52 protein-coding genes (1 of these 52 running past the window's edge) are annotated in these 57,671 nt (G+C 43.0%); 38 read left to right on the forward strand and 14 right to left on the reverse strand.

Features of this window, described 5'->3' with window-relative positions:
- The 15 genes from IKB69_RS05880 to IKB69_RS05950 form a co-directional block, all read left to right on the forward strand.
- A partial coding sequence (locus tag IKB69_RS05880) for a hypothetical protein (protein ID WP_290947242.1) occupies positions 1-187 on the forward strand: 187 nt, incomplete at its 5' end.
- Positions 188-574: 387 nt separating this feature from the next.
- Positions 575-1,867 (forward strand): hypothetical protein, encoded by a 1,293-nt coding sequence (locus tag IKB69_RS05885; RefSeq protein WP_290947245.1) that lies wholly within the window; start codon positions 575-577, stop codon positions 1,865-1,867.
- A gap of 10 nt (positions 1,868-1,877) precedes the next feature.
- Positions 1,878-2,084 carry a hypothetical protein gene (locus IKB69_RS05890; protein WP_290947248.1) on the forward strand — a complete coding sequence of 69 codons (207 nt, stop codon included), beginning with the start codon at positions 1,878-1,880 and terminating at the stop codon, positions 2,082-2,084.
- The gene (locus tag IKB69_RS05895; protein WP_290947251.1) at positions 2,071-3,111 is read left to right on the forward strand and encodes a zincin-like metallopeptidase domain-containing protein; all 1,041 of its coding nucleotides are present in this window, start codon (positions 2,071-2,073) and stop codon (positions 3,109-3,111) included. Before IKB69_RS05890 ends, IKB69_RS05895 begins: the two co-directional genes overlap by 14 nt.
- Before the next feature lie 62 nt (positions 3,112-3,173).
- Entirely contained in the window at positions 3,174-3,797 is a 624-nt protein-coding gene (locus IKB69_RS05900; RefSeq protein WP_290947254.1) for a hypothetical protein, read from the forward strand.
- Positions 3,794-4,309 carry a thermonuclease family protein gene (locus tag IKB69_RS05905; RefSeq protein ID WP_290947256.1) on the forward strand — a complete coding sequence of 172 codons (516 nt, stop codon included), beginning with the start codon at positions 3,794-3,796 and terminating at the stop codon, positions 4,307-4,309. The genes IKB69_RS05900 and IKB69_RS05905 overlap by 4 nt, the downstream gene beginning before the upstream one ends.
- A gap of 26 nt (positions 4,310-4,335) precedes the next feature.
- Entirely contained in the window at positions 4,336-5,502 is a 1,167-nt protein-coding gene (locus IKB69_RS05910) for a toprim domain-containing protein (protein ID WP_290947258.1), read from the forward strand.
- A gap of 2 nt (positions 5,503-5,504) precedes the next feature.
- Complete coding sequence (locus tag IKB69_RS05915) at positions 5,505-6,170, forward strand: hypothetical protein (RefSeq protein WP_290947260.1); 666 nt, start codon at positions 5,505-5,507, stop codon at positions 6,168-6,170.
- Positions 6,171-6,269: 99 nt separating this feature from the next.
- Entirely contained in the window at positions 6,270-6,572 is a 303-nt protein-coding gene (locus IKB69_RS05920; protein ID WP_290947263.1) for a hypothetical protein, read from the forward strand.
- Positions 6,573-6,726: 154 nt separating this feature from the next.
- The gene (locus IKB69_RS05925) at positions 6,727-7,734 is read left to right on the forward strand and encodes an ArdC family protein (RefSeq protein WP_290947266.1); all 1,008 of its coding nucleotides are present in this window, start codon (positions 6,727-6,729) and stop codon (positions 7,732-7,734) included.
- An 18-nt stretch (positions 7,735-7,752) separates the two neighbouring features.
- Positions 7,753-8,202, forward strand: a complete 450-nt coding sequence (ssb, locus tag IKB69_RS05930) for a single-stranded DNA-binding protein (protein WP_290947269.1) — start codon at positions 7,753-7,755, stop codon at positions 8,200-8,202.
- 113 nt (positions 8,203-8,315) lie between these two features.
- Positions 8,316-9,347, forward strand: coding sequence for a tyrosine-type recombinase/integrase (locus IKB69_RS05935; RefSeq protein WP_290947272.1), 1,032 nt, complete (start codon positions 8,316-8,318; stop codon positions 9,345-9,347).
- Between the two features lie 105 nt (positions 9,348-9,452).
- Positions 9,453-9,680 carry a hypothetical protein gene (locus IKB69_RS05940; RefSeq protein ID WP_290947276.1) on the forward strand — a complete coding sequence of 76 codons (228 nt, stop codon included), beginning with the start codon at positions 9,453-9,455 and terminating at the stop codon, positions 9,678-9,680.
- A complete protein-coding gene (locus tag IKB69_RS05945; RefSeq protein ID WP_290947279.1) occupies positions 9,677-10,381 on the forward strand; it encodes a ParA family protein in 705 nt (234 codons plus the stop codon). Before IKB69_RS05940 ends, IKB69_RS05945 begins: the two co-directional genes overlap by 4 nt.
- Positions 10,382-10,429: 48 nt before the next feature.
- Positions 10,430-10,762: a hypothetical protein gene (locus tag IKB69_RS05950; RefSeq protein ID WP_290947282.1), complete on the forward strand. Its 333-nt coding sequence runs from the start codon at positions 10,430-10,432 to the stop codon at positions 10,760-10,762.
- A gap of 310 nt (positions 10,763-11,072) precedes the next feature.
- Here the strand turns inward: IKB69_RS05950 and IKB69_RS05955 are convergent, their stop codons facing one another.
- Complete coding sequence (locus IKB69_RS05955; protein WP_290947285.1) at positions 11,073-12,932, reverse strand: relaxase/mobilization nuclease domain-containing protein; 1,860 nt, start codon at positions 12,930-12,932, stop codon at positions 11,073-11,075.
- 862 nt (positions 12,933-13,794) lie between these two features.
- A complete protein-coding gene (locus tag IKB69_RS05960) occupies positions 13,795-15,345 on the reverse strand; it encodes a phospholipase D family protein (protein WP_290947288.1) in 1,551 nt (516 codons plus the stop codon).
- Positions 15,346-15,547: 202 nt separating this feature from the next.
- Here IKB69_RS05960 and IKB69_RS05965 point away from each other — a divergent pair, with 202 nt between their 5' ends.
- A complete protein-coding gene (locus tag IKB69_RS05965) occupies positions 15,548-17,092 on the forward strand; it encodes a flagellin A (protein ID WP_290947291.1) in 1,545 nt (514 codons plus the stop codon).
- A 54-nt stretch (positions 17,093-17,146) separates the two neighbouring features.
- Here IKB69_RS05965 and msrA read toward each other — a convergent pair whose 3' ends face one another.
- Positions 17,147-17,722, reverse strand: a complete 576-nt coding sequence (gene msrA / locus IKB69_RS05970; RefSeq protein WP_290947294.1) for a peptide-methionine (S)-S-oxide reductase MsrA — start codon at positions 17,720-17,722, stop codon at positions 17,147-17,149.
- A 20-nt stretch (positions 17,723-17,742) separates the two neighbouring features.
- Positions 17,743-18,333 (reverse strand): LemA family protein, encoded by a 591-nt coding sequence (locus IKB69_RS05975; RefSeq protein ID WP_290947297.1) that lies wholly within the window; start codon positions 18,331-18,333, stop codon positions 17,743-17,745.
- 142 nt (positions 18,334-18,475) lie between these two features.
- On the opposite strand from IKB69_RS05975, the gene rpoD reads away from it, so the two are divergent.
- The 3 genes from rpoD to IKB69_RS05990 all read left to right on the forward strand — a co-directional run bounded on the left by rpoD (position 18,476) and on the right by IKB69_RS05990 (position 21,391).
- On the forward strand, positions 18,476-20,341 hold the full coding sequence (gene rpoD, locus IKB69_RS05980; RefSeq protein WP_290947300.1) for an RNA polymerase sigma factor RpoD: 1,866 nt from the start codon (positions 18,476-18,478) through the stop codon (positions 20,339-20,341).
- Positions 20,342-20,343: 2 nt separating this feature from the next.
- The gene (locus IKB69_RS05985; protein ID WP_290947305.1) at positions 20,344-20,520 is read left to right on the forward strand and encodes a hypothetical protein; all 177 of its coding nucleotides are present in this window, start codon (positions 20,344-20,346) and stop codon (positions 20,518-20,520) included.
- A gap of 94 nt (positions 20,521-20,614) precedes the next feature.
- Entirely contained in the window at positions 20,615-21,391 is a 777-nt protein-coding gene (locus IKB69_RS05990) for a hypothetical protein (protein ID WP_290947308.1), read from the forward strand.
- Between the two features lie 485 nt (positions 21,392-21,876).
- On the opposite strand, the gene nhaA is transcribed toward IKB69_RS05990, so the two are convergent.
- Positions 21,877-23,313 (reverse strand): Na+/H+ antiporter NhaA, encoded by a 1,437-nt coding sequence (nhaA, locus tag IKB69_RS05995; protein WP_290947311.1) that lies wholly within the window; start codon positions 23,311-23,313, stop codon positions 21,877-21,879.
- A 290-nt stretch (positions 23,314-23,603) separates the two neighbouring features.
- Here nhaA and exbB point away from each other — a divergent pair, with 290 nt between their 5' ends.
- From exbB to IKB69_RS06050, 11 genes are all read left to right on the forward strand, one after another.
- Entirely contained in the window at positions 23,604-24,044 is a 441-nt protein-coding gene (gene exbB / locus IKB69_RS06000) for a TonB-system energizer ExbB (RefSeq protein WP_290947314.1), read from the forward strand.
- Positions 24,034-24,414 carry a TonB system transport protein ExbD gene (gene exbD / locus IKB69_RS06005; protein ID WP_290947317.1) on the forward strand — a complete coding sequence of 127 codons (381 nt, stop codon included), beginning with the start codon at positions 24,034-24,036 and terminating at the stop codon, positions 24,412-24,414. Before exbB ends, exbD begins: the two co-directional genes overlap by 11 nt.
- Positions 24,386-25,096: an energy transducer TonB gene (locus IKB69_RS06010; RefSeq protein WP_290947319.1), complete on the forward strand. Its 711-nt coding sequence runs from the start codon at positions 24,386-24,388 to the stop codon at positions 25,094-25,096. Before exbD ends, IKB69_RS06010 begins: the two co-directional genes overlap by 29 nt.
- Positions 25,097-25,323: 227 nt before the next feature.
- Entirely contained in the window at positions 25,324-26,334 is a 1,011-nt protein-coding gene (gene purM / locus IKB69_RS06015; RefSeq protein WP_290947322.1) for a phosphoribosylformylglycinamidine cyclo-ligase, read from the forward strand.
- Positions 26,335-26,360: 26 nt separating this feature from the next.
- Positions 26,361-27,050, forward strand: coding sequence for an SH3 domain-containing protein (locus IKB69_RS06020; protein WP_290947325.1), 690 nt, complete (start codon positions 26,361-26,363; stop codon positions 27,048-27,050).
- The gene (locus IKB69_RS06025) at positions 27,050-27,949 is read left to right on the forward strand and encodes a shikimate dehydrogenase (RefSeq protein ID WP_290947328.1); all 900 of its coding nucleotides are present in this window, start codon (positions 27,050-27,052) and stop codon (positions 27,947-27,949) included. Before IKB69_RS06020 ends, IKB69_RS06025 begins: the two co-directional genes overlap by 1 nt.
- A gap of 288 nt (positions 27,950-28,237) precedes the next feature.
- Entirely contained in the window at positions 28,238-28,450 is a 213-nt protein-coding gene (locus IKB69_RS06030; protein ID WP_290947331.1) for a hypothetical protein, read from the forward strand.
- 183 nt (positions 28,451-28,633) lie between these two features.
- Positions 28,634-30,076, forward strand: coding sequence for a TolC family protein (locus tag IKB69_RS06035; RefSeq protein WP_290947334.1), 1,443 nt, complete (start codon positions 28,634-28,636; stop codon positions 30,074-30,076).
- Between the two features lie 9 nt (positions 30,077-30,085).
- The gene (locus IKB69_RS06040) at positions 30,086-30,793 is read left to right on the forward strand and encodes an HlyD family efflux transporter periplasmic adaptor subunit (protein WP_290947337.1); all 708 of its coding nucleotides are present in this window, start codon (positions 30,086-30,088) and stop codon (positions 30,791-30,793) included.
- A gap of 44 nt (positions 30,794-30,837) precedes the next feature.
- Positions 30,838-33,918, forward strand: coding sequence for an efflux RND transporter permease subunit (locus tag IKB69_RS06045; protein ID WP_290947340.1), 3,081 nt, complete (start codon positions 30,838-30,840; stop codon positions 33,916-33,918).
- A 9-nt stretch (positions 33,919-33,927) separates the two neighbouring features.
- Positions 33,928-34,542 (forward strand): outer membrane beta-barrel protein, encoded by a 615-nt coding sequence (locus tag IKB69_RS06050; protein WP_290947344.1) that lies wholly within the window; start codon positions 33,928-33,930, stop codon positions 34,540-34,542.
- Here the strand turns inward: IKB69_RS06050 and IKB69_RS06055 are convergent.
- Entirely contained in the window at positions 34,539-36,773 is a 2,235-nt protein-coding gene (locus IKB69_RS06055) for a ribonuclease R family protein (RefSeq protein WP_290947349.1), read from the reverse strand. The two genes, IKB69_RS06050 and IKB69_RS06055, sit on opposite strands and share 4 nt — an antisense overlap.
- Positions 36,774-36,984: 211 nt before the next feature.
- On the opposite strand from IKB69_RS06055, the gene IKB69_RS06060 reads away from it, so the two are divergent.
- Both IKB69_RS06060 and IKB69_RS06065 read left to right on the forward strand, forming a co-directional pair.
- Complete coding sequence (locus IKB69_RS06060; protein WP_290947351.1) at positions 36,985-41,076, forward strand: DEAD/DEAH box helicase family protein; 4,092 nt, start codon at positions 36,985-36,987, stop codon at positions 41,074-41,076.
- Entirely contained in the window at positions 41,010-42,863 is a 1,854-nt protein-coding gene (locus IKB69_RS06065) for a type ISP restriction/modification enzyme (RefSeq protein WP_290947354.1), read from the forward strand. The genes IKB69_RS06060 and IKB69_RS06065 overlap by 67 nt, the downstream gene beginning before the upstream one ends.
- Before the next feature lie 57 nt (positions 42,864-42,920).
- Here the strand turns inward: IKB69_RS06065 and IKB69_RS06070 are convergent, their stop codons facing one another.
- The 3 genes from IKB69_RS06070 to IKB69_RS06080 form a co-directional block, all read right to left on the reverse strand.
- Positions 42,921-43,559, reverse strand: a complete 639-nt coding sequence (locus IKB69_RS06070; RefSeq protein WP_290947357.1) for a uracil-DNA glycosylase family protein — start codon at positions 43,557-43,559, stop codon at positions 42,921-42,923.
- Complete coding sequence (gene aspA / locus IKB69_RS06075) at positions 43,552-44,970, reverse strand: aspartate ammonia-lyase (RefSeq protein ID WP_290947360.1); 1,419 nt, start codon at positions 44,968-44,970, stop codon at positions 43,552-43,554. Before aspA ends, IKB69_RS06070 begins: the two co-directional genes overlap by 8 nt.
- Positions 44,971-45,112: 142 nt before the next feature.
- Positions 45,113-46,657 carry a flagellin B gene (locus IKB69_RS06080; protein ID WP_290947363.1) on the reverse strand — a complete coding sequence of 515 codons (1,545 nt, stop codon included), beginning with the start codon at positions 46,655-46,657 and terminating at the stop codon, positions 45,113-45,115.
- A 140-nt stretch (positions 46,658-46,797) separates the two neighbouring features.
- On the opposite strand from IKB69_RS06080, the gene trpC reads away from it, so the two are divergent.
- The 6 genes from trpC to IKB69_RS06110 all read left to right on the forward strand — a co-directional run bounded on the left by trpC (position 46,798) and on the right by IKB69_RS06110 (position 52,118).
- A complete protein-coding gene (gene trpC, locus IKB69_RS06085) occupies positions 46,798-47,574 on the forward strand; it encodes an indole-3-glycerol phosphate synthase TrpC (protein ID WP_290947366.1) in 777 nt (258 codons plus the stop codon).
- Positions 47,575-47,679: 105 nt separating this feature from the next.
- Positions 47,680-48,795 carry a tRNA guanosine(34) transglycosylase Tgt gene (tgt, locus tag IKB69_RS06090; protein WP_290947369.1) on the forward strand — a complete coding sequence of 372 codons (1,116 nt, stop codon included), beginning with the start codon at positions 47,680-47,682 and terminating at the stop codon, positions 48,793-48,795.
- Between the two features lie 26 nt (positions 48,796-48,821).
- Positions 48,822-49,208 carry a group III truncated hemoglobin gene (locus IKB69_RS06095; RefSeq protein WP_290947372.1) on the forward strand — a complete coding sequence of 129 codons (387 nt, stop codon included), beginning with the start codon at positions 48,822-48,824 and terminating at the stop codon, positions 49,206-49,208.
- 9 nt (positions 49,209-49,217) lie between these two features.
- Complete coding sequence (locus IKB69_RS06100; protein ID WP_290947375.1) at positions 49,218-50,441, forward strand: DegT/DnrJ/EryC1/StrS family aminotransferase; 1,224 nt, start codon at positions 49,218-49,220, stop codon at positions 50,439-50,441.
- A 19-nt stretch (positions 50,442-50,460) separates the two neighbouring features.
- Entirely contained in the window at positions 50,461-51,603 is a 1,143-nt protein-coding gene (locus tag IKB69_RS06105) for a DUF354 domain-containing protein (RefSeq protein WP_290947378.1), read from the forward strand.
- Between the two features lie 149 nt (positions 51,604-51,752).
- On the forward strand, positions 51,753-52,118 hold the full coding sequence (locus IKB69_RS06110; RefSeq protein ID WP_290947381.1) for a hypothetical protein: 366 nt from the start codon (positions 51,753-51,755) through the stop codon (positions 52,116-52,118).
- A 125-nt stretch (positions 52,119-52,243) separates the two neighbouring features.
- On the opposite strand, the gene IKB69_RS06115 is transcribed toward IKB69_RS06110, so the two are convergent.
- The 5 genes in view from IKB69_RS06115 to lnt are tightly spaced (at most 31 nt apart) and all read right to left on the reverse strand, a layout consistent with a single transcriptional unit that may run on beyond the window.
- On the reverse strand, positions 52,244-54,190 hold the full coding sequence (locus IKB69_RS06115; protein ID WP_290947384.1) for an NAD(P)H-hydrate epimerase: 1,947 nt from the start codon (positions 54,188-54,190) through the stop codon (positions 52,244-52,246).
- Positions 54,191-54,193: 3 nt separating this feature from the next.
- The gene (locus IKB69_RS06120; protein ID WP_290947387.1) at positions 54,194-55,129 is read right to left on the reverse strand and encodes a D-2-hydroxyacid dehydrogenase; all 936 of its coding nucleotides are present in this window, start codon (positions 55,127-55,129) and stop codon (positions 54,194-54,196) included.
- On the reverse strand, positions 55,126-55,737 hold the full coding sequence (locus tag IKB69_RS06125; RefSeq protein WP_290947390.1) for a queuosine precursor transporter: 612 nt from the start codon (positions 55,735-55,737) through the stop codon (positions 55,126-55,128). The genes IKB69_RS06120 and IKB69_RS06125 overlap by 4 nt, the downstream gene beginning before the upstream one ends.
- A gap of 31 nt (positions 55,738-55,768) precedes the next feature.
- A complete protein-coding gene (locus IKB69_RS06130; RefSeq protein WP_290947394.1) occupies positions 55,769-56,416 on the reverse strand; it encodes an ATP-binding cassette domain-containing protein in 648 nt (215 codons plus the stop codon).
- Between the two features lies 1 nt (position 56,417).
- On the reverse strand, positions 56,418-57,671 hold the 3' portion of the coding sequence (gene lnt / locus IKB69_RS06135) for an apolipoprotein N-acyltransferase (protein WP_290947397.1). It continues 243 nt past the right edge of the window; only the last 1,254 of its 1,497 coding nucleotides appear in the window; its start codon lies off the right edge, out of view; its stop codon occupies positions 56,418-56,420.

Raw genomic sequence — 57,671 nt, forward strand, 5'->3', positions numbered from 1 at the left:
AAGTCAAAACACCATAGAGAAGAAAATCACTAATGAGCAGATGTTTAAAAATAAAGAGCAAGAAGTCAAACAAATAGTTATTACCAATCCTAATGCCATAGTGCTTATGCCCAAAGACCCACGCATTGATAAAAATGGATTCCCCGTGTTTGAGACAGGCAAAAAGAGCAGTAGTAGTGGGATTTAGAAAAGCGGAGGCTCAAGTAGGGGCTGGATAAGACTTATAGGCATACCCCTTGAGCAAGTATGCCTATTGGTAATCCTAGTAAGCCTTGACTATTATCAATGATAATAGTAGTATAGCTACTAAGATTGTTGGAATAATCTTATCCATAGATAACCTCCTTTTACAAAGTAGGCTATCGACTTAAGGGGTTGCCGCCCCTTAAGGACAGCCCCAAGACATTATAGCGTAACTTGAGTAGCTGTAATGGGGCTTTTCTCTCTATCTGCTTATATTCCCTATCACATATCTTGACTTATGTTCATATGCCATTATCACACCTTGTCCTATGGAATGATTGTTTTTCTTCCTACAATGTAGCCTTAATCTAATAAATAAAGGATCAAGGCTATGACTGAAAACGATTTAAAAGTGGAAGAGTGGATAGATTCTTTCACCAAGATGTTTAGAATGCTGCAGCCAAAAGATAGAGACATTTATCTAAAAAAGCTTATGGAAGCAGTAGAAAACGCCAAGAAAACACAAATGGAAGAAGACATTGCTAAAGAGAATCCAGCCAATGACTTCATAGATACAATTGCACAATCTGCCGCAGAGCTTGAAAATCAAATACAAACACAAGAGCTTATGGATACATTAAGCGAAGCCATTGATGAAGTAGCACAGGAAAATGATTCTAATATAGAAGCTACACAACTAGAATCCACGCAGACACAAGAGCAAATTTCTCCACCACCCACGCAGGTGCAAGAAGATCAAGAACTTAGTGATAAAGAATTTGAGCGCGAGCTTGAAAAGGGCGGTTTTGTTCCCCTTGAAAAGCTAGATTTTTATCGCACCCTGCAAGACGCCATTGATGAGTTTATAGAATCCCACAAAGAAGAGCTACTTGAGCTTGGCATAATCTCCACTGATACAGAAATGGGGATTGGTGCATTGTATGATAGAGACATTATCTTACCTAAAGAAGAGATAGATAAACTAGAGAAGCAATACAACAAAGACCCACAAAATTTCAACCCCACCATAAGCTTTGAAGAAGTCAAAAATCGGCGCATAGAGCACAATAACTTCAATAATATCTACCTTGATGAGATTGCTCAAAGCCTAGGCGAGCAATCCAACAATAAATCACTTGATGAAGTAAAAAAACTCAATCCAGATAGCTACTTTAGCGACATTATGGATTGGTTTAAGAAAAAGCAGATTGAAAATATGAATATGCCTATGAGCAAAGATACCTTTAAAAAGGAATTTTACGACTATTGCAAAAATGGTATGAGTGAGAATGAAATGAAAATTCTGCTCATACTTGACAATAAAGAACCTACAAAGCTCACAAAAGAGCATAAAGATATGATTAAAGAGGGACTAAAGCTTTGCACGGCAAATAACAAGCTGCTTGATAAGGGGTTAGAATCCGCAGTGCGTGCAAGCGTAGGTGAAAAGCTCACCAATGCCAATGCACTTGAGTTTAGCAAAACATTAGAAAAGGCTAAGGCTTCAAAAACCACTATCGATAAGAAATTTATCGAGCCAGCCACTTCACAAAAGCTTATTGACACAATCAAGGCTGCCACACCAAAGCTCACTCAAGAAAACGCCAGAAATCTTGATGATACGCTACTTGCCATACAGGGCAAATCCAATACCAAATCCAACAATCTCACCAAAACACTATAAAGGGGCAACTATGGAACACCACAACACAACCAAAGACACTGCAAACTTAAACACTCTAGGGACACAAATTATTGTGCCAAATGCGCAAGAGTTAGAAGATTACGCACATCTTGCAGAAAATGGTGGAATTATGGATAGAAAGACTTTTAATGCCATAAAACTGCAAGAGCCACAAGCAATCTGCAATGCACAAGGAGTCAATAATGCAAATAAGTAGTTTGGACAAATTTGCACAAGAAATTGAGAGTAAAATCGTTGAAATGATTAAAAATGGCACTGCGCCTTGGCTAAAGCCTTGGGATTGCAAAAACGCTTCTCCGCGCAATCCAACCACAGGGACAATTTACTCAGGGCTAAATTCTCTTAATCTCCTAGCTACGCAAATAGCACAAGGATACGATAGCCAAGAGTTTCTTACATTCAATCAAATAAAAGAGTTGGAGGGATCTGTTAAAAAGGGTGAAAAGGCTACAAAGATTCTCTACCGCAATCTTCTAGAAGCCAAAGATCCACCCAAAGAATTAGATGGGCGATATACCACCATAGATGATAAAGTATATAGGAGAATCTTTAGTGCCTATGCTGTATTTAATATCGATCAGTGCGAGCATATCAATAAGGACAAACTCGCAGAGTTGAGAGAAAAATATGGCTTCAATAATGCATCAAAACAATTCCAAAACAACGATATTTTAGAATCCATCTTGCAAAATTCTGGTATCCACATTACCCACTCCTACCAAGATAGAGCATATTATACTCCAGCGACAGACTCTATCACTCTGCCACATAAAAAATACTTCGACTCTAGCGAGCAATACTACTCAACAGCCCTACACGAGCTAGGACACGCCACAGGACACCTAAATAGACTCAATAGAGATCTAAGTGGTAAGTTTGGCACACCGCTATATGCCAAAGAAGAGCTTAGGGCAGAGTTATATTCATTTTTGCAAGCAATGGAGTTGCGCATTGATTATAACTTACACAATCACGCTTCCTATGTGGATTCTTGGATCAATGCACTAGAGAGAGACACAAAGGAAATTGGTAGGGCATTGAAAGATTGCGTAAAAATGGTGCAGTATGTCAAAGATAATTGGTATCCAAAAGAGCTACACAAAGAGCTTGCCAATGAGCAAAAACACTCTCAAACTGCGAGCAATGAGCAAGAAGTAAATAAGAATGCTACAAAGCACTACAATAACACAACGCCACCACGCTCTAATGGGAGAGAGCGATGAGCAAAAGAGAGCTAGCACTATTTAACTTAGGCAAAAGCTTGGTGGAGTTGCTAGGAGAAGAATTGGCAATAGCAAATTTAACGCTGCTGTATCAGCGACACCCAGAAATGTTTGTTGATGAAGAAGAGCTAAAAAGAGTGATACAAAAGGTGGTGAGTAGCCCTGATATTATAGTGAAAAACCCTAAGGCAAAAAGTGATAAAGATTTTCTTGTTATAAAACAATTGGATCACAAAAAGGTTGGCGATATAGCTATACGAAATGATAATGGCACAAACATCATATTTCACGCAAATAAAAAGAATATATCTAAGATTAATGTGGAGAAACTAAAGGAACAGATGTTGGTGGAGACGCCATCTGCACAAGCAGCACCCACAAGGTTAGACCATTGCGCTGATAAACCAAATGATTTATCTAAGGACTGTAAAGCCCCTTCAACACCTGCTATCAGCATTATACCACACACTAAGCAACAGCTTCAGCAAGAGTTAGATAAACAGCTCAAATCCTATCTCACTGCACCATCAAAGCACCATAGAGAACGACACTTAGCTAATGCTAATGCCATTGCTATAAAAGCTAAAGATAACAATATTGCCCTAGATTCTGCAAGCTTGCAAAAGCTTAAGCAATACAATAACAATGAAAAAAATTTATCTAAATCCAAAGGATTGCACAAATGATACCAATTAGCAAAAAATTATTAACCCTTATCCTAGCCGCCTTGCTGGGCGTTATTGGTGCGCAGTTTAGCGACTATAATCTCGCTTCCATCACGCCCAATAAAGGCACAATAGATGGAGCTATCATCAAAGTTTATGATGGCGATACTATTACCCTGCAAGCTCAAGGCAAAAAGCATAAGATTAGACTCTATGGGCTTGATGCCCCAGAGATAGCGCAAAGCTTTGGAGTTAAAGCAAGAGACTATCTCTTGCAGCTTTGCCCCTTACATAGCAAAGCTCTTATAACAATCAAAGATACAGATAAGTATGGGCGTATCGTTGGAATAGTTTCTTGCAATAACACCAATGTCAATGCCAAGCTTGTAAAAGATGGCTATGCGTGGGCATATCAAGACTACACACAAGCCTATCTGCCACTAGAAATATATGCAAGAGTCAATAAGCTTGGCTTATGGAGTGAAAAAAACCCAATAAAGCCAAGCGATTACAGAAAGCAAGGTAGATTCTAGCACACATAAAAGATAAAGGAGAGCGTATGCAAGATCTAACCAAGCTCCCATTGCACGAAATATTACTAAGCAATGGCTACACACTTGATAGAGAAAAAAGCTCTAGGAATAATCCTGTGCTATGCGATGATGATGGGCAAAAGCTTGTCATTAGCAAAAAAGGCGAAAACTATCTATACTTTAACCCAAATGATGACAATGATCGTGGCAATATTATCTCCTATGCTCGCATAAGGGGCATTAGTGTGCAGGAGTTAGTAAAAAACTATGACCCCACCAAAGAAGTATCCCTACAAACCACTCAATCCTTTTTCCAAAACAAAGAGCAAGACCCATACCGCTTTATCAAGCAATATAATGACTTTAGTGAATGTGTCATTGCACAAAACCCCTTACTACAAAGGAGAGGCTTCTCGGCTGATATGCTTCAAGCATATCAAGGAATTTTAAAGCAAGATGAAAAAGGAAATCTTGTAACTGCGCAATACAAATATAAATGCTTCAATTACCAAGATAAAGAGATACAGACAATTAGTATGTGTGGCTACACTAAAAGACTTAATATTCCCATCACTAAGAACCAAGATGGGACATTAAAAGAGCGACCACTAAAAAACATCAATTATGGCAACAAAGGCTTTGAAATCCTATTAACCAATAATGATTACGCAAAGATGAGCCATATCATTATCACGGAATCCATTTTTGATTCCCTAGCCTATATGCAGATGAAAAACCTAGATCCCCATAAATGTGTGCTGCTCTCTACTTCAGGTAACTTCAATTTAGAATCACAAAAAATGAGCTTTGAACATATTTTTGATAAAGTGTGCAATGCGCGTATAGTGCTTGCATTTGATAATGATGAGCAAGGGAGAAAATACACTAAAGATATGGAGCGTTATATTGCTTATGAGCGCAATAAACTGCCAATCACCTACACGCCATTTGCCAAAGATTGCAATGATGATTTAAAGTTGATGAACTTAATCAAAAAGCCACTAAACAAAGAGTCTTACCAGCAATGGGCGAATTACACAATTTATCAGTATAAGCACGCCAGATCTAGCAATGATAGAGCGTTGCTGCTCCATAACCTACGCAAAGCAAACAACATAAAGCCGCTTGATGAAGAGAACAAGCAAGCATTTAACACAATGCTTAAGCATAAAAGAGTTAGGGATATACAATAGTAATGGGGGATAAGCACCAAGATAGCTTTGCTACACTATTGCGGCAAGCAAACATCAAGCAGCAGCTACAAGAAACATTTATCAAACAACTAGCAGAACTAAATGATTCTTACATACATACGGGAATACAGCTAGAATATCGCATATCCAGCATACCTACAAGCGATGATACACAAAGCTATGCTACAATAGAAGAACACTATTTGCTTATCAAAGATGGCAGCAAGCAAACAGAAATCCTATTGGAGCTACCTAATGAATACGACACCAATCGCACACCAGAGCAATACAGAGAACAACTCAAACAAGCCTATAAGAATGAGCTGGGAAGAAGTGCAAGCATACTACAAGAAAGGAGCAGACGAGATGAAGAAAGAAGCAGACGAGATGAAGAAATTAGCAGATATGATGGAGACATTCGTAGATTATATGATAGCCAAATATCGCCCCAAGAAGCCAACGCAGCAGAGAGAAAAGTCTATGCAGAGCTAGAATCTAGGGCAAAAGTTATCAAAGAGCATAGAAAAGCTCAAGCACTCCACATTAGTGATAACTCTTTACTAAAAGAGCTTCTTACACTATCCAAGCCAAAACCACAAAGTAACACTAAAGAGAATCAAAAAACCAAGCCCAATAAGTCTAATGACAATATCTCTAAAAAACGATAGTTATTTTAAGGGGTAAAAAGTTCATCAAATAGCGTATTTTACGATATTTTAGGCATTTATAGATAGTATAATTGTGTATCTTAAAAATAAGGATAGGCAATGAGAAAGACTAAGAGACTTATCAATAAGTTAGCACAAGAGTTTTTTGATGATATGAGCGCAAAAGAGCAAGAGCGTTTTATTATCAAAAAGATAAAGGCATCAAAAGAATTTAGGACATTTATTAAGAGTCGCTTTTTACAAGAAGAACCAGCTTTGTTTGATGTGAGCGATCGTGGAGATTGGATAGGAAGCGAGCGCGATAAGGCATTGTATTTAAAAATGTGTCCGCAGCTTTTTGATGCAGAAGTATCGTGGCAGGAAGTAGAAGAGTGGGTAGATCGTAGAAATAGATGCTTGTAGCTTAAGTGCAAGCAGGAGATGCGCCGCCCCTGACTAATGTTCATACACCATTATTGCACCTTGTCCTATGGAATGATTGTTTTTCTTCCTACAATGTAGCCTTAATCCTAGTCCTTAATCCTAAAGACTAAGAAAAACAATGTAAGGAGCAGTTATGACAGATCAAGAGTTTAAGGCAAAGTTTGAATCAATCAAGCAAAGTGCGGTTGCAGAAATTGTCACTGCAATAATGCGAAAAGATGCCCCATTTTTACAAAATGTAAGCAAAGAGAAATTGCAACAAAGAGCCTATAATGCGAGCAATGGCTTGGCATATGAGGGGGTAAATTCCTTGCTATTGGATATAAAGCAAGCCCAGCACGGCTATGCAAGCAATGAGTGGATCAGTTTAGAAGAAGCGCAAAAACTCGGTGCTTCAAAAGATGAGATACAAAATATACGCGATACTTGGAGAGAAAATTACGCCGATAAATGCGCAAAAGTGCATTATTTGCAAAAAACAGCAATAGTAAATGCGCACAAGCTTGATGAGTTTGGTCAAAAGATTCCTTTGAAAAATGATCAAGGAGAGCAAAGAATAGGAAAAAATGGCGAGCCATTGTTTGAATACGATGGGCAGGTAAAAACCAATCCAAAGACAGGCAAAAGTTATTTTGAGATAAGGCAAGAGAGAATCACTCTGGAGCAGCCAATTCTACGCACAGAGCTTTTGTATAATGTGGAAGAGTTTAAAAGCATTGATAAAGAAAAGATCCGCGAGCTAAATACCCAGCAAGTTAAAAAGCATCTCTTAAAGAATTTACAAGAACACCAAAATGGCAATGATAGAACAAGAGTATTTTTTGAAGATTTAAAAGAGAGCCTCTACCCAGAAACAGCAAAGCAAATAGAATCTTACTTCAAAGCCCAAAGTTTTGAGAAAGATTACATTGCTAATACCAAGAATCAGCCTGCGCATACCATTAAACCAGAAGCAAAACAAAGCGTGGATAAAGCCATAGAATCTAGCAAGACAGCAAAAGAAGAAGTGGCTAAAAAGGACTATGCTCCAAAAACCAAGAAAGCGCAAAAAAGCATTGAAGCAAAGCAGCAAGAAAAGACCAAGTCTAAATATCAAACAAATACCCCTCCACCAAAAAAATCTAAAGCAATGGGGCGATAAGCCTGCATAAAAGGATAAATGATGAATAATGTTAATATTAGTGGATACTTAACAGATAATGCTGTGTTAAAACACTTGAATACACCCAACCAAACTCCTTGCCTTGAATGCTCCATTGGACACACAAGAGCTTTTACCAATGAGAAAGGCAATGTAGAAAAAGAAACTTCATTTTTTGACATAGTAATCTATGGAAAATACGCCGAGCATATAGAGAGTAGAATGACTAAAGGCACGCTTATTTTTATTGAGGGAACACTTAAGCAACACAAATGGAAACACGAGGGCAAGAGCTATGCAAAAGTTGTCATCATCGGCAAGCGTGTGAATATTATTGATAAAATCAAGCACACTCACAATACAGACAATAAAGAAAAAGAACACTGCGTAGCTAGTGATTGTGAAAATTCCACTCCACCCAACATTGACCAAAACGAGCAACAAGTCAGCAGTATTGTCCCAATTTAATCTCTTTAAATTTCTCTAGCTTAAGGGATAAATGCCTGCTGCAAGGGCATTTATCGCGTTTTTTCCTGCATTATATATGTTATGCTACTTGTTATTTAACGCAAGGAGCATAAATGAAACTTTCTACACAACAAGCAATCCAATATTGCGCAGAATTTATTTGCTTTAAGGCAAAAATGAGTAGCCACAATACTACTCTAAAAAAGCAAAAGACTCTAAATTACCTAATCTTACGCCAGAATCCAGCTCATTTTACAAGCTTTGATGCGATTATATCACTTATCAACAGCCTTAGTAAAAGTGGGTTAGAGAGTGCGCGTGGCTTTACAATTCTAGTAAAAATGCTTGCATTTTATTGCGATAGGCATCAAGGCTTTGATTCCACAATGAGCGAAGATGAGTATTTTTCTTTCTTTCACCCCTTAACAAAAGATTTAAAAAACTCCACACTCAATACCTACTCCAAACGCTTACAGGTGTTTTTGAACTATTTGCGCGATGAAAAAAATTTAAAAATAAGCTCATTGAGCAATATTAAGAAAAAATTTTCCAAAGAAAAAACACTACCATCATTTTTGCACGCCAATCAATACCAAGCTTTTTTGAACTATGTGCAAAAAATGCCAACTACCACACTTGCACAAAAAAGAAATAAGCTCACAATGCTAATTGTAGGCTACACAGGTATGCGCACAAGAGAAGTTAATAATCTCTTACTTGATAATATATCCATTGACCACACCAATGCAGTATATTTGTTTAAGATTCAAGGTAAGGGCTTTAAAGAGCGTATTGTAAGTGTCAAATGCCATTTGATTAAGGATATACTAGAAGGGTTTTTGCAAGATAAGAAGTCTCAAGGAAAAATCTCCCCGTATCTTACACAATTGCGCAATGCTAATATACCTATCCGCAATCACATCAACCTAAAACCTGTTTTACAAGAGCTTAAATGTGTGCAGCCTAGGGGTAATTATTTGCATTTATTGCGGCATAGCTTTGGAAGCTTTGTGTATGGTAAAAGCAAAGATTTAATTCTTACCCAGCAAGTTTTAGGGCACTCCAATCTATCTAGCACGCAAATTTATATCCACTTAAATCAAGAAGCGCACGCAAAGGTAGCGGGATTTTTTAGTATAGTGTAAATAGTTATATTGTATATACAATATAATACTATACAACACAATAAAATATAATACATTTATATTTTTGTATTATAATAACAATACATTACAACAAAGGACATTGCAATGATTAACATTGACCTTAATAACAATATCGCGGATATTGCCGCTAATGGTAATCTCGAAGTATTGGGCAGTGAGATAGTCTATGCCATAGGCGCATACTATAAGCTCTGTGAGCAGCACACCAATACACCCCTTACCCAAGAGCAGCTTTTCCAAGACTTATCTCAAAAAATTCTATTTTCAAAAGAATTTTTCAATGCAAAATCCAAACTCATAAAGGGGCAATGATGAACAATCAAAGCGCACATATCTTTACCATAGCTAACCAAAAAGGTGGTAGTGGCAAATCCACTCTTGCTATCAACCTTGCAACAAAGCTACTAGAAGTATCAGACAAAGTGCTCATTATAGATACAGATCCACAAAAGAGCATTGAGAGCTTTACAGATATACGAGAAGCAGAATCCAATAAAGATAAGGGATTGCGCCCTTTTACGCTTGTTAATCGCACAGGCAATATCGCTGAATCACTAAAGCAATTTGTGCAAATGTATGATTATGTCATTATTGATACAGGTGGGATTGATTCCCAAGAATCTCGCAAAGCTATGCTATTTGCAGACTCTCTCATCGTGCCAACTACACCATCACACTTTGATTTTGAAGCATTGTATATGATGTTTGAGCGGATTTTAGAGATAAAAGACACCAATGAAGCTATGCAAATCTCCATTGTTATGAATAAAATCAGCACCAATGTTTTCTTACATAAAGAATTGCTCGATTTCCAAAACGCCATCACAGCAATCAAAGAGCGACTTGACAGCAACAATGATTTTAGACTCTTAGACAATGTGCTTAGTGATCGTATTGCTTATAAAAGAGCTATTAGCGAGGGTAAAGGGATCACGGAATACACTGATATGAAAGCAAAGGCAGAGTTTGAAATGGTGTTTGAAGAATTATTACAGAAGGAGCAAATATGCTAGCTGCACCAAATCCTAGAATCCAAACTCGACACATTAAGGTAAAATACGATGAAATACAACATTGAGCGAAACAACAAAAGTGCGCAAGAAAAAATCGAATCAATCACAAAGATAGAATCTAGCCAAAAGGCAAGAGATATTATAGATTCTGCTACAAGCTACAATAGCCACAATAAAGCCAAAGAGCATAAGCGCAAGAAATACTACTCACTCTACTTGCAAGAAGAAGTAATGGAGCAGCTAGAATTATTTTTACAAGAATTTGGTGAAAACAAAGAAAATCGTGGAGACTTTATAGAAAAAGCTATTCTTGCAATGATTGAGACAAGAAAGAGTCTTTTGCTACAAACCTTGCAGGAGAAAATCAACAAGCTGCGATAATGTAGCTCTAAAGACAGATGTTATGTTATGCTTTTTCTATAAAGCTTATTAAGATACTTAGCCACTCTCTCCCCTATATCTTTAATCTATATAAGCGCAGAATTTAACTTCCAATGTATTAAGAAATAATTAAGAATGAATGATTGTATCTATTATTTAACACAATTAGTGCTTATATTATTTAATAATAGTGCTCCTCTTTCCCTTATATTATTATTTAATAAGGGCGGAATTTAACTTCCAGCAATGTAAGAAAGGTTTAAGAATCGTGCAAGAGTGCAATAAAATGGCTTAGGATAATTGCTATTGCCTAAAGTGTTCTTGGTGGTGATTGGGTAGCTATCTCTTGTTTGCTCGTGTTTGCTTGGCTGGATTCTTTGGATATGGCATTGCTTGGGTTTAAGTCCTTAGATTCTGGTGTTTTGGTTTGTAAAGATTCTAGCGTGTGTTTAGCAGCATTATGCAAGCCTGTATCAATCACCAAGCCATAATCAATGCCATATCTATCAAAAACCTTTTTACAAAATGCTAGCTCTTTTTCACAATAGAGATGTTTTTGGTAAAGCCGAAGCGTGGTTTGGAATGCTTGCAGATATAACTCATCAGGCAAAGTTTGTTTAGTATAAGTGCTAGCAAATGACTCTAAAAAGGATTTTGATTCTTTAGCTTGGGTTTGTAAATAGCTAAATCGCGCAAGTATTGCAGAATGCAAGCTAGCTTCAAGCTCTGCAATATCGCTAAGAGCTTTGTCTTTTTGTTTGCTTGATCGCACATCATCAAAGCTCATAGAATCCACAATGCCCCTAAATTTATGCAAGCGATGTAGCTGTTTTTGCAGGGCAAATGCAGAGCGTTGCTTGGAGCGGCTTTGCTGTAAGACACTTGTAGAAAATTCTGCAAAATGGTGCTGCAAAGCAACACTAGAGTAATGCACTTCATTTTTGATGACATTAAGTTTAGCAATTAAATCTTTTGACAAATACCGCTCAAAACCCTTGCAACTACTAAGTAAAGCCTTTTTCTTATGCAGAGCATTAAAATGCTTAGTAAAGCTAGCAAAGTTTTCATTAGAATCCACTAGCTGCCTAATACCAGCCCTTAAGTGTGCAAGCTGCTTATTATTGTCTTGGATTTGATTATGCAAGCAAACAATCCTATCTGCAAGGACACGCTCTTTTTCTATAAGGCGCGTTGGAGTTTTACCTTGTTCTATAATGTGTGCAATCTTTTTGGTAACATTGGTGCGATAAATATTTGTGTTTCTGCACTCTTTTTCCAGCTCTTGTGTGTGCAAGTAAAGGGTTTTTGCTTTTATATTAAGAGAGTCCAATGCACGCTTTTGCGTGATGATATATTCTATATCTTTAATAATTGCCGAGCCATCATCGCTGGAAGCAGATTGCCTAATAGATTCTTCCTTGCTTGCTAGCAAATTTTCTCTAAATTCCTTGCTGGTAACTTCATTGGTATAGTCAAGCTTACCTTGGGAGTAGGTTAAAAGATTGTAGGCAAAGTCTTCACGCAGCGTGTTAAAAAAATTTGAAATCTCTGCTTTATTCTTGAAGTGAAGCTTTTTCTTTGTAAAGATATTGGTTTTGTTGATAATTAGGTGGATATGGGGGCGGTTTTGGTGATTATGAGGAATCATCACATATTTATAGTCGGCAAAATTTGCTTGCATTGTTTCACTAACGGCACATTGGAGAATTTCACTAGCTCCTTGGCTAGGGATTTCGTCAAGCGAAAAAACAAGATGCAACGCTTCATTTGTGTGTGGATTTTTAGAAAAATCCTTGCTCCAATCATCAAGAATCTGCTCATAGCTAAGGGCTCGATGGCACTGATCAAAAGCTATACCTTGCGCGATTGATTCTTGTAATAAAACTTGCAGGGCATTGTGATTCAAACTTGAGTTTTTTAAACAATAGCCAAGAGCATTGCGCAAATGCGCTTGCTTCATATTACCAATATTCTTAATCACAACCTGCTTTTTGTGAGAGCTTGTAGAAAAAATTTGTTTGCTAGTAGAGATGTGGGAGTGAAATTGCGCAAATGCTTTGCGCTCATAGGGCACTGCACTTTGTTTTTGTTTTTTAAAAGAGACATACTCAAACAGCGACTCATCTTTATCAAGCAAATGCTCTGTAACATCAAGCACAACTTTGCGCATAGCTCTCCCCTTACACTAGAAGAATTACTAGCTACACCTAAGTTTTATAACAAGCTAAAAAGTTTGATGAAAGTCGCAAAAATCTTTTGCGTGCATTATAAGAATTTTTTGCAAACAACTAACTAAAAATCAAATTATTAAAAATAGCTTAAAAATACATTTTTTGCAAAATGTGCAGGATAACCCTAATGATGTTCATAGCATAGCTAGAGCACCCTTGCAGTCGGCATTTGGAGTCAATCGCTACTATGTTACGCGATTTCAGGGGCAAGAAAATGCAAATTTTACTAACAAGCTGTGTAGAAATTTTTATCGCCAAAAATAAGAAAATTTCGTGCATAAGCCATATCCGCACATCAAATCAAATATCTCCAACTACTATGGAAAAATAACCAAAGAGCAAAAGAAATAAACCTAAGTGCAGTGCAACTCTTCTCTAAAGCAATCTCAAATCAAACCTTAGAGCAAAATACTTAAACTTCAAAGCAAAGTTAAGTAACTTGAAGCACTGCCCAAGCTTGCGCTTGCAACAAAGCAGCATAAAGTAGCTCCAAATCAAAAAGTTGTTTAACTACAAAACCGCAATGCAAGAGCATGGATTTAACACAAACTTTAAGGGGGATAATGGATTTATTTTTGTTTAAGGTTTATTGCTTTAGAATCCCAAGCAATTTTTTAACTGCTTCAAGTCTAACTTAAAATCACTTTAAATTCTAGGTTTCTAAAGAAACTGCGCTTCGCTCGTTTTCTAAAGAAATCTACTTCGGCTTTGCCTTGCGCCACTTTGGCGCGCGTTGCCTACGACAACACTCATAAGAACAGAAATGGCGTGATTAGTAAAAGACTAGATTCTAGCTAGAATCTAAATTTGACTCTCTGGGAAAATCCGCATAAAGAAATTCAAAGTCCTTAGCCACAATGTCGTATCTGGCAAATGCGTTACACATACATCACCATCGCCTTCAGAGCTACTATAAGCGCACCACTTAGTCTTTTTCCCATCAAGCTCGATATGCCAAGCACCTTGCATATCAAGGTGGATAAGCTTAATGCTCTCTTTTGCAAACTCTTCATTATCAAAGATCGCTACTACTTCGGTATTAATGATACTTGATCTAGGGTCTAGGTTGAAGCTCCCTATCCACGAGATTTTCTTGTCAAACACAAGTGTTTTGCTATGCAAGCTCGCCCCAGAAGTTAGCTTACCTTTGATTTGGATTTTGCCAGCACTCTTGCGATACTCATACACCTGCACGCCCATTTTCACAAGCTTATCTCTATACCGCTCCCAGCCTGCATACACAGGCAAAGAATCCGTGCTTGAGAGAGAGTTTGTAAGCACAAACATCGAAATCCCTTTGTCAATACATTCTTGCATTTCTGCCAAGCCCCTTTTGCCCGGCACAAGATACGCCGAAGAGATATACATAGAATCTGTCGTGTTTCGTATAATATGTTGCAAGGCTTCATAGACTTTGCTTGTGGGGTTTTTAGCATCGATCTTTTCTGGTAGGTCTGCGATTAGGCGGGCGCTGCCCCAGTAGATTGTATTAGCGCGCTTGTCATACTGCCTGATAATTTCCGCGATAGTTTGCTCATATTGCTCCCACTCACTAGAAGACTCCTCAAGCCCTGCTACAATCTCTTCATAATGCTTCATAAACTTCTTCATCTTGCGTTTTGATGGCAAAAGCTCCACAGGGATAGCTCGGTGATATTCCCAATACTGCTGGAAACTCTCTCTTGCTTGCTTAGCAATCGCACCGACGAAAAGCGCATCTGTATCAGAGAAGTTCACATCTTCTTTGTTGTTAAAGTAATTATCCGCGATATTGCGCCCACCGATGATAAGCCCCACAGAATCCGCTATAAAAAGCTTATTATGCATACGGCGATTGATGCGATTAAAGTGCAAGATCATCTCTGGCAAGCGCAAAAACTTAATCCTATTGCGATAAGGGTTAAAGATTTTGACCTCAACATTTGGGTGGTTATTAAGCGCGATAATGTCGGAGTAGTCAGAATCTAGCCCATTATCATCAACAAGCATTTTGACTTTCACACCACGATTAGCCGCTCGCCAAATCTCATGCATTAGCACGCGAGAAGCAATATCATTTTTATAGATATATGTCTGTATCTCTAGGGAGTAGCGAGCTTTACGCACTAAGGCTGCGCGCTGCAAAAACGCGCTTGAGCCATCAGCGATAAGCATAGCCCCACTAGAACTAGGCGATAGTGAAAGCTCCTTGGCATAAGGGATGGCTATGGGGGAATCTAGCGGATTGAATGCTGCAAAACCACTAGATTCTGGTGGGGTTTTGAGATAGCGCGTTGAGGGAACGATAGAAGCACACCCTGCTAAAATAAAAAACAAAAAAAACACAATTAAAGCAATATGCATATCATTCATAAATATATCCACTGGATTTAATTGATGTCGTGCTTTATGCGCGATAATTGCGTCAAATCCGCGCTTTTTGACAATCGCAAATTATAGCAAATCGTAATATTTTTACAAAAAACATTACAACTTTTTTCGTTTTTGACCGATTATATCCCTGTCAAAGGCAAGGAAGCCTGAAGACTTAATCATTTTCAAAAAGGAGTTTCAAATGGCGTTTCAAATTAACACCAACATCAACGCTCTTAACGCACACGCTCAGAGTGTAGGCACACAGCTAGGTCTCAAAAATTCTTTGGAAAAGTTGAGTTCAGGTCTTCGTATCAATAAGGCAGCGGATGACGCTTCTGGTATGATTATCGCGGATTCTTTGCGCTCTCAAGCAAGTGCATTGGGACAAGCGATTGCCAACACAAACGATGGTATTGGGATTATCCAAATTGCGGATAAGGCGATGGATGAAATGTTAAAAATTCTTGACACAGTGAAAGTCAAAGCTACTCAAGCTGCACAAGATGGGCAAACAACAATTTCAAGAAAAGCGATCCAAAACGACATTATCCGCTTGATCCAAGGTCTTGACTATATTGGTAACACCACTTCTTACAACGGACAGGCTCTTCTCTCTGGTCAATGGACTAACAAAGAGTTCCAAGTTGGTGCATATTCTAACCAATCTATTAAGGCAAGTATCGGCACTACTACTTCGGATAAAATTGGGCAAGTGCGCTTAGAAACAGGAGCTATGATCACTTCTTCTGGTGAAGTTAGCTTGAAGTTTAAGGCTGTCGATGGTGTCAATGATGTCCAGCTAGAATCTGTGAAGATCTCTCACTCTTCAGGCACAGGTCTAGGGAATCTTGCTGAAGTCATCAACAAAAGCTCTGATAAAACAGGTATCCGCGCAAATGCTATCGTGCTTTCTACTTCTAATGAAGAGATCAAAGCGGGCGACTTGAGACAACTTGTTATCAACGGCTTTACACTTGGTGATATTATTGGTATTAAGCAAGCCGACTCTGATGGGCGATTGGTGCAGGCTATCAATGGTGCTACCGCTGAGACAGGTGTAGAAGCTTATACAGATAATGAAGGGCGACTTAACCTACGCAGTATCGATGGACGAGGGATTGTTGTTACATCAAACAATCAAGGCTCTAACTCTCCTGTAGCGATTGAGAAGATCAATGATCAAGAAATCGAAGGAACTACAACAGATGGTGTGCCAAATGGTGGCTCTATCAACTATGGACGCCTAGCGATGACTCGCCTAGATTCTAGGGACATTATCGTATCTGGGACAAATATTAGCTCCACAGGTTATGGTGATGGACAAAATGTCGCTGAATGGGTTGCTAACTTGCGCGATGTTTTAGGCGTGTTTAATGAAGCCGTGCGCTCTGCTGCTGGTGCGAATGAAAACAATGCCGAAGCTTTGAACAACAGGATTCTAGGTGCTGGTGTTACGACACTTCGAGGTGCGATGATCGTTATGGATATTGCAGAATCTGCTGGAAGAACACTTGATAGAATCCGTGCGGATCTTGGTTCAGTGCAAGGACAAATGCAAGCCACAGTTAATAACATCACCATCACTCAAGTGAATGTTAAAGCAGCTGAAAGCCAGATCCGTGAAGTGGATTTCGCAAGCGAATCTGCTGAGTTTAACAAATTTAGCATCCTTGCACAATCTGGAAGCTACGCGATGAGCCAAGCAAACGCTGCGCAACAAAACATTTTAAGACTACTTTCTTAAGTGTTTGCGACTTTGGACTTGGGGACTCCCCAAGCCTAAAGCTCAAAACTATTTTTATCTTTCTTTACTTCTTATTTTTGCTAAGTTTAGATTCTGCATATCTGCGCTATAACAGTCATCTCTAGAGCTTGTATCCCATAGCTTCAAAGCAGAATCTATATTGATATGGCAGTAGCCTTGCGGGTTAGCTTGCAGGTAGTTTTGGTGGTAGGGTTCTGCTAGGTAGAAGTTTTGCAAGGACATAGCTTCTGTAGCTGCCTTGCGAGCATTGCGCTGCTCCCAAAGCCTAATGCGCTCTATGATAATGTCCAAATCACCGCCACACTCTTGCAAATAATACACACCATTGCGATATTGAGTACCGATGTCATTGCCTTGATAGTTAAGCGCACTAGGATCAATGATAGCAAGTAGCCTATCGACGATCTCACCAAGCCCTAGACGCTTCTCATCATAACAAAGCTCTAGTGCCTCTACCGCGCCACTTATCCCAGAGCAGACAAGCTCATAGCTAGGGTTTGCAATGTGTGAGTTTGCATAGCCTACGCTAGATTCTAGCACGCCAGACACGCGCGCAAAATACGCCTGTATCCCCCAGAAGCACCCACCAGCTAGATAAATTTTGCGCATAGATTCTATCTCTTCAAATCTTAGAATTGCACTTTAGGTGCGGACTCTAGCTGCTGCGCATCAAACTCTAATGTCTTGCGATCATCTCTTAAGCGTGCAAACATTGCGGAGATAAGCACATTAGGGAAGCTTTGCTTGTAGATGTTAAAGTTGGTTACACTATCGTTGTAGGCTTGGCGGGAGAAGGCGATTTTATTCTCCGTGGTGGAGAGCTCTTCAGTAAGAGAGAGCATATTTTGACTAGCTTTTAAATCTGGGTAGGCTTCTATCGTGATATTTAGCCCTTGGAGCGCGTGCGTTAGGGTGGATTCTGCTTGGGCTAATGTACTTAAATGCGCGCCATCTAAACTAGAATCTACTTTTTGCAAGGCGACTTTAGCAGCACTTCTTGCTTCCACAACTCTAACCAATGTTTGCTCCTCGTGGGAGAGATAGCGTTTTGCTACTTCGACGAGATTTGGGATAAGGTCATAGCGTCTCTTTAGCTGCACTTCCATCTGTGCGAAAGCATTTTCCACACGATTAAGCAGCAAAATCAAGTGGTTATAAACACTTATGCCATACACTAGCAAAGCCAGCACGATAAGCCCAGTAATCACAGCCCACGCCATTAGACACTACCTGTTTTAGATTTTATATTTACACAAGATAAAACATTATACAATCCGCGCTTTAAAAATCCTTTTATCAGCCGATGTTCGCTAGTCATGGTCTCTTAAATCCTAACCCGAATCCACCCTAAAAGGCACACAAATGTCTACAAAAACAATCAACCAGCAATTAGAAGAGCTCTTTACCACCTCTGAGCAGAAGATGATTTCCCACGAGTCTATTGCACAGATTCTAAAAAAACCCCCCACAAGTGCACAGACGAAGAAAATCATAGACCTAGCCAAAAAGCATAAATGCGAGCTTGTAAGCTCCTCTGAGCTAGCCAAAACACTCAACACCCAAGATAAAATCAAGCTTGAAGAAGAGCGCAAGAAACTCCTAGATGAAGAGCTTGAAGAAGAGTTTGACTTTATGAAAGAGCGCGAGCTACTTGAGTGGAGCAGAAGCGATAGCCCTGTGCGTATGTATCTGCGTGAAATGGGACAGATCGACCTACTCACCAAAGAAGAAGAAGTCGAGCTAAGCAAGCAGATAGAATTTGGCGAAAACATTATCCTTGATGCTATTTGCTCTGTACCTTACTTGATTGACTTTATCTATGACTACAAAGACGCGCTAATTAACCGAGAGCGCCGCGTCAAAGAGCTATTTAAAAGCTTTGATGATGAAAGCGATAGCGATGGAGAAAACTTCGAAGAAAACGAGGAAGAAGAGAGCGAAGATGATAGCGAGGAAGGCAAGCGCCCCATTTCTAAGAAAGATCAAAAGCGGATCGATAGAGTACTAGAGAGTTTTAAAGCCCTTGAAAAAGCAAAAAAGGACTGGCTAAAGGTGCTAGAATCCCACGCAGATACGAAGTTTGAGAACAAGACTCAAGAGCTTGTGTTTATCCTAACGCTTGCGCATAAAAAGGAGGTGCTAAAGTCTAAGCTCCTTGATCTAGGACCTACAAGTAAGCTCATTAACGAAATTGTAAAAGCTATGGAAAATAGCCTAAAAAATGGTGATGGCTTCGAGAAAGAGCTAGCCCGCTTAGAATACAAGCTTCCGCTCTTTAATGACACTCTAGTCCAAAACCACCAGAAAATCCTTAGCAATATCACCAATATGAGTCGCGATGATATCATCCAAGCAGTGCCAGAAGCGACTATGGTAAGCGTCTATATGGAGCTAAAAAAGCTCTTCCAAACCAAAGAAGCAAGCGAGAGTAGCTTCAATATCGACCCAGAAAAACTCAAAGAGATTTTAGAGCAAATCAAGCGCGGTAAATCAATCTCCGATAAAGCCAAAACCAAAATGGCAAAGTCCAATCTCCGCCTAGTTGTAAGTATCGCTAAGCGTTATACCAACCGCGGACTACCATTCCTAGATCTTATCCAAGAGGGCAATATCGGGCTAATGAAAGCAGTGGATAAGTTTGAGTATGAAAAAGGCTTTAAATTCTCCACTTATGCAACTTGGTGGATACGCCAAGCCATCTCGCGCGCGATCGCTGACCAAGCCCGAACCATTAGAATCCCTATCCACATGATAGAGACAATCAATAGAATCCACAAAATCATACGCAAGCACCTGCAAGAGACAGGCAAGGAGCCAGATGTCGAAGTCATCGCGGAAGAGGTGGGGTTAAGTGTGGATAAAGTCAAAAATGTCATAAAGATCACCAAAGAGCCTGTGAGCCTTGAAGCACCTATTGGCAGTGATGATGATGGGAAGTTTGGCGACTTTGTCGAAGATAAAACGACCTTAAGTGCTATGGACTATATCTTAAAAGAAGACCTACGCGCCCAGATTGATGAAGTGCTATCCCAGCTCAATGAGCGCGAGCAATCTGTGATCAAAATGCGCTTTGGGCTACTAGAGGATGAGAGCGATCGCACGCTAGAAGAGATTGGTAAAGAGCTGAATGTAACGCGTGAGCGCGTGCGCCAAATAGAATCTAGCGCGATCAAAAAGCTCAAACACCCAAAAGTGGGCAGAAAGCTTAAAAACTACATAGAAGAGTAACTATGCGTGCGATAAAATTTAGCATTAAGCGCGCATTATGCGCACTTGGCTTTTCGCAAAAGACTATCACGCATTTGAGCTTCTTTTACACGCGAGGGAAGAGAAATGCGCGCATCGCGCTTTTTTTGATACAAACGATGTGTAGGCAAAATCTCATAGGGGGGGGGGCAGACAAGTAAGGGTTGCGCTTGTGGCGATAAAGCAGGGGGGCTGCCTTTTGCTGATGAAATCCGCGATTCTAGCCTCAAAGCCAAATCGCCACAAACCCCGCCCGTGCTAGTAAGCCTAACCTCCTTCCCAGCTCGCCTCCCCTATCTCCATCACACACTCTACTCACTTCTCACTCAAGACTACAAAGACTTCCATATAGCCCTATTCCTTAGCTCTAGTGAGCTAGCTCCAAGCAAGCTCCCATATATCCTAAAGATTTTTACAAAGCTTGGTTTGCTTACAATCCACTTCGTAGAAGAAAACTTACGCGCGTATAAAAAGCTCTTTTACGCCCTACAAGCCTACCCAAGCCACATCATCATAACCATTGATGATGACCAAATTTACGCCCCAAATACCATAAGCTTGCTACTAGAATCTTATGCGAGATTTCCTCGCGCGATCCACACGCACCTAGCCTATGATGGCGCGTATATGGCAGATATTTTAAAGCTAGATTCTGCTACATACTGCGCGATTATTGAAGAAAACGCCCCCCATCTAGCCCTTGCTAGCGTGGGGGTCTCTGGCGTACTCTATCCGCCAAGAGCCTTCACACAGGAGTTTTTCAACAAGCAGGCAATTATCTCTCTCGCACCTTATAGTGATGATTTGTGGTTTTATGTAATGAGTGTGCTAAATGATATACCAAAAGTACTAGTAAAAGGTGCGCTAGAGCACCCTAAAGAATCTAGCATAGCTCAAGATGAGAGCCCAAATCTTTGGGAGATAAACTGCGAGCAAAATCGCAACTATGATCAGCTAAGAGCCTTGCTACAAGCCTATCCGCAAGCTAGGGTAAAGATCCTAGAATCACTAGGGCTAGCTCCTAGAGCCTAAATGCTAGCTACTAGACTCTAGCTTTTGCCATTGCAAGCGTTGGTGCTAGGTACACGGGTAATCCAGCTAGAATCTACCCAAAGTCAAGCCAGCATAGTCTCTTAGTAAATCTAACCGCGAGTGACTCCGCACCAAATACCCAACACCCCAATTCTAGCTCCCAAATCTTAGAATCGCTTGGGTTTTACTAGAATCTAGCCACGCTTGTGCCTGCGAGTTGTGTAGAGTTTGCATTTTGGGTCAAGCCCTTAGGATCCTTTGCTAGCTCATTTAGATGCTAATCGGTGGTAGAGTCTAAGCTATGGATTTTGCTACGCTTACAATGACTAAAGGAGCTTCATTGTGCGCGCACGCACTAGCTCTGCGTAACAGCCGCACTAGCATCTATTTTACAAAAGTGGATTCTAGGGATGTAGATAAACAAAGCGAAGCAGCGCAAGGCATAGCCAATGTTCTTTGAGAAGAGTTAATACCCCATAAAGATTCTAATCTTTTGGCTTCGTGCTAAGCCACAGCATACCAACCCCAAGTAGCAATGCCAACGATGAAGAGTAGAGAATAGCCAGCTTTGAAACCATTATAGCCTGCATACCTTGCTCCAAATTAGCATACGCGAGATTTGCGACAAAAACCGCCATCGTAAAACCAATGCCAGCCAATATCCCCACTGCAAACACTTGCATAAAGCTAAGATTTGCCGGCTTTGTAGCGATCCCTAGCTTGACCCCAACATACGCAAAAACAAAAATCCCAAGCGGCTTGCCCACCACAAGCCCAACAATCGTGCCTAAAAAAATCTCATCAATATCAAAGCTTATCCCAGAATCCACCTTAACACCCGCATTGATAAAAGCAAAGAGTGGCACGATACAATAAGAACATAGCGGATGCAAAACACTTTGCAAACGTAGAAGCGGATTTTGCGCTTGCAAGGAGTAGCGCGAGATGGAGTCTAAAATCTCCACGCGCTTGCTTTGTTGCTGCAAGTCAAACTGCTTCTTTGGACTATCATCACCAAAAAATCGTGCGAGATTTTTCCACAAACCCTTAAGACTAAACTTTGTGCGCACGATATTTGTCTCAAAGAAATTTCCCCCACTTTGCGCCATTGTATAGATCCCTTCAAGCTCCTTTTTAAGATTGAGCAAACAAGTATCAGAGACATTCGATCGCCCCGGGATACAAAACGCCAAAATCACCGCAGCAATGGTAGAATGCACCCCGCTATTAAACACAGCCACCCAAAGCAAAGCCCCAAGTAGTAGAAAGCTTGAGAGCTTGTAAGTGTCTTTATAGTTGATATACACAAGCAGGACAACTATCATCCCTGCTACAAGTAGCCAGCCAATATGCAGTGTATTAGTATAAAACAGCACGATGACTAAAATCGCGCCTAGATCATCAACCACCGCCAAAGTTACCAAAAACACCTTACAGCTTAGTGGCACTCTCTTGCCTAGTAGCAAGATCGCCCCAAGTGCAAACGCCGTATCCGTACTCATCGCCACGCCAAAGCCATTAGCACTTGGTGTGCCATAATTGAAGAAGAGATAAATAGCAATAGGCACGATAATGCCCCCAATTGCCCCAAGCATAGGGAATATGACTTTCTTAAACCCAGCAAGCTCGCCATAGAGAATCTCTCTTTTCATCTCAAGCCCCATCATTAGAAAAAACAAGCTCATCGCTACATCGTTGATAAAATGCTCCACGCTCATACCCTGACGATAAGGACCAAGGAAAAGCCCAAGCTCTAGGTCTTTTAGCGCGAAATACAATGGAGAAAAATTGGAGTTTGCTACAAGCATAGCAAACACTACACAGAAAAACAGCAACACCCCACCAAAAGACTCGTGATGGATAAAGGCGATCAAATCCTTTTTAAGGCGATCTTTGTTGTAATTTTTAAGTGTGGGCTTCATTGCAATCCTTGGGTAGTGTAGCATAGCTGGAATCATAGATTCTAGCCTGATTGATAACTTGGACTTGTTTGCTTTCTTGAATTCTCGAATAAAGCTTGCGCGCGGATTATAGCTAAATCTTGCGTGTTTTTGTGGGGTTGTTGATTTACAAACACTTTAATAATACTTTTATCAAATAAGTATTAGTATCACACTAAAATAAAAATGATTCTTAAGATTCTCGCATAGTGAGAATCGAGCAGGATTTGGCTAGGCTGGATTCTGTTTGCTAAGGATAGAAAGGCTAGGATATGGACTTTTTGCGAGAGCATATTGATTTTATTGTGTTTTTGGTACTTGGGATAATGAGCTTTCTAGCACTATGGTTTAGTATTGAGCGGATTATATTCTATGTGCGTGTTGATGTGCGCGTATATGCTAGTCTTGATGCGCTTGAAGAATCGCTTAGCAAGAATCTAACCGCGCTTTATATCATCTACTCAAACGCTCCTTATGTTGGACTGCTTGGAACTGTGTGTGGGATTATGATCACATTTTATGATATGGGTATAAGTGGGGGAATGGATGCCAAAACGATTATGGTGGGGCTCTCGCTAGCACTTAAGGCTACGGCGCTTGGGCTATGTGTAGCTATCCCTACGCTTATGGTCTATAATGTGCTTTTGCGCCGTTGCGATGTACTAAGCAACCGCTACAAAACTCTTAAAAAGCATAGCTATAATGAAGCCTAGACGCGCAGAGGGGCTGAATATCGTCCCTTTTATTGATGTAATGCTTGTTTTGCTAGCCATTGTGCTGAGTGTCTCAACTTTCATCGCTCAAGGCAAAATCCCTATCAATCTCCCTCAAGCTGACAATGTGGAGAAAAAAAACGACGATAAAGTCATACAGATTCTAATAAGCGCGGACAATAGAATCTACATCGATGATAAAGAGCTAGATTCTAGCGCGCTACGCGAACAGCTTGACGCACTTGATAGTGAAGCGATGGTCGAAGTCAAAAGCGACAAGGACGCACGCTTTGAAAGCTTTGTGCAAATCATTAGTATCCTTAAAGATAAAGGACACGAGAATGTCTCTATCACTGCCCAAACACCTTAAACAACCATCTGTTATAGGCTTTTGCGTATCGCTTGGGGCGCATTTGCTCGCTACGGCGTGGATTGTGGGGATATTTAGCCAAGAGAAAGTCACGCAAGTAGGAAATGCACCCATTACAATGAGTCTAGCAAGTATCAATACTAACGCCCCGCAAAAAACCTACTCCAAGCCCACCAAGCCCAAGCAGCGAAATGAGCAAAATAAGCTCCACAAGCAAAAGCACAAAGCCAAGCACAAAATCCCCACACAAGAAATCTTACAAGACCAACCCCAAGTAAAGCAAATCTCACAAGATGATACCGCCAAACCCACGCCACAAGAGGGCGAAGAGACTAAAGAGAGTGCATCAAATCAAGATTCGCAAGGCTCTACACAAGAGCTACTTGCACATAACGAGGGTATAAGCGATGAGTTTTACACGAAGGTGCAAATTGCCATAGCGCGCAAGCACGACTACCCCCAGCTCGCTAGAATCCGCGGTATGCAAGGCACGGTTGTCGTGGAGTTTTGCCTAAAACCTGATGGAAGCATTGAGGGGATACGCGTAGTGCGCTCAAACGCGGGTGATATTCTCAACAAGCAAGCTATACAAACAATCAAAGCCGCACACAAGTCTTTCCCTATCCCCAGCAAGATTGTTTTGCTAAAAATTCCCATTAACTACGACTTGACAGATAGTTAGAATCCTTTTGGAGCGATTTGGCTTTGGGTAGGCATTTGCATAATTGCGTGATCTTTGGAGCGAGCCATTACCGCTTACCCTAAACAAGATGCAAGTCCAAGGTACAATCGTAATTTCTTTAGTAAAGAATCTACCAAAGATTCTAGCTAGGTTCTCGCGCTTATATGCCAAGTTTATATCAAGTTTAGCTATAATGCCAACCTAACTCCCACAAGTTAAGGACTACAATGCCCCAAAGCCACGCCCCAAAGGGGCTCACCTACAAAGATTCTGGTGTTGATATTGATTGTGGTAATGCTCTTGTCCGCGCGCTAAAGCCTTTGGTACGAAGCACTTTCTCTCCTCAAGTGATCGGTGGGATAGGCTCGTTTGCCGGAGCGTATGCGCTACCTAGTGGGTATAAGGAGCCTGTGCTCCTTGCAGCCACCGATGGTGTAGGCACGAAACTAAAACTTGCCATAGAGTCCAATAAGCTAGAATCTGTGGGGATTGATTTAGTAGCAATGTGTGTAAATGACCTTATTTGTAACTTTGCTACGCCAATGTTTTTCCTAGATTACTACGCTACAGGTAAGCTTGACAAAGACGCTGCCCTGCGCGTGATAAGTGGCATTGTAGATGGCTGCAAGCAGGCGGAGTGTGCGCTCATTGGCGGAGAAAGTGCAGAAATGCCCAGTATGTATAAGGATGGAGACTTTGATCTAGCGGGCTTTGCCGTAGGTATCGCAGAAAAAAACGAGGTAGAATCCACTTTAAATGCAAAGGCTGGCGATGTGCTTATCGGACTGCCTAGTAGTGGGCTACACTCTAATGGCTTCTCTCTTGCGCGCACTCTGCTATTTGATAGACTCAAAATGCGCTTTAGCGATAGGCTAGATTCTAGCTCACTCATTGACACACTCCTAGAGCCCACTAAAATCTATGTCAAAACTTTCAAAGCCCTAAAGTCGCTGATCCACTCACTGGCGCATATCACAGGTGGGGGTATTGTGGAGAATCTCCCTCGCGCCCTGCCTAGAGAGCTTGGTGCGCGCATTGATACAAGTGCGATCCCCAAGCAAGAGATATTCACACTTTTGCTTAAGCATATTGAGCGCGAAGAGGCTTACCGCGTGTTTAATATGGGGGTTGGAATGATTTTTGCTGTGGCACAAGAGAATGTCACTGAAATTCTTGCCAAAAGTGGTGGATTTGTGCTAGGTGAAGTTGTGAAGCAAGAAGGCATTACACTCATTTAAACCCTTAGGGGTCATAAGGACACGCATTGAAATCTCTTATCAAAACCTACGCCCTGCCTTTGATCGTGCTATTTATAGGTTGTGGGCTTTACTATGTGGTGTTCTCCAAAAGTGTCCAATCACATCTAGGGACTAAGAGTGAGAGTACCGCCACGCTAGATTCTAGCCCACCATCAATTAGCCCTCAAGGTGAAGTTTATATCGCAGAGCAAGAGCTAAACCCGCTAGATTCTACAACTCATAGTGATAGTACGCTTGTAGCAGATGCTACAAGCTCCACTCTAGAATATAGCGCAAAGAGCAACGCGGAGCTAGATTCTATCACGCAGAGTGAGCCTAAGCCAAAGCCTGAAGCCATCTACTACTCCAAAGCTACGAATCTCAATATCCGTGCGATCCCTAAGACTTCTGGGCGCATTGTAGGACGACTTACGCTAGGGCAGAGTGTGGTGGTCGTGGAGATAGAAAATGAGTGGGCGAAACTTGACTCCGGCGGGTGGGTGAGCCTAGCTCTGCTCTCTCCCACACAGCTAAGCGAACGACTCTATGTCGTTATCCCAAATACCCTAAATGTCCGCCAAAGCCCAGAATCTAGTGCGCCTGTGGTAGGCGCACTCTACAAGGGACAGAAAATCCAAGTCCAAACTACACAAGATGAGTGGGCGAAACTTGACTCCGGCGGGTGGGTGAGCTTGCGACTTATCAAAGCCCTATAATGCGCTATCTCTGCGTCTTTGGCAACCCTATTGAACACTCGTTCTCGCCCCTTTTGCACAATGCAATCCTACAAAGCTACAAGCTCCCCTATCTCTATGGGCGTTTTATGCTTAATAACGGAGAGGATCTAGGCAGAGTATTTGATAGTCTAGGGCTTTGTGGAGCAAATATCACGCTACCTTTCAAGGAGCAAGCCTGCCTTGTAGCCCACACACTTTCTCCCTTAGCCAAGCACATTGGCGCGGTGAATACGCTTGTGCGCACTACATCTGGCGAGATTTATGGCTATAACACCGATGCCCCCGGATTTATCACTAGCCTTTTGCTTAGTGGATTTAAACTTGGAAGTGCTAAGGGCTTGGAAGAATTTCTTCAAAGTGAGGAGATGAACAGGCTTGCGCCACTTTTGGGGCAAAGCAGTAGCGATTATATAGAATCTGTGCTGATTCTAGGAGCTGGGGGTAGTGCCAAAGCCCTAGCGTGTGCCTTGCAAGAGTGTGGCGTGCCTGTCGTGGTGGCAAATCGCTCAAACAAGCACGAAGCATTTTTCACACAAAGACAAATCCCTTACTGCACATTTGATAAGCTAGATTATAGTGCGCGATTTGACCTAGTCATCAATGCCACAAGCTCCAGCATAGCCAAAGATCTCCCCCTGTCAAAATCATCCCTGCTTCTCTTGCTCAAACACTCTAAGCTTGCCTATGATCTAATGTATGGAGCACCCACACCTTTTGCGCAAATAAGCAAAGAGTGTGGCGTAGCGTGCAAAGATGGTGCAGATATGCTGATCTTACAAGCCATTAGTGCGCTTAGGCTCTTCTGCCCACAGCTAAATGACACCCGTAGAATCTACACAATTATGCGCAATGTTTTCGCACAAGGACGCAGTGTGTAACTTTATCACTCTTCTTTTTTCAACACTTTCCTATAATCACCCGTGATCTACAAAGGGATCTATAAAGATTTATAAAGAGAGTAAGTGTTAGCTACAATCCCCCAAACCACACGCAAGAAAATCTAAGCCGCAGAAAGCTACTTAAGCTTATGGGCGCAGGTGGAGCAGCTCCTATGCTACCTTACTTTGGTGCGACAAGGGAAGCTGGGTGAATTAGCTTATCAAGGTGCATTAATGAAGCCATAGTTATGTAAGGTATGATTTACGCAAGAGCATAAAGAAGTAAGAATGAGCAATTTAGACAAAACGATCCACCCACTTGTAGCAATGCTACTTTTCTTTATCTTTGGCTTTGTATATACCCAAGCTGGTGGTAGTTTATTGCACTACTGCTACTTTTTAAGCGCAGTGTATGGGTATTGCCCACTATATAAGCGTATAAAAAGTCTAGCCAAAGACTCTTGTAGTCTAGCTATACAATCAAGCAAAATCTCCCCCTAGATTCTAGCCAAGCAGTGTAAGTACTCCACGCTTCTACAAAAGCCCGAAAATACCATAATTACGAGATTTTCTTAAATATTTGTATATACAATTATTTAAGAAAATATTAAATTCTTTGTGTTATAATCACGCTCCACTTTGATGAAGCTACCAATTATAAATGATTAGGATCTAGGAGTTTCTATGCGATGTATGCGATATGGTATTGCGTTGCTACTTTGCGCCTATGCTTATGGGCTATCTTTCCAAGAACCGCCGCGACCGGTGCCAGTGCTAGAATCTAGCGCAAGCACTACCCCTTCAGGTAAGCTTACAGATGAGCCAGCACTAGGGGTCAATGAGCTACTTAAGCAAATCGATGATCTCACCAAAGATTCCACCCAAAAAGTAGGGTTAAAGGACTTGCTAAATGGTGCGGATAGTAACTACTCTCTCCAAGCCCAAATGCTACAAGCCCAGTCAAACAAAAAAGTCGCTTCAGTCGCTAAAGCAGCATTTTTGCCGAGGTTTGATATAGATTATGACTACCAGCACAATTACAAAACCATCAACAATATGATGCAGTTTGGCAACTTTGGTAACTACCAAACCCAAGCGGCAAACGCACGCTTCTCGCTTGATCTCTTTAGTGGCTTTAGCACTATTAATATGATTCGAGAGAAAAATGCCACCTACCGCTCATCAGTCGCTGATGTAGAATACACTAAGCAAAGTATCTATCTCCAAGTAATCCAGCAGTATTACAGCTATTTCAACAATCTCTCCCAGCTTCTCTCGCTCAAACGCCAGCTTGATCAAGTGCGTGCGGATTTAGTGCGCATACAAAAGCTCTATGAATCTGGGCTCTCCACCATAGACGACCTAGAATCTTTGCGCTCACAAGTCTCATCAAGCGAATACCAAATCGCGGATATGCGCCTAAGTGTAGAGCAAAATATCCTAATGCTAAAATACCTAACCAACATTGATTTTGATGGCTTAAAGCGCGAGGATCTCGCCACCCCAGCTCTAAAAGATAATCTCGAGCGACAGGATATTATTTCCCTAAAAGAGCAAATTAACGCACTAAAATACCAGAACAAGCAGCAACACTACTACCCCACTATAACGCTAAGTGATACCTACACTTGGCAGATCCAAAAACCTGAGTATGTAGCCAACCCAACAAAGTTTGGTAGCGACCCAGCGACAGCTCCGTTTTATCAAAGATTGTTCCCCACGCACGCTAATGTGATAGGACTAAGCGTTACGCTAAAGGTGTTTGATGATATAGGGGTTAGCTTTCAAAAGCAAGTCCTGCGCCTATCCCAGCTTGCTCAAGAGAAGCAGCTAGCTTACAAGCAAGCCGAAAAGACAAAAGATGAAATGCTCTATCGCAAGACTCTTGAAGTCGCTCGCTCTAAGATTCTCTCTGCAGAAGCAAGCTTAAAATCTGCGAACATTTCCTTTGATAATGTGCGCAAGAAGTATAACAACCAACTTGTAAATTTCACTGATTATCTGCGCGCGCTAAGCACTAAGTACAATGCTGAAGCCACTTACAACCAAGCTCTAAACAATTACGAACTACAAAAAGCAAACTACATCTTTTACAGTGGGCAGCAAATCCAAGAGTATATTAAATAAGGAGACCTAATGAAGCAGATTCTACAAGCAATGATGGTGAGCGCACTTTGTGCAAGTGTGATCTATGCAGAAGAAGTGTATGCGATCTTTAACATCAAAGCCGTGCAAGATGCCAATCTCGCGCTAGATTCTGGTGGGATTGTCGATAAGATTCTCGTTGATGTCGATAGCGCGGTGAAAAAGGGTGATGTGCTACTCACTCTCGCCAATAAAGACAAAGCCTCCCAGCTCCAAGCGATTAAAGAGCAATATCTCTTCGCCAAAAAGCAATATGAGCGCTATAGCAAAAGTGCTGATGTGGTCGATAAAAACACCCTAGATCAATACCACTCTAACTACAAAAAGCTAGAAGCTGACTACAACTACTACCAATCAAGCTATGAAAAAAGCATCTTGCGCGCACCCTTTGATGGTGTGATCGCTGAGAAGAAAATCGAAGTAGGAGATGGTGTTAGTGGGGCTTCCACCACACTCTTCCGCCTTGTAAGTACAGACAAAAAAATTGTCTTGCAATTTGACTCCAAATACCAAGACAAAGTGCGCGTAGGAGATTTATATGAGTATAGTGTCGATGGAGGTGGCGTGAAAAAGACCGCCACCATTACCAAAATCTACCCAGCAATCGATACTGCCACACGCAAGATGACTGCTGAAGCAGCCGTAGATAGCGCAATGACCCCCGGACTTTTTGGCGATGGCTTTATCAAAATACGCTAGATTCTAGGCTTTTAGCATAAGGACAACCACTAAAGGACAATTGAATGTATAAATTTGCTATCAATCGCCCCATTGCGACCTTGATGTTTTCACTGGGGATTATATTTTTTGGCGTGCTTGGGTTTAAGAAGATTCCAACCGCACTTTTCCCAAATATCGACTTCCCCATCGTGCTAATTAGCACTGTGTATCCGGGGGCTTCACCTACGACTATTGAAAGTAAAGTAACTGATAAAGTCGAAGAGCAAGTGCTTGGTATTGATGGACTTAAGCAAGTTACATCAATGAGCGTGCGCAACACTAGCCTTGTCATCGTACAATTCCAGCTTGATAAGCCTATAGATCAGGCAGTAAGTGATGTGATCAACAAAGTCTCATCCGTTACCTTTACGGATGCAGATATTCGCAAGCCAGCCATTGATAAAATCGATACCAACGGGCAGGCGATCATCTCACTTTTCCTTAGTAGCGCGACTCACACCCAGCCAGATTTGATGAAGCACGCAGATACTATTATCAAACCTCAGCTACAAAAGGTAAGTGGTGTTGGTGGCGTGCAGCTAAATGGCTACCGAGAAAGACAAGTAAGAATCTACCCTGACCCAACCCTAATGGCAAAATACAACATCACCTACCCACAAATCGCCCAAGCTATTGGTAAGGAAAACACCGAGCTTGATGGTGGGCGCATTGTCAATGAAACAAGCGAGTTTGCTATCACTACCGATGGCAATAGTCCAAGTGTGGAAAAAGTCGGCGATATTCGTATCACGGATAATATTTTGCTCCGCGATGTTGCTGTGGTAGAGGATGGGCTAGAAGAGTACAAAACTTATGCGGCATTTGATGGCGTAGGTGGGGTGATTATGGAGGTGCAGAAAATCTCTGGAGCAAATGATATAGCCATAGCCGATGGTGTATATAAAGCCCTGCCAATGATCCAAGCAGTAAGCCCGGGCTATGAAGTGCGCACATTTCTAGATACCACAGAGTTTATCCGCGCAAGCTTGCACGATATTGAAGTAGATTTGATTTTAGGGGGGATTTTGGCGGTGGGCATTGTGTTTGTCTTCTTGCGCAATGTTACTATCACGCTTGTTTCAGCGATTTCTATCCCTATTTCTGTGCTTGGAACATTTGCGCTTGTACAGATGATGGGCTACTCGCTTAATATGCTTACAATGATGGCTATCACACTCTCCATTGGGATCATTATCGATGATGCAATTGTCGTTATTGAAAATATCCACAAAAAGCTAGAATCTGGTATGCAAAAGCGTGAAGCTGCCTATGAGGGTGTGCGCGAAATCGCCTTTGCGATTTTTGCTATTTCTGCGATGTTGCTCTCAGTCTTTATCCCTGTGGGAAATATGTCTGGAATCATTGGAAAGTTTTTCCAAAGCTTTGGGATCACTGTGGCTCTTGCCATTGGTGTTTCATATATTGTGGTAATGACTGTAGTACCTATGGTAAGCTCGCTTGTAGTAAGCCCTAAGCAGTCTAGATTCTACCACTGGAGCGAGCCATATTTTGTCAAAATTCAAGATGCTTATGCTAGGACGCTTCAAGTCGTAATGAAGCAAAAGACCCTAGTAACAATCCTTATCTTTGGTATATTTGCCGTCTCGATAGTTGTTTTAAGCAAGCTTGGTATGGACTTTATGCTTAAAGAAGATCGCTCGCAGATGTATTTTTGGGTGCAGACAAAGCCGGGCATTAGCATCTATGATATGCGCAAGAAAACAGAAGCCTTGCAAAGAGCCATTATGGCAGACTCTGCTAATGTAGAATACACCACAATCCAAGTCGCCTATGGCAAGACGCAAAATACCAACAAATCTAAAATCTATGTCAAGCTAAAAGATGAAAAACAGCGCAATATCGATCAATTTAGCTGGGCAAAAAATATGGCAAAAACTCTCTATGCTCTACCTGAGGCAAGCGGGCTTACCATTATCCCAGCAGAAGTCCCACTTATTGGCGGGGGAGATAACTCCGCCTTGCAGGTAATCATCTACTCACCCTCACAAGCTCTTGTTGATGAGAGTGCTACAAAGCTTAAATCTATGCTACTTGAGGGTGCGCTTAAAGGCAGTGTGGTGGATTACCACGAGAGTGTATCTGACTGGACACCAGAATATCGCTTGCGTATCCTACGCCAGAATGCCAACCAATATGGCATAACAGCCCAAGATATAGGGCAAGCGATTAGCTCGGCATTTGCTGGGGAGAACAAAGTGGGCTACTACAAAGAAAATGGCAAAGAATACAGCATAACCTTGCGTGTGCCAGATAATCGCCGCTTAAGTGTAGAAGATATTAAGCGCATACAAATTAAAACCGCTAGTGGAGAGAGCGTATTTATCGATGGGCTTGTAGAAATAGAAGAAACAAGTATGCCCTCCATAATCAATCGCTACAATCGCCAGCGCAGTATCACTATCTATGCCAACCCAGCAGAAAAAGATGGCAGAAAGATCGATTTAGGCACACTACTTCGCACCATTGATGAAAAACGCGCAGAGTGGGCGAGCGAAGGTGCAGGCTATGTCTTTAGCGGAGAGGCAGACAACCTAGCAGAGACACAAGAAGCCTTTGCCATTGCCGTGGCGACAGCCTTTGTGCTAATCTATCTAATCCTAGCCGCCTTGTATGAGTCTATCCTAGAGCCAATTATCATTATGGTAACGATGCCTCTAAGCTTTTCTGGGGCGTTTTTCGCACTAGGGATTGTAGGACAACCGCTTAGTATGTTCTCTCTTATGGGGCTTATCTTGCTCATTGGTATGGTGGGAAAAAACGCCACCTTGCTCATTGATGTGGCAAATGAAAAGCGTGAAGAAGGATATAGTATAACCGATGCGATCCTTTTAGCAGGGGAGTTGCGCTTGCGCCCAATCCTTATGACAACCATTGCTATGGTCTTTGGTATGCTACCACTAGCCTTTGCCACAGGGCAAGGGTCATCAATGAAGTCTGCCATTGGAATTTGTATGATAGGAGGACTTATTGTCTCAATGTTCTTAAGCTTGCTCATTGTCCCAGTGTTTTACAGAATCCTAGCTCCAATTGATGATAAAATCAAAAAGTTCTACAAAGTATCTAGAGATCAAACGCTTACATAAGGATAGCAAGTGTCTAGCGTAGTGCGAGTTAGCGTAATAGTTTTAGCCTGCTGTGTGCCACTGCTTGCAACTCCTTCGCTAGAATCTAAAAGCGTAGAAGAGCCTGCTTCTAGAGTGTTTGTGGGTGCAGGTGCACTGCTAGCATTCCAGCAAGACTTAGCTCCAAATAGCAAGCCTATCGCCACCTACCCTGCCCTAAGTGTATCCGCACGCGGTGGGTATCAGCACAAGTTTTTCTCTCCACTTATTGTGCGCTTGTACTTAGACTATACAATGAGTGTGCGCCCCACTGGGCTTGAGAGTATTACTACCTCAAGCTTCCTTATCAATAGCGATGCTGTGTCGTATTTTTACACACTTGGCTCGATACACTTTGGACTATTTGCTGGGGTGGGGCTTGGGGTCGCAACTTATGGAAAAGAAGTGCAAGAAGATCCTAGCGCGCTAGACTCCGTGCTAGCAAAGGGCTTTAGTGCATTTCTCAATGGTGGCTTAAGCGTGCTATTTGCTAGCGCACACCGCTTGGAGCTTGGCGTGAAGCTTCCTCTAACAAAGCTAGAGCTAGCACCTACTAGGCACTACCGAGATACGCATTTGCTTTTAATATATGATTATATATTTTAAGGGATTTGCACATAGATTCTAGCAGTGATTAGATCTACTCGCTCTATCACCGCGGTGTAAATATTCTCACGCATAAGCTCGTAGCTACTTTGGGAGATGACTACACGCGCACCTTGGAGAAGTGGAGCTTTTTTTCTGGAAGATTGAGTGCTGCTAGAATCTAGCTTTTTAGATTCTAGCGTGGTTTGAAATTCTCCATGTGCTAGGCTTTCTTCTTCAAGGATTCTAGGAATCGCGGTGTTGTGTGCAGGAGAGCTAGACTTGCAGTCTGCATCTCTTTTAATTGCAAAATTAGTGCAATGATTATCCAAAACAAGCCTAGTGCTTGGCGTTAGCCGATGTTTATTTGGTAATGCCAGATCTTTTGCGACCACCACTCCCAGTACCGGATACCTCTCATCAACCACCTGCACCAACACCACCGCCCCACTATGCGCCTGTGCCTCTCGCGCGTATTTTCTGTCCTTGAACTCCGCTTCTGCCCTAGAGATTTGCCGCTCTCTCTCATTAAGCAAAGGAACCATCACGCTACTAGATTCTAGGACATAGGCTATTTGCTTGCGCGCTTTATCCCCTAGAGCAATAATCGCATTTGCCATAATCACACGCCTAGGATCATCGCGCATTGCGATTTTTAGCAAGCGGTGGGCGATTAGATCGCTATATCGGCGAATGGGCGAAGTGAAATGCGTATAAGCCTCAAACCCTAGTCCAAAGTGCACTTCCTTTCTATCCGTGTAGCGCGCTTCTTTCTGGGCTTTGATGATGAGAGTGTCTAGCTGCTTGCGCGCACTCTCCCCGCGCTTTAGGGCTTCTTGCTGCAAGGCTTGGATTTGGGCGTGGAAATTAGAGCCTTTGATCGTGTAGCCTAGCTCTTTGGTGTGAGCAAACAGCGCATAAATCCTATCATCGCTTGGAGGCTCGTGCGCACGGTATATCCCACCATCTTCACAGATACCCGCTAGCACTTGCGCGCTTAAGATATTTGCCAAAAGCATTGACTCTTCTATGAGAGAGTGGCTAGGACAGGCAGTGTGTGTGTGGATAGATTCTATCGCACCTTGGGGATTTAGGCGCATAGTGGTATCGCTAGTTATAAAGTCATAGCCCTTTGTCAGTCGTTTTGCCTTTAGCTTTTGGGTGATCGCGTATAAATCGCGTAGCCACGAGAAGTGCGCAAGGCTAGATTCTAGCTTGCAAGCTCTTGTCTCCCCAGAATCTAAAATCGCTTGCGCTTGCTCATAGCTAATATTCGCGCGCGGGGTGATGAGTGCTTCATAGAGTCTAGCAGATCTAGGGAGCTTAGTGCGCCTATGTAGCATAATCTCCCACACAAGTGCTAGCTTAGGCTCATTAGCACGCAAGGAGCAAAGAGACTGGCTCAAAGCATTTGGCAACATAGGGTAGCAAGTATGCGGGAAATATAAGCTAAAGCAGCGTGATTTTGCCTGTATGTCTAGCTCAGTGTTTGGCAGCACATATTCACTCACATCAGCGATAGCGATATAGAGCGTGTGGGAACCCTGATCCCAAAACACCGCATCATCGTGGTCTTTGGCATCACTTGGATCAATGGTGATAAAAGGCTTATCGCAGAGATTGACCCTATCTGGGTAGCATCTCGCATCGACATCGCCAAAACTCTGGGCGAAAACTTGCGCAGCTTGGCTAAAGCTATCAGCGAAGTTATATTTAGCTAGGACAAGCTTCTCATCAACACTAGGGTCAAGCAAAGAGCCCAAAACTTTTGTAATCTGCCCAGCACTATACTCAAGCACACAATGCTTGGGCAAGGCGCGCAAAGACTTTTGCGAAAACGGCAAGGAGATAGGCTCTAGACTCTTACAATCTAGAGCAATGATTTTGCCTCTTTTTTGCACAAGACATAGTAGCCTTGAGACAGGCACACTAGAGCAGCTAAGCACCTTTATAAGTCTTGGCTCTTTAGGCTTAGTAAGCAGTAGCACCAAGTCGCCATCGGCAAGCGCATTAGCGCGCCTATCTCTGCCTCTACGCAAACGCAGTCCCCTATCTTTTGGGTTAGCAATATTTTGTGCGAAGAGTGCGCCACTATTTTTATGGATTCTTGCTAGCATAAATACAGGAGCAAGCTTATAAAGCCTAGAGTCTTTAGCAATCGCACCGCAAGCGCGTAGCTGCTCATACACGCTGGCAAATTTCTTGGGTATATCACGCCTACCTACCACAAGACTTACTAGAAACTCCTCCACACGACCCCTTACAAGCAAATGTGTTATAGTAGCATTAATGTCCTTAAAGCTCTTAGTGTGCGCTTGCCACAGCCCCAAACTCCTCTAAAAAACTCCAATGCTTTTTAGCTCCTATCTCTTTATCTTGTAACATTTCAGCAAATTGTTAGAGCATCTTGCTTAGAATATACTATACCCGCACCAAATCAAGCAAAACCAACAAGGAGAGACAATGCTCTTTGAAGACATTATCCAGCGAATTTACCAAGATAGCTTAAGCACTAGGCAGCAAGGTAGCAAGTTTGAAAAGCTTGTGAAAAAGCTCTTGCAGCTTGCTCCAAGCTTTAACGCACGCTTTGCAGATGTGTATCTATGGAGTGAGTTTAGCGATGCCTTTGGGCTAGCACAAAATGACATAGGCATAGATATAATGGCGCGCGATTTTGATGGCAAATGGGTAGCGATCCAGTGCAAAGCCCTAGAGCCAAGCACAAGCCTAGCTCTAGCAGATTTGAAAAACTTCTTAGGAGTGCGCACGATCACTTCACCTAGTGGCAAAGTGTTTTGCCATATTTCCCAGCACCTAATCTTCCACACCTGCAAAGATGTCTCTCAAAATGTCTTTAAAGCCCTGCAGCAAGCCCAAGATAGCACAACACTTGAAGCCAAAGCTTATGGCTACTACGATTTGCAAGAGCTTGGGATCTTGTGGGAGAGCTTTGATACAGATGATATAAACTCTCTTAAGCTAAGTGGCAAAAAGCAGCTACGAGAGCACCAAAAGCAAGCCTTAAGTGCCATACAAAGCCACTTTATAGAGCAGGGCAATACACGAGGGAAAGTGATAATGGCGTGCGGCACGGGCAAAAGCCTGCTAGCTATCCGCACCATAGATAGCCTAGTAAATCCGGGTGAAATCGCACTTTTCTTAGCACCAAGCCTAGCCCTAATCGATCAAATGATAAAAGAATTTTTCAAAGAAAGCCTATCGCCTAGCTACCAAGTCTTTGCCGTATGCAGTGATGGCAAGGTCGGCTCTGCTAAAAGCGAAGATTTGCACGAAAATGAGCTATGTATCTCCCCCACCACAAGCCCCAAAGCTCTAGCACACGCGATAAATGTAATGCTTGTTAATGTTGCTATTTCTACGGGGGGGGGGGGGGACAATGCGCATAGCCTAAAATCTGTCCCCAAAATTGTCATTTTCTCCACCTACCAAAGCCTAGATGTTATCATAGACTCACAAAAGCTCTTTAACAAACCCCTTAAAATCATCATAAACGACGAAGCCCACCGCACCGCTGGCGTGCAAAAGCTCGATGAGTCCGGTAATGTCAAAGAAATCAGCGTATGGCAAAAAACACATAATAATGACTTGCTAGATTCTACCTATCGTTTATATCTAACAGCTACACCAAGGATTTATAGCGATAAAGCTAAAGACAATTTGAAAGAAAAATCCCAAGGCAACGACCTGTCCCTTTTCTCAATGGACGATGAAGCCACCTTTGGCAAGGAGATCTACTCCCTTAGATTCCACCAAGCCATCAAGCAAAATCTCTTAAGCGATTATCGTGTGGTGATTAGCTATATGCGTAAAGAGTATTTAGCCGAGTATCTAGGTAAGCTCACCAAAGCTCAAGAGAAGCTCAATATAACCTTAGAAGATGCAGGGAAGATGGTCGCCTTCTCCCACGCTCTAAAAAAGCGTAACTTAAACTTCGTCGATGAAAATGGTGCGTTTGAAAACTATGTAGATGACACACCTATGCGCCGTGCAGTGGCGTTTCACCGATCTATTAGAAACTCTAAGGTTATGACTAGCTTTTTCTCCGGGGGAGAAAGCCCCATTGATAAAGACACGATTTTCACCCATATTGATGGCACAGACAATGCCTACGCCAAGTCCAAAAAGCTAGGCTGGCTAGCCCAAGATCTAGGCGAGCAAGAAGCACGCGTCCTAAGCAATGCCAAGTGCTTGACAGAGGGTATTGATGTGCCTAGTCTTGATGCGGTATGCTTCTTTGACAAGCGGGATTCTGTGGTAGATATAGTCCAAGCAGTAGGGCGAGCGATAAGAAAGAGTGATGGCAAGAAATATGGCTATATTATCCTGCCTTTGGTGCTAAGTGATGAAGAGATAAAAAACTACGATAAAACGCTCAACGAAGATAAATTCAAAATCGTATGGCAGACGCTCAAAGCCCTTAGAAGCCACGATGAGCGGCTTATCGATGAAGCTAGGATTGCTGAAGTAGTAAGCATATCAGCAGAGTGGGAGCCTAGTGAGATCCCAGAGTCGCTGCTTTTCTCTCTTAGCGAGCTTTTCACCGAGATGAAAAACGCCGTGCCTAAAAACTTAGGCGACCTGCAGTATTGGGAAAACTACGCAAGCAAAGTCGGCGATATTATGCAAGCTCTCATACTTCGCATACAAGCCCTGCTAGATTCTAGCCCTGCTATACAAGAGCTCTTTGCCACCTTTTGCAAAGCCCTGCAGAGCAACCTAAACGCTAGCTTTGATGAGAGGCAAGCCATAGCCCTAGTAGCCCAGCACATCATCACAAAGCCTATTTTTGAGTGTATATTCCCAAGTCTTGACTTCACCACATTTGACAAAGTCTCTGCCGAGCTAGAGAAGCTCCACAGCAAGCTCCTAGAGCAAGGGCTAAATGCCGAGACAAAGACGCTAGAGAAGTTCTACACCTCCGTGCGCCAGAGTGCCGAGTATGCCAAAAGCGATAAATCCAAACAAAGCTTAATCAAAAATCTCTACAATACCCTATTCAAAAAAGCGTTCAAAAAGACACAAGAAAAGCTAGGCATAGTCTATACCCCCATTGAGGGCGTAGATTTTATCGTTCACTCAACCCAATACCTCTTGCAAAAGCACTTTGGCAAATCTCTAGGCGATGAGCATATCCACATAGCAGACCCATTTACCGGCACAGGCACATTTATCACCCGCACGATACAAAGTGGCTATTTAGACTCGAGGCTAGAATCTAAATTTGCTAAAGAGCTATGGGCAAATGAGATTACACTGCTAGGATACTATATCGCACAGATAAACATCGCCACCACTTACCACGAAAGACTTCTATATCTTAGGGATTCAGTATTGAGCGATAAATCGGCGATTGCTTCGCGCGCGCTGCGGTTACATACACCAAATATGCGCCCTTGCACGCACTCACAAAGCCCCGATTTCTCATCGCAATCCTTAGAATCCCAAGGCGGTGATACTACCCTAGAATCCACTTTTGAAACTAGAATCCTTGAAGAAGAAAGCCAAGCTTCCCAATCGTCATCGCGAGCCGACACCCCCTCTCCGTCATTGCGAGGCGATACAATCGCCGAAGCAATCCACACAAAGGCACAAAAGCTAGATTCTAGTATGGATTGCCACGCGGACAAGTCCGCTCGCAATGACAAAAATCTAAACGAGCAAGCAAAGGATTCTAGGATTTGCGAAAACACTCAAAGTGTCGCCACCCAGCAGGCGGAAGCAGTTGAGATGAGAAATCGTGGCTTTCAAGCTGGAGGCGAAGGGAGTTACCTAAGCGGTAATGACCGAGCCTCCAGCGCAGAATCCGCGATTTATCGCTCAAATGCGACGCCCACAGAGATAAAGCTTTTTGATAATTTACTCTTCACCGACACCTTCAACACCTACGCCCCAGACTCCAAAGGCTTCAAGGGCAGGAGAGAAGACCCCAAGCTCTTTGATAGCGAATATTTGGAGAAAAACTACGCCAAAATCCAAGAGTTTAAAAACACCGAGTTTAAAATCTTTATGAGTAATCCCCCATATTCCGCTAAGCAAGAATCTGTAAATGATGATAATGCCAATGAAAAATCCCCCCATATTGACAAACGCATAAGCGAAACCTACCGAGCCAAGTCCCTAGCCACTAGCACCAAAAACACCAACTTTGACTCTTTCAAACGCGCCCTGCGTTTTATGAGCGATAGGATAGGAGAGAGCGGGGGGATTATAGGGCTTGTAGTCAATGGCAGTTTCTTAGAGAGCAATAGCGATGATGGCTTGCGCGCGTGCTTAGAAGCAGAGTTTGACTATATCTATATCTTTAATCTTAGGGGCAATCAACGCACTTCCGGCGAGACTTCACGCAAAGAAGGCGGCAAATTCTTTGACTCCGGCTCACGCACCCCTGTGGCGATATGCTTTTTTGTCAAGCTAGATTCTAGTGCAGAATCTAGCTTGACAATAAAACCGATACCCCCTCTCCGTCATTGCGAGGCGGTGGCAAAGCCACCAACGAAGCGATCCATAAATCCACGCAAGTGGATTCTAGTGTGAAAGTGGATTGCCACGCGGACAAGTCCGCTCGCAATGACGATAAAACAAGTCCCCTTAGTCATTGCGAGACTTCCGCAGGAAGTCGCGGCAATCCACAACCAAGCAAAGCCAAAATCTACTACTACGACATCGGCGACTACCTAGACCGCCAAACCAAGCTAAACATTATCCAAAACTTCAAATCCATAGAATCTATGGAAACTCAAGGGCTTTTCACTCTCATCACGCCCAACAAAGACTACGACTGGATAAATCAGCGTGATTATAGCTTTATGGCTTTCACTCCTATGGGTAGCACAGGACAGAAGCTAAAGCCCCTAGCCATAAACGCTAAAGGCGAATTAGAGCTAGAAATCTTTGAGATTTTCTCTCAAGGCGTGGTAACAGGCAAAGATAATTGGAGCTTTAACTTCTCTAAAGAGAATCTAGCCAAAAACATTGCCCTTTGTATTGATACCTATAACACCGAGCGAGAAGCCCTAGCAGCAAACCCAGCTCATAAGCTCTGTAATGACCTAAGCAAGGTTACTTGGGGTGGGAGCTTAGATAAAAGAGTAAGAGCAAATAGAGAGCTAGTCTTTGATGAAAGCAGGATTAGAGTCTGCTCTTATCGCCCTTTCACAAAGGAGTTTTTATATTTTGGTAATGGCTATAACCATAGCCATTACCAAATGGATAAAATTTATCCATTTGGTAATAAAGGCGAGGCGATAGCCTGTATAAATGGGGGGTTTGAAAATGTGGCAATTGCTATGAATGGTGGTGGTGATAGAAAAGAATTTTCAGCACTTATACATAATTTGATTACAGAACTTGGCACATTACCAAATGGGCAAAACTTCCCGCTCTACTACTATGAGCGAGTAGAATCTAACGCAGAAAATGGGCAGATGACTATGGACTATGACCTAGCAGAATCCAGCGGCAACGCCTTTTCTCCGTCATTGCGAGGCGGTGGCAAAGCCACCAACGAAGCAATCCACAAAAATACGGATTCTAGTGCGGAAGTGGATTGCCACGATTCTGCTAGTGCAGAATCTCGCAATGACAAAAATACTGCCTACTATCGCAGAAAAGATGCCATAAGAGATGAAGCCCTAGCATTTTTCCAAAATGCCTATAATGACAGCACCATTACAAAAGAAGATATGTTTTATTATATCTACGCTATTTTAAATCACCCCGCCTACATCGCTAAATACAAAGACAATCTCTCCAAAATGCTCCCTAGAATCCCGCTTATGCAGGACTTCTGGGGATTTGTGGCAAGCGGCAGGGCATTAGCAGGGCTACATATCAACTATGAGAGCTATAATAAGCCAGATTCAAGGGCTTTTGCCTGCTTGGCAAAGGACTTGCAAGAGTTTAAGACAAGTGCTAAAGGCTTGTTTGAAAAAGACTTTAGGCAAAAGGCTAGAGAAGATATAGAGCATTTAAGTGAAGAAGACTTTAGGATAGAGACGATAAAATTTCACACCAAAGGCGTGAAAGATAGCATTTTGCTTAATGACAAAATCGCCATAGTCAATATCCCGCACAAGGCTTATGCGTATAAAGTCAATGGCAAAAGCGCGATAGAGTGGATACTAGATCGCTACAAAATCAGCACCGATAAAGCAAGCGGCATAGTCAATGACCCAAATCTCTATGAGAGCACAAGCGGGGCATTGAAGGGGCTAAAGGGCGGGCGATATGTCTGCGCGCTACTACTCTCTATCATCGAAATGAGTGTGCGCACAAGCGAGGTCCTAGAATCTATGCCAGAGTATAAGCTACTAGAGAGCTAGACTACTTGTGCTAGCCAAAGCGCGCAATGACAAAAAGGGCGTTAGTGCAAAGTGGATCTAGGGCTTGCAAAAGCCTAGCAATAGGCGAAAATGCTCTAAAGACTCTTTCTTCAAGCTTGGGTTGCGCAGGAGTGCGGAGATAGAGTGTGTGGCGATAGCTTTCTTGCCAAAGACATCAAGTAGCGCGCCCTTATGGCTAGAATCTAAACCTAGCAAAGACTCTAGCACTACTTCACCAAAAAGCACGAGACAAGAAGCCTTTAGGCTTTGGATTTGGCTAATGAGATAGGGCTTACATAGCTCGATCTCTTGAGGGCTAGCTGGGTGAGAAGCGCATTTGAGTAAAGATAGCACACTAAAGTGCTGAAGCTTGAAGACTCTTTGAGCGATGTTAGTGAGCATTTGCGAAGCTTTAGAATCTACAAGCCCAGACTCATCGCCCATAGCAAGCTCCACAACAAACACAAGCGGAGAAGCTTGGATATAGCCTGCTTGCGGGTGCGCGCTGCTGCTCCTTGGACAGAGCTTGCAGTGGGCGATCGTGCTAGCAAGCGAGCTTTGGCGGGAGTCTATAAGCTCTTGCGCATTTGTAGATACTCTTTGCAAAGGCTGGACAAACTCCACCCCACAAGCTCGCGCGACATAAAGCTTATAGAGCTCTCGCTTGAGCTCTAGGCTTGTGGCACTCTTAGGCATTAGTTTTAGTATTTTGATACATATGTGGGTTAAGCATATTTTCTAGCGTGAAGATTTCATCGAGCTTTTCCTTGCTTAAAAGCTTTCGCTCTAGTGCTATGTCATAGACTGACTTGCCTGTTTGCAAGGATTCTTTAGCAATGCTTGCAGAATTTTCATAGCCGATGTAGGGATTAAGAGCAGTAACAATACCAATGGAGTTAAACACAAAATCCCTACAGATTTGCTCATTTGCCGTGATGCCATCGATACATTTGTGCGCTAGCGTTACAATCGCACGGGAGAGTATTTTAATGGAGCTAAATAGCCCATAAGCGATCACTGGCTCAAAGACATTAAGCTGGAGCTGTCCGCCCTCTGCTGCCATAGTGATTGTCATATCATTGCCAATGACACTAAAGCACACTTGATTAACCACTTCTGGGATCACGGGATTGACTTTACCCGGCATTATGGAGCTACCCGGCTGCATTTTAGGGAGATTGATTTCATTAAGCCCTGCGCGTGGTCCAGAGCTTAGTAGGCGCAAGTCGTTGCAAATTTTAGAGAGCTTCACGCTAACACGCTTTAGCACCCCGCTAATTTGCACATAGCCACCTGTGCCTTGTGTGGCTTCGATGAGATCTGTGGCTGTGATAAATGGGCGTCCGGTAACTTCTTGGAGCTTTTTCTCTACGATATTGCGGTAGTCTGGGTGAGAGTTGATCCCCGTGCCAATGGCTGTCCCACCAAGATTGATCACACGGATAAGATTTCTAGCATCAAGTATGCGCTCAATATCAATGCGCACCATAGAAGCATACGCACTAAACTCCTGCCCAAGTGTCATAGGCACGGCATCTTGAAGCTGTGTGCGCCCCATTTTTAGTACATTTTTAAACTCCTCTCCCTTGCGCTTGAAGCTCTCCTCTAACACCGCCATAGACTCACTAAGCATACTAAGTCGCTCATACAATGCCACGCGCAATGCCGTGGGGTAAGCATCGTTAGTGGATTGAGAGAGATTGACATGGTCATTTGGATGGCAGTATTGATACTCGCCCTTTTTATGTCCCAAAATCTCTAGGGCAACATTAGCAATGACTTCATTAGCATTCATATTAGTGCTTGTACCAGCACCACCTTGGATCATATCGACAACAAACTGGTCGTGAAACTCCCCTGCGATGATTCGATCACAAGCTTTAATGATGGCATCTTTGATACTAGAATCTAGCAAGCCTAGCTCGTGGTTTGCAAGGGCAGCTGCCTTTTTCACTTGGGCTAGTGCTATGATAAACATAGGAAAGTCGTTTAATCTCTGCCCTGTAATGTTGAAGTTCTCTAATGCGCGGAAAGTCTGCACACCATAATACACACTATCATCAATCTCAAGCTCACCGATGAAGTCGTGCTCTACTCGCTTTTTCATCTTAACTCCTTGCAATATAGCGTTTAAGCCCTACATATTGGCAGAAATTTGCTTAAGGTTTGATTGTGTATAGGGGCTTTGTAGAGACTTGGATGGTAGTAGAGAGTAGTGCGCCTTTTAAGCGCATTGCAATAGCAAAGGACTATTGCAAGAGTCTAAGAACATTTTGCTGCACAGCATTTGCCTGCGCCATAGCGAAGCTTCCGCTTTGTGCCAAGATGTTAAATTTAGAGAAGTTTGCCGACTCGCTTGCGAAATCCACTTCGCGGATTTGAGATTCTGCGGCTTTGACATTAACTTGTGTTACAGAGACATTGTTAATGGTTGCTACAAGCTGCATTTGCACAGATCCAATATCTGCGCGCACTTTATCAAGCTGGATTCTAGCAGAATCTGCCATATCCATAACAAGCATAGCACCCTTTAAGCTTGTAACCCCAGCACCAATGCCTTTCCAGTTAAGATCACTTTGCGCGGTGTTGGCATTTGCTCCATAAGCACTTGCGATATTTGCGCCAAATATCCCGCGCAATTCGCGTAAGTTTGCGGTGTATTCTGCGATACCTTGTGCAGAGTGGAATCCTATGTGGCTATAATTTACCCCACTCACTAAAATATCTCTCGCATCAGTGCGGATAAGTGTTAGCCGCCCGACAATGGCGTGATTGACCCCAGAAATCCCATTAAAGTCCCCACCACCAAAGACTTGTGCTGCTTCACCACCGCCTTGGATTTGGATCGCACGCCCATCTGGTGAACTTAGGTTTAATCGTCCTGTGATGTCAAGATAGGCATACACGCCTGTGCGCTCCTTAACACTATTGATCGCGTTGATAAGCCTACCATCAGAGTCATTTTTGCGCACATCATTGATATTTCCAATCGTAGTGCCATTAATCACTAGATCACGCACCGTGCCAGACATTACAGGCAGCGAGCTTGTTGCTTGGACATTATAAGCAGCCCGTATCCCCAAAGTATCAGAAAATTTGTTGATAATCTCACTTAGTGCGCCCACACCTGTGCCTGCTGAAGTGGAGATTTTCGCCGCTTCTAGCTGGAAAGAGTTCACCCCATCAGTTTGCAAGAAATTTAAACTTACTTCAGAGAGATTAAGCCCCCCAGCACTCGCTAGCATTCCCTCTCCTAAGATTGAAGAAGACTCCATACGCACATGCCCGATTTTGTTGGAGTTTGTAGGACCGATGGAGGCTTTAACAGTGGTATTTGAGTAAGCACCGATTTGGAACTCTTTGTTAGAGAAAGAGCCAGAGAGCATTTGCTGCCCGTTGAAGCTGGTGGTGTTAGCGATATTATCAAGCTCTTCTAGCAAGCGTTGTATATCGCTCTGTAATGCGCGACGAGATTCTAGCGTCTGCCCATCTTGTGCGGCTTGGATAGCCTTTGTCTTAATCGTGTCCAAAATCTTTAGCTGCTCATCCATCGCTTTATCTGCGACTTGGATCATACCAATGGCATCATTAGCATTCCTAATAGCCTGCCCTAAGCTCTCGCTTTGAGATCGCAAGCTATCAGCGATCGCCATACCAGAAGCATCATCAGCAGCTTTATTAACCCTAAGACCAGAGCTTAGCTTCTCTAATGACTGCCCAAGTTCTCTATTTACCTGCACCCCTGTAGTATGCGCTGTCAAGGCGGCGATGTTTGTGTTTATCCTAAAGCTCATAATGCATCCTTTGCAATGTGATTGTGCAAAGGGTTAAGCAATCATTGTTCCAAAATTAAAAGTAAATGAAATTTTGCCGATTAGGGCTGGCTACAAAGATTGTGCTAGAATCCGCTTTAAATTCTAGCTAAAGAGGTGGTATGATACTTTCACAGATTATAGAGAGCACGAAAAAGCGCGTAGCTCAGTGCAAAAAAGATCTCCCACTACACACCTTGCGCGAGCAAGCCGAAGCCCTACATAAAGCCAAACCCTATACAAGAAGCTTTGAAAACGCCCTGCGCACTGATGGCTTAAGTGTGATTTGCGAGATTAAGAAAGCTTCTCCATCAAAGGGCATTATCAATGCTTCTTTTCCCTACCTTGATATCGCTAGAGCATATGAAAAAGCCGGGACAAATGCGATCTCTTGCCTAAGTGAGCCACACTACTTCCTAGGTAGCGATGAGATTTTCACACAAGTTAGAGAGATTTGCGCGCTTCCTATGCTACGCAAGGACTTCACAATCGATCCGTATATGATCTATCAGGCAAAGGCTATGGGTGCAGACGCAGTGCTACTTATTGTAGCTGCACTAGATTCTATGGAGCTTAGGGATTTTTACGCGCTTGCAGAATCCCTTGGACTATGTGTTTTGGTAGAGACACACACAGCTCAAGAAATCGAGCAAGCCTTGAATCTTGATGCACGCATTATCGGGGTAAATAACAGAGACTTGCACACCTTTAATGTAAATTTGCAAACAAGCCTAGATCTGCGCTCTCTCGTGCCAGAATCTAAAGTCTTTGTCAGTGAGAGCGGGATAGGAAGCGTAGATGACTTGCGCATTTTGCTAGATTCTGGGATTGATGCTGTGCTTATAGGCGAGTGGTTTATGCGTCAAGGAGCAAGCGCGCTTAAAGAACTTTATACCTAGAGTGCTAGCATAGTCAGGATGCGCGATCTTGTAAGCGGAGATTTAAAATCTGTTTAGATTCCATAATGTATAATCCAGCCTAGTCAATCACTCAAAGGCGTGCAGATGTTTGAGCTTTTGCACACTGATGGTAGCGCGCGTGCAGGTAAGCTAAATCTAGCACACTCCATCGTGTCCACCCCTGTGTTTATGCCAGTAGGTACGCAAGCTTGTGTCAAGGGGCTTGATGCCACAGATTTGCAAGAAATCTTACAAGCAAAGCTAATCCTGGCTAACACCTACCACACCTATTTGCGCCCGGGTGCAGAGATTATGAAAGAGTTTGGCGGGGTACATAAGTTTAGCGGATTTGGTGGGAGCTTTTTAAGCGACTCTGGTGGATTCCAAGCCTTTAGCCTTGGCACAAATGTAAAAAAAACTGATGAAGGCGTGTGGTTTTGCTCACATATTGATGGGAGCAAACATCTCTTCACCCCAGAATCCGTGCTTGCTATGCAATACGCGCTAAATAGCGACATTATGATGGTACTAGATGATCTAATAGCCCTGCCAGCCACACAAGAGCGACTCGCACAAAGTGTAAAGACTACGACAAAATGGGCAAAACGCTCCATTGACTACCATCGCGCGCAAAAATCCCAAGGCAAAGCCAGCACCAATCATCTCTTTGGCATTGTGCAAGGCGGAGTAAGTGAGAGTTTCCGCACACAAAGTGCGCTAGAGCTTGTGGAGCTAGAATTTGATGGCTATGCACTTGGAGGACTTGCAGTGGGAGAGAGTGCGGAGCAGATGTATGCCACCATAGCGCATACCGCGCCCCTCCTCCCAGAGTCTAAACCTCGCTATCTTATGGGGGTAGGTACACCGGAGAATATCATCGAATCTATCGATAGGGGAGTGGATATGTTTGACTGTGTGATGCCTTGTAGAAATGCGCGAAATGGCACGCTTTTTACACACTTTGGCAAGATTAATATCAAAAATACCCAGCACAAACACGATCAAAGTGCGCTTGATCCACTATGCACCTGCTACACTTGTGCGCGCTACTCTCGCGCCTACTTGCACCACCTAAACAAAGCTCAAGAAATCACCTACCACCGCCTAGCTACTTTACATAATCTTAGCTATTATATGACTTTAGTTAATGCCGCTAGAGAAGCAATTTTACAAAATAAGTGGCAAAGCTTTAAAGCAGAGTTCTATGCAAAAAGAGCCTAGATCCACACCATAACAAGGAGAAACAAATGAGTAAATACCAAGAAATCACGCGAGAAGGATTAAACAAGCTTATGGATAGTTTTTATGCCAAAGTACGCGCAGATAAGGGCGAACTAGGTGCGATTTTCCGCGATAAAATTGGCACAGATGATGAGAGCTGGGAGAAGCATAAGCAAAAAATCGGTGCATTTTGGGGCGGGGTGTTTCTAGGCGAGCAAGAATATCACGGCGCACCTTTGCGCGCGCATTTAGAGCTACCGCCATTCCCAAGAGAGCTTTTTAGCGTTTGGCTAAATCTTTTTGCACAATCTGTGCAGCAGATCTTTGAAGCACCTTGTGCGCGCCAGATTCTGCAAAGAGCACAAGCGATCGCGGAGCGTTTTCAACATGTCTTATATGATATGCCACACTAAGGGGTTGTAATGCAAAAGGTAGAGCAAGTTGCATTTTTGGATCTAAAAGCGCAGTTTAGCGATATGGAGAGAGAGATTCTAGCAGGGATACGAGAAGTATGCCAAAGTGCGGAGTTTGTGCTAGGGAGTGCTGTGAGTGCGTTTGAGCAAAGCTTTAGTGATTATATATTCTCCTATGAGAATGATCCAGAGCTTAGTATGGAGCAAGCTCTAGAATGGCGCATACAAAACCTTAGTAGCAACACCCACCCTAATCGCTGTGTAGGTGTAGGTAATGGCACAGACGCTCTAGAAATCGCCATAGCAGCACTTGATCTTCCGCCAAAGAGTGAGATCATAGTGCCAGCAAACGCGTATTTCGCCTGTGTGGAAGCAGTGCTTAATGCAGATATGAAAGCAGTGATTGTAGATTGTGAAGAAGATGGGAGCTTTATCCCCAAAGATTCTATGCTCACACCACAAACTCGCGCGATTTTATGTACGCATTTATATGGGGCTATGCAAAATATAAGTGCGATTGAAGCTTATGCGCAAAAACACTCTTTAAAGCTCATTGAAGACTGCGCGCAAGCGCACGGCGCAAGCGATGAAAGAGGGCGTAGAGCTGGGAGTATCGGCGATATTGCTTGCTTTAGCTTCTATCCGGGGAAGAATCTAGGCTGCTATGGTGATGGTGGAGCAGTGGTCTCAAAAGATTTAGCCCTAGTGCAAAAAGCACGCGAGCTAGCAAACCACGGGCAGAGATTCCACAATGGTATATGGGAAAAAAATACCCACTTATCACTAGGGCGGAACTCTAGGCTTGATAGCATCCAAGCAAAAATCCTACACCTAAAACTTGCTTCACTTGATAGCCACAATGCCCACCGCCAGCGATGTGCTAGAGAGTATTGCACGCAGCTTGAGCGATTTGCTTATCTTAAACTGCCTAGCGTATTTACCCAAAGCGTGTGGCATTTGTTTGTGGTTGAGTGCTCTGCGCGTGCAGAATCTAAGCGCGATGAGCTACTAGAGTTTTTGCGCCAAAGGGGAGTAGAGTGTGGTGTGCATTATCCTAATGCACTTAGCGAGATTGCTATTTTGCAAGCCTGTGATGATGTAGCTATCCACCCAGCTCCTAATGCCAAGCATCGTGCAAGCACTACCCTAAGCCTGCCCATTGGTGAGCATTTAGACTTTTCACACATTGCCTATATTGCGCAAATCCTTGCAGAGTTTGAACAGACATTGTAGTAACGCATATAAAAATTAAATGTTATGGCTTGATATTACAGACCCTAAGTACGCTCTGTTTTTCTCGGCATTCTTGCCAAGGCTTTTGGAGCTAGATTCTATCCTAATCACCACAAGAGAGTCTCCTAACTACACAGAGTGTGCGCGGATTCTCTCCAAGGTAGAATCTAGCTATGCTAAAAAGGATGTACGCTTACAAATTTGCAGTGTGGGGGGCTATGGCGGAGCAGATAAGCTTGGCAAATACCACGCAAGAGTGCAAAGAGAGCAGGAGTTTCTATCGCTTTTTGGCAAGATTGGCACGCCTAGAGTGTTTATGAGTGGAGCGAGTGTGGAGGGGGCGCAGTGTGCCTTTGGACTAGGGATTCCTATCGTGCATTTTGCCGACACACCTATCGCTGGGCACGCTTATGATCCCAAAGACATCACCGCTCTAGCACGCCTAAGCATACCACTCTCAAGCGTGCTTTTTCACCCATTTGTGATCCCTTCATCTGTCTTTAGTGGCTTTGGGCTAGAATCTAGCAATGTTTATAGCTATGATTTTATCGATATAGCACTCTGGCTAGATTCTAGCTCATCCATCTCTAGCTCAATTCTCCCAAGCTTCATTACCCAAAGCTCACTGCCCAATGCCATCCCACTTATCATCGCGCGTGAAGAAGAGTATAAAGCCCACTATGTCAAGGCGCAATATCGCCTATGGTATGAGAGCGTGCATTTACTAGCCCAAGAAAGAGTGCGCCTACTGATTATTCCTCGCTATGATACATCCCAGCTTGAAGCGGAGTTTGGTGCTTATAGCAATGTCCAAATCGCACAAGAGATAATCGCCCCGCACGATTTATACGCACACGCTAGCTTGCTGCTAGGAGGTGGGGGGACTATGAATCTTGAAGCTTGCTTCCTAGGGATTCCCACTATTTCCACTCGCTCGCTTTTGCTTTATCACGACTGCTATTTATTGGAGCATAAGCTTATGTGCCACGCAAAAAGTGTAGAAGAAGTCTTACAAGCCTTTTATGCCTACCGCGATAGCGGCTTTGCCCGCAAGGATAGCAAAGCTCTCTTCATCAAGCCAAATCATCTAAACACCCTAAAAGACGCCCTAGAAAACTCTCTACACTCCATAGTCCAAACCATCGCCACTAGATTCTACTAGCCCTATCAAAAGCGCATTTAGATTCTAGCCTAGGCTAGAATCTACCTACTACTTAAATAAGCAGTTTTAATAGGATGGCATACTATAATACCGCGCCTAGAATCAGCTTTATAGGGGATTGGTTTTAGAGTATATGTTTGGAGTTTTGTATGAAGAAGACTTTGTTGTTTGGGATTGTTGTGGGGGCTTTGTTTTTTGCCGGGTGCTCGCAAAATGTAGCGAGATTTTCTGTGGCTTCTACGGAGAATCTACCTTTACAAAATGTCAAAAAGGGTGATTATGTCAAGGGGAAAGATTGTGTTTGGTATTTGTTTGGCTTCCCGCTTGGCAATACACAAAACCGCGTAAGTGGAGCTGTGGCAAAGGCTCTTGAAGTCGCCGCTAAGAAAGACAAAGAAGGCGTAGGTGCGAGTGATGCACTTGTCAATGTCGATATAAGCGTATCATCTTGGACACTATTTATCATTAGCAAAGACTGCTACACAGCTAAAGGTCAGCCTATCACCACGCACTAATGCTACTTAGCACCTGTGCAATCTGCTTCAATCTTATAAGTCCTTGCTTCTTGCTAGCAATAGCAAGAAGCGCTATTTCTCTGCTGTATCTTTTTAGATTCTAGTGTTTAGGCTCTCTTGTGAAGTTATAGCGCGCCTAAATGCTCAATCAAGCGCAAAGGCGTTAGCGCATAGGTGTTTTTCTCTTTAGTGGCGGCTTTGGCGTGGGCTAGTGAGCCATAAATCGCAGAATCTAGCGGGCTAAAACCTTGCGCTAAATAGCTTGCGATAACACCGCTAAGCACATCGCCACTACCACCTTTAGCAAGCGCACTTGTGCCTAAGGGGTTGATATAGAGCTTGCCATTATGAGCGATGATTGGGTTTGCCCCTTTAAGCAGAAGTGTGGGGGCTTTGTAGGCTTGAGTGAAGCACAGGGCTAACTCGAAGCGATTGTGTGCGACTTCTGCTATATCACCACTAAACAGCCCGCATAAATGCAAAAGCGCGTGGAACTCTTTGGGATGGGGAGTTAGGACAAGATTGTGCGCGGAAGTGGATTCTAGGAGGGGGAGTAAAGAGTGCTCATAAAACACATCTGCATCAAGCACACACAATCTATCTCCAATGAAGCTAGGCTCAAGCAAGCAGCCAAAGCCACTGCCAAGCCCCATACCTAGGCATAGGACATTGGCATTCTCAGGGATTGAGTGGGGATACATAAGCTCATTTTGCTGGGGTAAGGTCGATTGGGCTTTCTTGGTGGATTCGGCTTTCGGGCTAAAATCGTGGATTTCTTCGGCTCGCTGTGGGGATGGACCGCAAGTCTTATCCCCTTGCTCGCCTTGAAAAACCCCGATTTGTAGCTCCAAAATCCTAGAATCCTGCGCCGAGTTGTTTAGATTTTGGGCGTTGCTAGAATCCACTTTTGCTTCTGTCTGTGGGTTGGTTGCATTTGCGGCGTTATTTCCGTCATTGCGAGCAAGCGCGCTAGTGCTTGCGTGGCAATCCATAGCTTCAAGGCTAGAATCTGCGTTTTGATTATGGATCGCCACGCCGCTTTGCACGGCTCGCGATGACAACTCTAGCGCGGTTTGGTTGTCTGCAAAGATTCTAGCTTTTTCACTCTGCTTTTGGGATTCTAGCCCATTATCCTCGCGGCAGGATTTTTGAGCTAAAAATGGGGCTTTGCAAGGTGAGTCAAGGGAGTTACCTTGAGTGGTAATGACCGCAGACTCGCCGCAGCAATCGCCATTTTTAGCCAAAAAGCCAACGCGCCCTTGCTCACCCAAAGCGCAATCCCTGCTAACCACACTCACTAGCCCCGCCCCCATTCTCAGCCCACTTAACGCACTAAGCGTTGCCGCTCCAGCCTTCTCCCCAGAAATAACTGCAATATGCCCAAATGTGCCTTTATGGCAGTTTTGCTTCGTGCGGTGGGGCAAGCGCATATCACTCTCTTCTAGGAGATAAAAGGGGCTTTGCACTTCAAAAAGCTCTCGCGATACACCTAGATCTCCCACTAGCACCTGCCCGACAATATCCTTTGCCATATCACTAAAGAGCGCGACTTTTAGCGCACCCATACTAAGCGTGTAATCCGCGCTAAAGGCATAGGACTCCACATACCCTTGCAAATTTAGTCCGCTTGGTATATCGCACGCGATTTTTATCCGCGCACAAGTATTCATCTGCTCCAAAAGCCTGATAGACTCCGCGCTTAGTTCCCCAGCAAACCCACTGCCAAAGAGACAATCAACCAGCACATCACAGGGCAGAAGCTTTTTGACCCACTCACAGCCTGCCACTTGCGCGCGCTCACTTTGGATCTTACACAAGCGCGATTTAGGCTCTCTTGCCTCATAGATTCTAGTGATATAGCTACCTTGGAGCTTCCTAGCGCAAGCGTAGCCATCTGCGCCATTATCTCCACTCCCACACACGATTGTAACCACGCTACCTTTATGCGTGAGCTTATCAATAAGCTTAAGCAAAGCATTAGCAGCATTTTCCATAAGTAGCTCATCACTTAAGAGATACCTTGAGATTGCACGCTTATCAAGTGCTTGTGTCGTGGTGTAGAGATAACGCACAGCCTACACCTTTAAAAACTCTTTGACATTATCGATGCTCATTTGCACCAAAGTTTCTAGCGAGTTTTGGTAAGCATAGGCGATATGGGGGCTTAGTAGCAAACGATCTTGGATACTAGAATCTAAAAATGGGTGATCGCTTCTCATAGGCTCACTCTCTAGTACATCGCACGCATAGTAGAACTGCGCCCCACTCTTTAGCCTGCAAGCCAGCGCATCTTCATCGACAATCCCCCCTCTACCGACATTGATTAGCACGCAGTCTTTTTTGAGCAATGAGAGCTTTTGCGCATTTATTAGTCCTTTGGTTGCGGAGTTTAGCGGAGCATGGATAGAAATAATATCACTCTGTGTTAGTAGCTCATCTAGGGCTAAATGCGGGTAAGCTTGTGCGGTATTCTTCCCACTTGTTGAAGTATAGCTCACTCTAGCTCCAAAGCTTGTGGCAAGCATAGCAACTCTCTGTCCAATAGCCCCTAGCCCAATAATCCCCCACGAACAGCCATCAATATCTCTTCTCCCTTGTGCCAAATGCGTAAAGCAAGCACTTTTAGCCCATCCCCCCTGTTTGACATAGCCATCATAGTAGGGCATTTGACTAAACAAATTTAGCGCGAAAGTAAGCGTATGCTGGGCGACACTTAGCGTAGAGTAACCAGCAGCGTTGCGCACGGGAATATTGCGCTGCTTGGCATACTCTACATCAACAATATTTGTGCCAGTAGCGGTTACAACAATAAGCTTGAGATTAGGCAGCTTAGAGAGTAGGGATTTATCTAGCACGACTTTGTTGGTTAGAATTATGTCTGCATCTTTTACGCGCTCATAAGTCTCCTCATAGCTTGTTAGCGGATAGCTCACATAGCTACCAAAATTCTTCAACTCGCTAAAATCAGCATCTACGCCAAGTGTGCTTGCATCAAGATTGACAATATTCATTTCCTACTCCTTTTAGATTCTAGGGTAGATTTTTGCCATAGGCACCTTGCCCTAATGGCAAGGATATAAAATAATGGCGTATTCATCACACCCACAAAGGCTTTGATCATATAGTCTGCTACTGCCATATCCATACACTCATTGAAGCTTTTCACCCCCCAAAACGCAAAGCTAAAGAAAATAAGTGTATCAAAGCTTTGTGCAAAAATTGTCGAAAAGCAATTCCTAAGCCACCACAACTTAGGGAAAAACCGCTTAAACGCGTAAAAAATTACCACATCAATGGGTTGGGAGATACAAAAAGCAGCAATGGAAGCGAGTGCGATTTGCGAAGTAGCAGAGAGATAAGAGGGGTAGAAGGCAATGCAAATGGCTAAGGCGATGACTTTTGTAACATCTTGGCGACGATACTTCTCGCTTAGCACATCAAGGAGCAAAAAGCTAAAAGGGTAAGCCAAAGCCCCGAAAGTTAAAGGCGTATCCCCTAGATGAAACTGCACGGAGTAGTTTGCTATGATGACAATTAAACTCAGAAGACAAGCAGCGATAATAAGCACCTTCAGGGGCATTTTAGCAGGAGTGTTCAAAGTGGATTCTAGTGGTTTCATAGCTATTCTTACACTTGTTGCTTAAGCTTACTCAATGAAGTTGCAACGGCTCTAAGCCGTGCTTTTGTATGCGATAAATTTTGGTGCATTTTTTAGCGATGGACTCATCGTGCGTGGCGATGATAAGCGCACCATTTTTGTCTGCAATATAAGCTAACAGGGCGTCCATCACGCTATGGGCAGTCGCTTTGTCTAAATTACCCGTGGGTTCATCGGCAAAGATTATGGTAGGCTGCTTCATTAGCACACGTGCGATAGAGAGTCGTTGCTGTTGCCCACCAGAGAGATCAGCAGAGTTTTGCTCCAAAGTATGGGCTATGCCAAAGTTTTCTAAAAGTTGCATATCAATGGATTGCCTTGCCAAAATCGTGCCTACTTCTAAATTTTCCCTAGCACTAAACCCGCGAAAGAGATAGTGGGACTGAAAGATTATGCCAAGCTTTGTACGCAAGAGACTAAGTCTTTGAGACTCTTTAAGCGCGTAAATATCCTGCCCCAAAATCTCCACACACCCGCTACATGGCTTTAGCATAGTGGAGAGATTTGCTAGCAGAGTGGATTTCCCCGAGCCAGAGACACCAAGGATAGCAATACTCTGCCCAGAATCTACTTGTAAATGGATATTCTCATACAGTGGCATATCAAAATGATGTGATAAAGCTTTAGCTTGTAGTAGCATGCTACTCCTTGTGGGACAAGATTCTAACAGCCCTTATGTCATCGACAAAGGGTGTAATGATGATAGAGCCAGAGTAATTTGCTGAATGCACAATACTTGTACTATGTAATCTTGCGTAGTATTTTAGCAACACACGCTGCAAAAATGGCTCGATACTTGGGTAAAACCACGCATTATTACTAATCATCACAAGGTGCTTAGGAGCATCTACATAGATTGCCTTACTTGTGCCCTCATAGCAGATTGCATTGCGCCAGATTCTGCCAAGCGCGCTAAAGTCTTGCGGATCTTTAGCCGCTTGTAGTCTATTTTCTATGCCAAAAAAGAGTCTATACAAAGGCTTTGCTAAGAAGTCTGGGAGTGGGATCTTCTCGCCAAATGGGGCTAAAATAACTTTATGCAAGATTTGCAAGCTAGAGTTGCTAAAGACATAAGTGGAATTATGCACCTGCGCACCTTGCGTGCTAAAAGCCCCAAGCACGATAGCAATATCCCTACTTTTTACCAAAAGTGTTGCTAGCACTTGCTTTGGGAAACTTAGTCCATCATTTAGCACAAAGGGTAAAATCGTCTCTGGGAAAATGATCATCTGCTTAGATTCTGCTATGGCAGAATCTATCGCACTAGCTATGCTTACAAGCACAGAATCTATGGTGCTTTGCTCCCATTTGAGATCCTGAGGGATAGCACTTTGCATAATGGCAATATCCCTTGCAAGTGGCGTGATCTGCGCGCGTGCTTGGATATGCCCACTTGTCATAGATTCTATCTCCTGCCAATCTATGCACATAAGCAAGATAGCCGCACTTACTAGAATCCGTATTTTTCTAGCTCTCCCACGATATAGCCCAAGTGCCAGCGCACACATAATGCCCACAAATGCCAAATCCCCTACCCCAAACACACTATAAGCCAGCCACGCCTTAGGCACAAACCAATCAAACGAAAATGGTGCGATAATCCCTAGCATAAATAGCGAAGCAATGCGATAGAGTTTGCTTGTAAAATATAACCCTAAATAAAACAAAGTCGCATAGACAAGTCCTATACCGACACACACAAAGCCTAACAAAAATGGCGCGATAGAAAAGCGAAATGAAAGCCCAATCCAATAAAACAGCAAAAGCCCCGCAAAAAACCCAAAATATCCAATAATGGCGCGAGGCACAAGCAGCCAAATACTAAAGCTTACTAATACAAGCATACTTAGAAGTAGCGCACTAAAAGCTTGTGCTAGTAAGCTAGCATCTAGTGT

The organism is Helicobacter sp. (genome assembly GCF_017502485.1).
GTDB lineage: Bacteria > Campylobacterota > Campylobacteria > Campylobacterales > Helicobacteraceae > Helicobacter_B.

Bases quoted from the DNA above. Each gene is read 5' to 3' on its own strand.
- IKB69_RS05885 (WP_290947245.1), top strand. From the start codon at position 575: ATGACTGAAAACGATTTAAAAGTGGAAGAGTGGATAGATTCTTTCACC.
- IKB69_RS05890 (WP_290947248.1), top strand. From the start codon at position 1,878: ATGGAACACCACAACACAACCAAAGACACTGCAAACTTAAACACTCTA.
- IKB69_RS05895 (WP_290947251.1), top strand. From the start codon at position 2,071: ATGCAAATAAGTAGTTTGGACAAATTTGCACAAGAAATTGAGAGTAAA.
- IKB69_RS05905 (WP_290947256.1), top strand. From the start codon at position 3,794: ATGATACCAATTAGCAAAAAATTATTAACCCTTATCCTAGCCGCCTTG.
- IKB69_RS05910 (WP_290947258.1), top strand. From the start codon at position 4,336: ATGCAAGATCTAACCAAGCTCCCATTGCACGAAATATTACTAAGCAAT.
- IKB69_RS05915 (WP_290947260.1), top strand. From the start codon at position 5,505: ATGGGGGATAAGCACCAAGATAGCTTTGCTACACTATTGCGGCAAGCA.
- IKB69_RS05920 (WP_290947263.1), top strand. From the start codon at position 6,270: ATGAGAAAGACTAAGAGACTTATCAATAAGTTAGCACAAGAGTTTTTT.
- IKB69_RS05925 (WP_290947266.1), top strand. From the start codon at position 6,727: ATGACAGATCAAGAGTTTAAGGCAAAGTTTGAATCAATCAAGCAAAGT.
- ssb (WP_290947269.1), top strand. From the start codon at position 7,753: ATGATGAATAATGTTAATATTAGTGGATACTTAACAGATAATGCTGTG.
- IKB69_RS05935 (WP_290947272.1), top strand. From the start codon at position 8,316: ATGAAACTTTCTACACAACAAGCAATCCAATATTGCGCAGAATTTATT.
- IKB69_RS05940 (WP_290947276.1), top strand. From the start codon at position 9,453: ATGATTAACATTGACCTTAATAACAATATCGCGGATATTGCCGCTAAT.
- IKB69_RS05945 (WP_290947279.1), top strand. From the start codon at position 9,677: ATGATGAACAATCAAAGCGCACATATCTTTACCATAGCTAACCAAAAA.
- IKB69_RS05950 (WP_290947282.1), top strand. From the start codon at position 10,430: ATGAAATACAACATTGAGCGAAACAACAAAAGTGCGCAAGAAAAAATC.
- IKB69_RS05955 (WP_290947285.1), bottom strand. From the start codon at position 12,932: ATGCGCAAAGTTGTGCTTGATGTTACAGAGCATTTGCTTGATAAAGAT.
- IKB69_RS05960 (WP_290947288.1), bottom strand. From the start codon at position 15,345: ATGAATGATATGCATATTGCTTTAATTGTGTTTTTTTTGTTTTTTATT.
- IKB69_RS05965 (WP_290947291.1), top strand. From the start codon at position 15,548: ATGGCGTTTCAAATTAACACCAACATCAACGCTCTTAACGCACACGCT.
- msrA (WP_290947294.1), bottom strand. From the start codon at position 17,722: ATGCGCAAAATTTATCTAGCTGGTGGGTGCTTCTGGGGGATACAGGCG.
- IKB69_RS05975 (WP_290947297.1), bottom strand. From the start codon at position 18,333: ATGGCGTGGGCTGTGATTACTGGGCTTATCGTGCTGGCTTTGCTAGTG.
- rpoD (WP_290947300.1), top strand. From the start codon at position 18,476: ATGTCTACAAAAACAATCAACCAGCAATTAGAAGAGCTCTTTACCACC.
- IKB69_RS05985 (WP_290947305.1), top strand. From the start codon at position 20,344: ATGCGTGCGATAAAATTTAGCATTAAGCGCGCATTATGCGCACTTGGC.
- nhaA (WP_290947311.1), bottom strand. From the start codon at position 23,313: ATGAAGCCCACACTTAAAAATTACAACAAAGATCGCCTTAAAAAGGAT.
- exbB (WP_290947314.1), top strand. From the start codon at position 23,604: ATGGACTTTTTGCGAGAGCATATTGATTTTATTGTGTTTTTGGTACTT.
- exbD (WP_290947317.1), top strand. From the start codon at position 24,034: ATGAAGCCTAGACGCGCAGAGGGGCTGAATATCGTCCCTTTTATTGAT.
- IKB69_RS06010 (WP_290947319.1), top strand. From the start codon at position 24,386: ATGTCTCTATCACTGCCCAAACACCTTAAACAACCATCTGTTATAGGC.
- purM (WP_290947322.1), top strand. From the start codon at position 25,324: ATGCCCCAAAGCCACGCCCCAAAGGGGCTCACCTACAAAGATTCTGGT.
- IKB69_RS06025 (WP_290947328.1), top strand. From the start codon at position 27,050: ATGCGCTATCTCTGCGTCTTTGGCAACCCTATTGAACACTCGTTCTCG.
- IKB69_RS06030 (WP_290947331.1), top strand. From the start codon at position 28,238: ATGAGCAATTTAGACAAAACGATCCACCCACTTGTAGCAATGCTACTT.
- IKB69_RS06035 (WP_290947334.1), top strand. From the start codon at position 28,634: ATGCGATGTATGCGATATGGTATTGCGTTGCTACTTTGCGCCTATGCT.
- IKB69_RS06040 (WP_290947337.1), top strand. From the start codon at position 30,086: ATGAAGCAGATTCTACAAGCAATGATGGTGAGCGCACTTTGTGCAAGT.
- IKB69_RS06045 (WP_290947340.1), top strand. From the start codon at position 30,838: ATGTATAAATTTGCTATCAATCGCCCCATTGCGACCTTGATGTTTTCA.
- IKB69_RS06060 (WP_290947351.1), top strand. From the start codon at position 36,985: ATGCTCTTTGAAGACATTATCCAGCGAATTTACCAAGATAGCTTAAGC.
- IKB69_RS06070 (WP_290947357.1), bottom strand. From the start codon at position 43,559: ATGCCTAAGAGTGCCACAAGCCTAGAGCTCAAGCGAGAGCTCTATAAG.
- aspA (WP_290947360.1), bottom strand. From the start codon at position 44,970: ATGAAAAAGCGAGTAGAGCACGACTTCATCGGTGAGCTTGAGATTGAT.
- IKB69_RS06080 (WP_290947363.1), bottom strand. From the start codon at position 46,657: ATGAGCTTTAGGATAAACACAAACATCGCCGCCTTGACAGCGCATACT.
- trpC (WP_290947366.1), top strand. From the start codon at position 46,798: ATGATACTTTCACAGATTATAGAGAGCACGAAAAAGCGCGTAGCTCAG.
- tgt (WP_290947369.1), top strand. From the start codon at position 47,680: ATGTTTGAGCTTTTGCACACTGATGGTAGCGCGCGTGCAGGTAAGCTA.
- IKB69_RS06095 (WP_290947372.1), top strand. From the start codon at position 48,822: ATGAGTAAATACCAAGAAATCACGCGAGAAGGATTAAACAAGCTTATG.
- IKB69_RS06100 (WP_290947375.1), top strand. From the start codon at position 49,218: ATGCAAAAGGTAGAGCAAGTTGCATTTTTGGATCTAAAAGCGCAGTTT.
- IKB69_RS06105 (WP_290947378.1), top strand. From the start codon at position 50,461: ATGTTATGGCTTGATATTACAGACCCTAAGTACGCTCTGTTTTTCTCG.
- IKB69_RS06110 (WP_290947381.1), top strand. From the start codon at position 51,753: ATGAAGAAGACTTTGTTGTTTGGGATTGTTGTGGGGGCTTTGTTTTTT.
- IKB69_RS06120 (WP_290947387.1), bottom strand. From the start codon at position 55,129: ATGAATATTGTCAATCTTGATGCAAGCACACTTGGCGTAGATGCTGAT.
- IKB69_RS06125 (WP_290947390.1), bottom strand. From the start codon at position 55,737: ATGAAACCACTAGAATCCACTTTGAACACTCCTGCTAAAATGCCCCTG.
- IKB69_RS06130 (WP_290947394.1), bottom strand. From the start codon at position 56,416: ATGCTACTACAAGCTAAAGCTTTATCACATCATTTTGATATGCCACTG.